Below are 46,434 nucleotides of genomic sequence, written 5' to 3' on the forward strand. Positions count from 1 at the left end.
CTGGCTATATCGGGAATAATATGCCTGATTTACCCTTTTATTGTCTGGGCACAACCCGAGGCTTTGCTGATTCTGCTGATGCTGTGGGGTATCGCTGTCATTGCCGACTCACCCCAGTTTTCCGCGCTGGCGGCTTCTGCCGCACCCAGAGAATACGTTGGTGCATCACTGGCGGTAATGAACGCCATAGGTTTTGCGCTGACCATCCCGGCAATCTGGATCACCAGCAATCTTTGGGAATCCTATGGCGCTTGGGTAACACTCTGGCTTCTGCCCGGCCCTGTTCTGGGACTCTGGTCAATGCGCCGGCTCAACCATCAGAAATGCCAGAGCCAGCGCCAATGCTGACCGCGTCAGATTAACTCAACAGCAACCGCGGTAGCCTCACCACCACCAATGCACAGAGAAGCAACGCCTCGCTTCAGCCCTTTCTGCTTCAACGCATTGAGGAGCGTTACGATGATGCGCGAGCCAGATGAACCGATGGGGTGGCCCAAGGCACAGGCACCGCCGTAGACGTTCACCTTCTCGGCATCCAGTCCCAGCTCGTTGATCGCCAGCAGTGAAACAACCGCAAAGGCTTCGTTAATCTCATAGAGATCCACATCGTCCTTGCTCCATCCTGCCTTTTTCAGCACCTTCTCGATTGCACCAATGGGTGCCAGAGTGAACTCGGCCGGCAACTGGGCATGAGTAGCGTGGGCGACAATCTTCGCCTGAACGTTCAAACCGCGGGCTTTTGCTTCCTCAGCAGACGCCAGAACCAGTGCTGATGCACCGTCACTGATGGAGCTGGAGTTTGCTGCGGTAACCGTGCCATCTTTTTTAAAGGCCGGTTTCAGCTTGGGGATCTTTTCGGGGCGCGCATTACCCGGCTGTTCATCGGTGTCCACCAGGGTATCGCCACCACGTCCGGGAACGCTAACGGCCGCAATTTCAGGCGCGCACCAACCGTTCTCGATCGCTGCCAGTGCCTTGTTCAGTGAACCAATGGCGAACTCGTCCATGGCCTCACGGGTGATCTTGTAGTCATCGGCAGAGCGCTGGGCAAATCCGCCCATCAGACCACCTTCGTAGGCATCTTCCAGGCCGTCAAGAAACATACTGTCCATCACCTGCCCGTGGCCCATGCGCATGCCGCTGCGGGCTTTAGGTAACAGATAAGGTGCCTGGCTCATGTTCTCCATGCCACCGGCAATCATGATGTTGTTGGTGCCTGCCTTGATCTGGTCATGGGCCATGATCACTGCCTGCATTCCGGAACCGCACATTTTGTTCACGGTGGTGCAGCCGGAGCTGTCCGGAATACCGGAAGCGCGGGAAGCCTGACGTGCCGGCGCCTGGCCCAGCCCGGCCGGTAACACGCAACCCATGACCACTTCCTGGATGTCGGCAGGCTGCAAGCCACTGCGTTCAATGGCCGCTTTGATAGCCACGGCACCAAGGTCCGGGGAGCGCACGGAACTCAAAGATCCCATCATGCCGCCCATGGGCGTACGAGCAGAACCCGCAATTACAACGCTGTTATCGCTCATATTCAAACCTCACTGATTTCAGACTCGTCCCAGAACGGAGCGGGCGATGATTTCTTTCATGACTTCCGACGTGCCGCCATAAATACGTTGAACACGGGCATCCATAAACGCACGGGAAATCGGATATTCCGTGGTGTAGCCATAACCGCCAAACAGTTGCAGGCAACCATCGGCCACACGACACTGCATTTCGGTTGCGCTGTATTTGGCCATGGACGCGGTAGGCGCATCCAGTTCGCCGGCCTCGTACTGGCTTATGCACTGGGCCACAAACGCTTTGTTAACCTGGTAATCCGTTTCCATACGGGCGATTTCGAAACGGGTATTCTGGAGCTGCGCCAGTTTCTGCCCAAACAACATCCGCTCTTGGGCGTAGGCTATGGTGAGGTCCAGAGAACCTCTGGCAGCTGCTACGCCCAGAGCGCCGATAACCAGTCGCTCCCGGGGCAACTCCTGCATCAGATAAACAAAACCTTTGCCTTCTTCGCCTATCAGAGCTGATGCCGGAACACGCATATCTGAAAAGAAAAGCTCGGAGGTATCACCACTGTGCTGACCTATCTTGTCGAGATTGCGCCCTTTGCTATATCCCGCCAGTTTGGTATCAACCAGAAACAGGCTTATGCCTTTGGCGCCAGCTGAAGGATCCGTTTTCGCGGCAACGATCACCATATCGGCATGCTGGCCATTGGTAATGAAGGTTTTGGAGCCGTTAAGGATATAGTCGTCGCCGTCTCGCACTGCGCTGGTACGCATCGCCTGTAAATCACTGCCGGCACCCGGCTCAGTCATCGCAATGGCGCCAACTGCTTCACCAGACACCATTTTAGGCAGCCACTGCTGCTTCTGAGCATCGTTACACAGGTGGCTGATGTATGGAGCCACTATGTCTGAATGCACCATCACATTGGTTGAAAGCGCACCAAATCCCATGCGCGCCAGCTCTTCGCCTACAACCACGGAGTACTGGAACGGCGCGCCACAGCCGCCACAATCCTCTGATACATCAACGCACAACATCCCTGCATCGCCGAGTGTGTTCCAGAGTTCACGCGGTACCAGGCCGGACTTTTCCCAGGCTTCGTAATGCGGTGCAATTTCGGTTTCCAAAGCCTTTATGACAGACGCCCGGAACAATGCGAGCTCTTCTTGATCCCCAGAGTTAGTCATTGCGCTCTCCCTTCACTACTTGAATTCATTTAGGTGCCATACGCAAGGCACAGTCCAACCGGATGGTTTCTCCGTTCAGGATCGGGTTGCGCACCATCTGGTCCACCATCATGCCGAATTCCTCGGGCTTACCCAGGCGCTTGGGGAATGGCAGCGTGGCCGCCAGGCTGTCCTGCACTTCCTGCGGCATGCCGGACATCATGGGCGTCATGAACAGGCCCGGTGCAATGGTGTTCACGCGGATACCTTCGCGAGCCAGCTCACGGGCCGACTGAATAGTCAGCGCAACAACACCACCCTTGGACGCGCTGTAAGCCGCCTGTCCGATCTGCCCTTCGTATGCTGCAACAGAAGCGGTATTGATGATTACGCCGCGCTCACCTTCTGCGTTGGGCTCACGCTGCGCCATATCGGCGGCGGCTAGCCTCAGAATATTAAAGGTGCCAATCAGGTTGATCTGTATGACCTTGCTGAAGCTCTCAAGGGGCATAACACCTTCGCGGCCCAGAATTTTCGCTGCCGGGCCGATACCCGCGCAGTTCACTGCAATGCCACAGAGCCCATGGGCTTCACGGGCCGTCGCCAACGCCGCTTCTGCACTCTCTGCCGAACTCACATCGCAGTGCACAAAAATGCCGCCAATATCCGCGGCGACCTTCTCGCCCTGCTCTTTTTGCAGATCAAAGATGGCAACTTTACAGCCGGCAGCAGCCAACGCGCGGGCTGCGCCTTCGCCAAGCCCGGAGGCACCACCTGTTACAATGGCCGGTATATTTTTGAAATCCATCACTTTCTCCCTTCGCATCCGGTGTTTTCAGCTGAATTGGAAACAAGTCAATCTTTACGTTAACGTAAACTTTATCCAATCCAGCCCTAAAAAGAAATAAAACCGCTTGCTCAGGCGATGCTTTCAACAATCAGCGCAATGCCCTGGCCGCCGCCGATGCACATGGTGATCAGACCATAGCGGCCGCCGGTGCGTTCAAGCTCCGCGAGGGTTTTGATGATGAGAATGGAGCCGGTAGCGCCGACCGGATGACCCAGGGCAACAGCGCCGCCATTCGGGTTCACCTTGTCGGCGGGCAGGCCGAGCTCTTTGCTGACGGCAAGCGCCTGCGCTGCAAAGGCCTCGTTGGATTCAATCACATCCAGATCTGCGACGCTCAGGCCGGTCTTTTCTAGCACACTGCGCACCGCCGGGATCGGGCCCAGACCCATAACGCTGGGGTCAACACCAGCAAAGGCATAGCCAACGATGCGTGCCCGAGCTTTCAAACCACGCTTTTCGGCTTCGGCTGCGCTGGTCAGGACCATGGCGGCCGCACCGTCGTTAATACCCGATGCGTTGCCCGGTGTTACTATGCCCTCTTTGGTAAAGGCCGGTTTCAGGCCCGCAAGGCTTTCTGCGGTAGTGCCGGCACGCACATGCTCGTCCTGCTCAAAGATGACCTCCTTGCGGCCCTGTTTCACGGTTACCGGCACAATCTGTTCTTTAAAGTAGCCGCTCTCGATGGCGTGGCTGGCACGACGGTGACTCTCTGCCGAGAAGGTATCCAGATCTTCGCGGGTGAGGCCATACTTCTCTGCAATGCGTTCCGCCGTCATACCCATATGGCCGCTGCCAAATGGGTCGCTAAGCGTACCGATGGTCATATCGACGGCTTTACCGTCACCCATGCGCAAGCCCTTGCGGACATTGGGCAGAACATAGGCGCCCTGGCTCATGCTTTCAGCACCGCCCGCCAAAGCTATCTGACTGTCGCCCATCATGATCATCTGCGCAGCGCTGATAACCGACTGTACGCCGGAACCACAGAGACGATTCACATTGAGCGCAGCGGAACCTTTTTGCAGGCCAGAGTTCAGGCCGATATGACGAGCAACGTAGGCATCAGCCGGGCCAGTCGGAATAATGTGACCGAAAATGGAATGGTCGATGTCTTCCGCTGGCACTCCAGAACGTTTGATAGCCTCTTTCGCCGCACAGGTTCCCAACTCCGCAGGGCTCAGGGAGCTCAGGCTGCCACCAAAGCCACCAATAGCCGTGCGTGCTCCGTCAAGAATTACTACGTCGGTCAGTTTCATCGTTTGTTTCCTCAAGTTTCAGGTCAATAAAAGTCTGAATAGCGAATGATCTATTTGCCCAGCATGGAACGGGCAATAACTTCTTTCATGATTTCAGATGTCCCGGCATAGATTGTCTGTACCCGGGCGTCCACAAAAAACCGCGACACGGGGTACTCAAGGGTATAACCGTAACCACCGAACAACTGCAGACACTCATTGGCAATATCGCATTGCATTTCGGTGAGCATCAATTTCAGAATGGCCGCGTCTGTTGGCCCCATTTCGCCTTTAAGATAATTGGCGATACATTGATTCAGATAAGCTTTCGCCATTTCCAGCCTGGCCCGGGCCTCGGCAAGCTTGAACCGGGTATTCTGGAAATCAGCAATTCTCTGCCCGAAGGCCTGGCGTTGCTGCACATAATCCAGTGTGATTGCCAGGACACCCTCGGTTGCCCCCACCGCTTGCGCACCGACACCCAGGCGCTCCCGTGGCAGCTCTTGCATCAGGTAAGCGAATCCACGACCTTCTTCGCCCAGCAGCGCATCGTGCGGAACCACAAGATCCGAGAAAAACAATTCGGCTGTATCACTGGCGTGCTGGCCGATTTTGCGGATACTTTTGCCTCTTGAAAACCCGGGGAGGCTGGTGTCCACAAGGAACAGGGATACGCCCTTGGCGCCGGCGCCGGGATCGGTTTTGGCACAGACGATAACCAGTTCAGCGTTCAGGCCGTTAGTGATAAAGACTTTAGCTCCGTTGATCACATAACCTTCATCCGTGCGCTGGGCCGTGGTACGCATGGCGGCCAGATCACTACCGGCACCAGGTTCGGTCATGGCAATCGCACTCAGTATGTCACCGCTTATCATATCTGGCAGATAACGCTGCTTCTGGGTTTCTGAGCCAAGGTGCAGAATATAGGGCATCACAATATTGGCGTGGATGTTGTAGCCTGAGGCCAGGCCTCCAAAGCCCTTACGGGCCATCTCTTCAATCGCCAGCTGTGAGATTTCAAAACTCGCTTCCGCCCCGCCGTATGCCTCCGGCATATCAATACCGAGCATTCCAGCTTGCCCCAGGGTATGCCACAACTCACGCGGGATGGCGGCCTCTTCTTCCCACTGCTCGTAAAAAGGCGCAACTTCCTTATCGAGAACCCGGTTGATCATGGAGTGAAAGAGCTCAGTATCTTCTTGGTGTCCGGACATACATTACTCCGTGTTTAATCTGATTAGTCAGGCAGCCGTCCATTTAAAGGGTTATCCTGTTCTCCGAGAATGGCCGTACAAGCCGAAAAAATTGACACAATACGCACCTGACGCACCACAGACATGCCCAACTCGCTACCCAGACCCCACATAGCAAACCACTACCTTCGGGCATCCATTTGCGGCGCCGAACGACTGGGCGCAAGGCGTGAAGTGCTGCTGGCAGATGCCGGCGTGCCAACAGCCTGGCTGGACAAACCGGAGCAGCTGATTACCGAAGAAGAGCTAACCCGGCTGATAAAAACAGTGTGGCGCGCGACACGCGACGAGTTTATGGGGCTGTCCACCAGCCGATGTAAAAACGGCACCTTCGCTCTGATGGCCGATTACTGCCTCGATTCCGCTTCCCTCGGCGCGGTGTTACGAAAGAGCGCACGGGTCTACAGCATTGCCTGCAACAACGTTGATATCGGCCTGGATGAAAGCGACGATAACAGATTGGTATTTTTCCGCCTGAGCCTCGAAGACACCAGCCTGGATACCGACCACATGTTGCAGGAATTTCTGCTCCTCATGTGGCAAAGATTCGCCTGCTGGCTGGTGGACCAGCAGATTCCATTCGCAACGACCCGGTTTAACTATCCGTCTCCGCCGCACGTTAATGAATACCGCGCCATGTATCCAACCGAACTGCAGTTTAATGCAGAGGTCTGCGGCTTTTCTCTGCATGAAAAATACCTGCACCTCCCCGTTGTGCGCAGCGAGGCTGAGCTGGCCGTGTTTCTGAAAGAGGCACCCGCCTACATTCTGCACCGCCCGGACATCGATGACAGCCTGCGCAACAGGGTTCGAACCCTGCTGGCAAGCCAAAGCCTGAAAGACATGCCGAGCCTGGATGAGCTCGCTCAGTTACTCCACATGACACCACGGAGTATCGGCCGAAAGCTACAGGAAGAAGGCACCTCCCTGCGCAAGATCAAAACATCGTTACGACAGGAGTACGCGATAAAGCTCATGAGCACGGAAAACCTCAGTGTTGCCGACGTCAGTGAGCGCGTCGGCTTTTCAGAAACCGCCTCGTTTTGCCGGGCCTTCAAGCGCTGGACCGGCAAATCCCCTTCTCAATGGCCTGGATAATCACTCAGCCAAAACACTACGCTGGCCGATTGGGTCAATTTTTTCGACCTGAGCGATCATTCCCGTAGCGTCCGTTCCTCTGAGTTAATGCCGGCACGCACGACATAACAACAGCAAAAGGGACAACTGCATGAACAACACCCGTACATCCGCTTCTACCTCCGTATCGGCGGGTATACAGCGGGCTCTGCGCAACACCATAGGTGACGCCATTGCCCGTTCGGCGAGCACTCACGGCAGCCGCACCGCTCTGGCTTTTAACGATCGCACCTGGACCTTCTCGGAGATTCACACAGCCTCGAACCGGCTGGCCCATCGACTGATAGGGCTGGGGCTCGAAAAAGGCGACCGCGTCTGCGCCTACGGCAAAAACTCGGACGCTTACGTTCTGCTTTGGCTCGCCTGCACAAAGGCAGGGCTGATTCATGTACCACTAAACTACGCCTTGATCGGCCATGAGCTAACCTACGCACTCAACCAGTCTGACAGCAAAGCCCTGTTTTCCGATCTGGAGCTGCTGCCCAAGGTTGACGAAGTCCGGGCTGAAACAGATGTAGCAATTCATGGCAGCATTCATGGCGGTGATGCCTCAGGCAGTAACCCGGATGCACTGCAATACGCACTGGCCGACGGCGAAGACACTGCACCGGAGCTGGAGCTCTGTGAAACCGACGTGGTGCAGATTCTCTATACCTCGGGCACCACCTCTGACCCCAAAGGTGCCATGCATACACACCGCTCATTGATGACGCACTATGGCGCCTGCCAATACCATTTGAGTATTCGTGCAAGCGATCGCTCACTGGCTGCTTTGCCGCTCTACCATTCCGCACAGATGCACGTATTCACCATGCCGATGTTGCTGAGCGGCGGCTACAGCCGGATGATCAACACGCCAACGCCCGACGCGATTCTCGGCCTGCTGGCCAGCGAGCAACTGAACGCCTTTTTCGCACCGCCTACCGTGTGGATTGCGCTACTGCATCATCCGGAATTCAACCCGGACAAACTGCAACACATGAACAAACTCTACTATGGCGCCTCCATCATGCCGGGCCAGGTTGTGAAAGAGCTTGGCGAGAAGCTGCCCGGCGCCGGCCTTTACAACTGTTATGGCCAAAGCGAAATCGCACCGCTGGCAACCGTTCTGCTACCTGAAGAACACGCCGACCGGCCCTCTTCTGCCGGCCGCCCCATGCAAACCGTCATGACCCGAATTGTGGATCCGGTTACCGGCAAAGACTGCGCTCCCGGCGAACAGGGAGAACTGGTTCATCGATCTCCGCAGCTGATGGTGGGTTACTGGGCGAAACCGGAAGCTACCGAGGAAGCATTCAAAGGTGGCTGGTTTCACTCCGGTGATCTGGGCTATCAGGACGACGAGGGCTACATTTATATCGTTGATCGTATCAAGGACGTGGTAAACACCGGCGGCGTTCTGGTTGCCAGCCGCGACGTGGAAGAAGCGCTTTACCAGCACGAATCCGTTGCGGAAGTTGCTGTTATCGGTGTGCCGGACGAAAAATGGATAGAGGCTATCTGCGCTGTGGTCGTAGTCAAAAACGGTTTCCCCGAGGATGCCGAAGCCTTGATGAGTCACGCACGCACCAGGCTGGCAAGCTTCAAGCTACCAAAGCACATCCACTTTGCAGAAGAACTACCCAAGAACACCGCCGGCAAACTGCTGAAGCGAAAGCTCCGAGAAGACCTCGCCTGACACCCTCTGGTTGCCCGGCTCATCCATGCCGGTTTCCGGTCGAACCGGGCAACCAGAGCCCTACCCCAACACTTCACACCCATCCCAGACTCTTAAGGCCCTCTGTTACAATCCCGCGCAACCTGATGCGCAGACTGGCTTATTTTTCTAACGCGTCAAAAGTCCCGGATTTTACCTCTGAAAATACTTTACGTTTACGTAAACTTTATCTAACCTTACTTAAAAAAGGATATCGCCATGATCGTAAAGAAAACGTTCAGCATCAGCGAGCTCTCCAACGAGTTTGACGTGACGACCCGTAGCATACGCTTCTACGAGGATCAGGGCTTGTTAAGGCCGGCACGTCGAGGGCAAACGCGAATCTTCAGCACCAAGGATAAAGTGCGCCTGAAGCTCATACTTCGCGGCAAGCGCATGGGGTTTTCTCTCGCTGAAACAAAAGAACTTTTCGATCTTTGGGATGAAACCCCGACCGGCAATGAAAAACAGCTACTCAAAATGCTGACCATACTGGCCAACAAGCGCGCTCACATGGAGCAGCAGAAAAGCGATATAGCCATGGCAGAAATGGAAATCGACACAGCAGAATTACGATGCCGGGAAGCGCTCACTGAACTACAAAAAAAGAAAAAACAACAGGCTCCGGCCAATGACGAGCAGAAGAAGGCTATCGAGCACCACTGACAGCAGCTGACGCCTGACCGGGCAAGCCGTTTTTAATCACGTATCTGGCAGAACAAAAGGCAACCAACATGAAATCACAGTACTCAGAACTCAACTTCGGCCTTGGCGAAACCCTCGATATGCTGCGCGAGCAAATCAACGGATTTGCCGCTGCTGAAATCGCCCCGCGCGCAGAAGAAATCGACCGCAATAACGAATTCCCCATGGATTTGTGGAAAAAGTTCGGCGACATGGGCCTGCTGGGTATCACCGTGGATGAAGCCTACGGCGGTTCAGGTATGGGTTACCTGGCACACGTGATTGCGGTGGAAGAAATCAGCCGCGCATCTGCCTCTGTTGGCTTGTCTTACGGCGCTCACTCAAACCTGTGCGTCAACCAGATCCACCGCAACGGCACCGAAGAGCAAAAGCAGAAGTACCTGCCCAAACTCGTCAGCGGCGAACACATCGGCGCATTGGCAATGTCTGAGCCCAACGCCGGCTCTGACGTAGTCTCCATGAAACTGAGCGCCAAAGACGCAGGCGACCACTACGTGCTGAACGGCAACAAAATGTGGATCACCAACGGCCCCGACGCACACGTTTACGTTATCTACGCAAAGACCGACGTGAAAGCCGGCTCAAAAGGCATCACAGCCTTCATCGTAGAACGCGATTATGAAGGCTTCAGCCGGCACCAGAAGCTCGACAAGCTCGGCATGCGCGGCTCCAATACCTGCGAACTGGTGTTCCAGGACTGCAAAGTGCCCAAAGAGAACGTTCTGGGTGAGGTGGGCAAAGGCGCAAGAGTACTCATGAGCGGCCTCGACTACGAACGTCTGGTTCTGGCCGGAGGCCCGCTGGGCATCATGCAGGCAGCCATGGACGTTGTGGTGCCCTACATTCGCGAGCGGAAACAGTTCGAACAGGCTATCGGTGAGTTTCAACTTGTTCAGGGCAAGGTTGCCGACATGTACACCTTCATGAACACTGCCAAGTCCTACGTTTACATGGTGGCAATGTCAGCCGACCGAGGCGAAACCACCCGCAAAGACTCTGCCGGTGCAATCCTCTACTCCGCCGAAATGGCTACAAAGCTTGCCCTGGACGCCATCCAGCTTCTCGGCGGCAACGGTTACATCAACGAGTATCCCACAGGCCGCCTGTTGCGAGATGCCAAGCTGTACGAAATCGGTGCAGGTACATCTGAAATACGCCGCATGCTGATCGGTCGGGAACTGTTCCTGAACAACTAAGCAGCAGCTCCAAGCCACAGGCTTTCTCCCGTCTCAAAGCCGGAGGAAGCCAGCACCCAAAGTATGACGGAGGGGGCGGTGACAGAACGGTCCGGGAATGTTGGAGGCCAAGGATGGCCGGAAACAAGCGCACATGGACGTGCTCGTAGCGGTTCCCGGACCGCTCTGTCACCGGCCCCGACTCCCCCGAGGTCAGGAAGTCAAACCCATGACGATACTGCAAAGCAAAATAAACCCCAGGTCTGAAGAGTTTCAGGCAAAACAGGCCTCCATGGCAGAAGTCGTTGCAGACCTGCGGGACAAAGTCTCCACCATCCAGCAAGGTGGCGGCCCCTCCTACCAGGAACGCCACATCGCCCGCGGCAAACTCCTGCCCAGAGAGCGTATCAACCGCCTGCTGGACGACGGCTCGCCGTTCCTCGAAGTTGGCCAGTTCGCCGCCTACAACGTCTACGATGAAGCCGTACCGGCAGCCGGCATCATCGCCGGTGTAGGTCGCGTCTCCGGCACCGAGTGCATGATCATCGCCAACGACGCCACCGTAAAAGGCGGCAGCTATTACCCGCTGACCGTCAAAAAACACCTGCGCGCCCAGGAAATCGCCCTGGAGAACCGCCTGCCCTGCATCTACCTGGTAGATTCCGGCGGCGCTAACCTGCCTCTGCAGGACGAAGTATTCCCGGACCGTGACCACTTCGGCCGCATCTTCTACAACCAGGCCCGAATGTCTGCTGACGACATTCCCCAGATCGCCGTCGTAATGGGCCTGTGCACCGCCGGTGGCGCCTACGTGCCCGCCATGGCTGACGAATCCATTATCGTGCGCAATCAGGGCACCATCTTCCTGGCCGGCCCGCCGCTGGTAAAAGCCGCCACCGGCGAAGTCGTTACCGCAGAAGATCTTGGCGGAGCTGACGTACACTGCAAAATCTCCGGCGTTGCCGATCATTACGCTGAAAACGACGCCCATGCACTGGAAATTGCCCGGCGCTGCGTTTCCAACCTGAATCGCAAAAAACCGGTTCCAGTAGAGATTCGCAAACCCAAAGCACCTCTATACGACCCTGCTGAAATTTACGGTATCGTCGGTACCGACCTGCGCAAGCAGTTCGACGTACGCGACGTAATCGCCCGCACCGTAGACGGTTCCGAATTCGACGAATTCAAACGCTACTACGGCCAGACTCTGGTTACCGGCTTTGCCCACATACACGGTTACCCTGTGGGCATCATCGCCAACAACGGCATCCTGTTCAGCGAATCCGCCCAGAAAGGCGCGCACTTCATTGAGCTTTGCTGTCAGCGCAATATCCCGCTGCTGTTCCTGCAGAACATCACCGGCTTCATGGTCGGCCAGAAGTACGAAGCCGAAGGCATCGCCAAACACGGCGCCAAAATGGTGATGGCTGTGGCCTGCGCCAACGTACCCAAGATCACCGTACTGATCGGCGGAAGCTACGGTGCCGGCAACTATGGAATGTGTGGCCGCGCCTACAGCCCCGACTTCCTTTGGATGTGGCCCAACGCCCGCATTTCAGTCATGGGCGGCGAACAGGCTGCCGGTGTACTGGCTCAGGTTCGCCGTGAAGGCATGGAACGCAAAGGCCAGGAATGGAGCGCAGAAGAAGAAGCTGCGTTCAAAAAACCGATTACCGACACCTACGAACACCAGGGCCACCCTTACTACGCCAGTGCCCGTCTGTGGGATGACGGTGTAATCGACCCGGCACAGACCCGGGAAGTCGTTGCCCTCAGCCTCTCTGCCACCCTCAACCGGCCGGCGAAGCCCACGCGCTTCGGCGTGTTCCGGATGTAACCGGGGAGAACGACCATGACAGACACATACGCTCAAACAGAACAGGAATCGGCCGTTCTGCTCAACCGCCGCGCCGAGGGCGTGACCGAAATCGTGTTGAACCGGCCCGACAAACGTAACGCCTTTGATGACGTAGTTATCCAGCAATTGATCAGCGCGATAACAGAAGTAGACGCCGACAGCGAAACGAAAGTGGTGATTTTACGCTCCGAAGGCAAACACTTCTCCGCCGGTGCAGATCTCGGCTGGATGCGTCGCATGGCAGACAACAGCCAGCAGGAGAATCTGGAAGATTCTCGCGAGCTAGCGCGCCTGATGGACTGCCTGAATCATCTCAGCAAGCCAGTCATCGGCCTGGTCCAGGGCGCGGCATACGGCGGCGCGGTTGGCCTGGCAGCCTGCTGCGACATCGTCATCGCGACAGAAACATCGAGCTTCTGCCTGAGTGAAGTGAAGCTGGGCCTGATTCCCGCGGTGATAAGCCCTTACGTGGTTCGCGCCATTGGCGAGCGCCAGGCGCGCCGCTTCTTTATTTCAGCAGAAATATTTAACGCCCGGGACGCCGAAAAGTTCGGCCTTGTGCATATCGTCTGCGACGATATCGACGCCATGAACGCCCGTTGCGACGAGATGCTGCAGCAGCTTGCCCAGAATGGCCCGGAAGCCATGAAAGCGGCCAAGAGTCTGGTGTTTGCCGTCAGCCACAAGCCCATCGACAGCAATGTGATTGACGACACCGCGCACCGCATAGCTGATATCCGCGTAGGCAAAGAAGGTCAGGAGGGGCTAAGTGCCTTCCTGAACAAACGTCGCGCCAACTGGATTCCGGAGAGCAACTAACATGTTCAGTAAAATACTCATTGCCAACCGGGGCGAAATCGCCTGCCGGATTATCCAGACAGCGCACCGCATGGGTATCCGCTGTGTCGCCGTTTATTCCGATGCAGACGCCAATGCCCACCACGTCTCCATGGCAGACGAAGCTTTCCATATTGGGCCGGCTCCCAGCTCAGAGAGCTACCTGCGAGGCGAGAAGATCATTGAAATCGCCAAGCAGAGCGGCGCACAGGCTATCCACCCGGGCTACGGCTTTTTGTCCGAGAACACCGGGTTTGCCGAAGCCTGTGAGGCCAACGGCCTGGTCTTTATCGGGCCACCCTCTTCGGCCATTGCAGCAATGGGCTCAAAATCTGCAGCCAAAGCCATCATGGAGAAAGCTGGCGTACCACTGGTGCCCGGCTATCACGGCGACGACCAAGCGCCGGAAACCCTGCGCGCCGAAGCTGAAAAATGCGGTTTCCCACTGTTACTGAAAGCGGTAGCCGGTGGCGGCGGTAAAGGCATGCGTGTGGTTGAGAACATCGGCGAGTTTGACGATGCACTCGCCGCAGCCAAGCGCGAGGCAAAGAACGCCTTTGGTAACCCGGACATGCTGATTGAGCGTTATCTCACCCAGCCACGCCACGTTGAAATCCAGGTATTCTGTGACCAGAGCGGCAAAGGTGTGTATCTGGCCGAGCGTGACTGTTCGGTTCAGCGTCGTCACCAGAAAGTTCTGGAAGAAGCACCGGCTCCAGGGCTGAGTGAAGAAACCCGTCAGGCTATGGGCGATGCGGCTGTTAAAGCAGCCCAGGCGATCAATTACGTGGGTGCTGGCACCGTGGAGTTTCTCTACGACGTCGACGGTTCATTCTTCTTCATGGAGATGAACACTCGCCTGCAGGTAGAGCACCCGGTGACCGAGATGGTAACCGGACAGGATCTTGTTGAGTGGCAACTGAAAGTGGCCTGGGGTGAGCCCTTACCGCTGGAGCAGTCACAGGTAAAAATCCGCGGCCATGCTCTGGAAGCCCGTATTTATGCCGAAGACCCGGATCAGGATTTCCTGCCTGCCACCGGCAACCTGCGCTACCTGAGTACGCCCGATGAAAGTGCCCATGTGCGTGTCGATACCGGCGTGATCGAAGGCGACGAAATCAGCATTCACTACGACCCGATGATTGCCAAACTGATCGTATGGGATGAAACCCGTGATCAGGCCATCAACCGCATGGTTCAGGCGCTTGAGCACTACCGGATTGCAGGTGTTAAAACCAACATCCGCTTCCTGCATGCACTGGCTGATGCCCAGCCTTTCCGCGAAGCAGACCTGACTACCGGCTTTATCGACAGCCATAGGGAATTGCTGTTCCCTAAATCAAAGCTGGACACCCACAAGGCACTGGTTCTGGCCGCAGGCTTTGTGCTGGAAGAGCGTAAATCCGCTGAATCCGTGAGCACGGACCCCTGGTCGCCATTCGGCCGCCGCAACAGCTGGCGCCTGAACTCGGAATACGCCCAGCCCCTGCAGCTGCAGGTGGGCGACGAGATACACGAGCTGAAGATCCTGGAGAAGGACGATCGTTACGAGGTGCTCGTGAACGGCAGTGTTTACAGCCTCACAGCAAAACTTGATGACGACTATCTTCAGGCGGTGGTTAACGGCCACCGCATCAGCATCCATGGCAATCTGCACAATGACCAGCTGGTGCTCTTCTACGAGGGCGATACCTTCCAGTGCACCCTCTACCGGGAAAGCTACATCTCGGACGACCTGGCCTCCGAAGGCGGTCTGACCGCACCGATGAACGGCGCTATTGTTGCAGTTCAAACCAGGGTGGGCGACTCGGTAACCGCTGGTCAGACCCTGGTTATCATGGAAGCCATGAAGATGGAGCACGCCATCAAGGCACCAGCAGACGGCGTTGTCACCGAGATTTTCTTCAACGAAGGCGAGCAGGTTTCGGAAGGCGCTGAACTGATTGCCATTGAAGTCGCAACAGAAAACACTGAGGAGGCCGGCTGATGGCCTTTCCCGAACAGGCGCGACTGGTTGAAATGAGCCCCCGGGACGGTCTGCAAAACGAATCAGGCCCGGTGATTGCCACTGACATCAAAACCGGGCTGATTGACCGCCTTGCCGATTGCGGTCTGACGCACATCGAGTCCGCCAGCTTTGTTTCACCCAAATGGGTTCCCCAAATGGGTGATGCCGCTGAAGTGATGGCCGGTATCAGGCGCAAAGCCGGCGTGCGCTATTCGGTTCTGACACCTAACCTCAGAGGCTTCGAGAATGCTCTGGCAGCAGGTGCGGATGAAGTGGCCGTATTTGGTGCAGCTTCGGAATCGTTCAGCCAGAAAAACATCAACTGTTCCATCGCAGAAAGCCTGGAGCGTTTCCTGCCCGTGATGGAGGCAGCAAACAGGCATAATATTCCGGTGCGAGGCTATGTTTCCACCGTACTGGGGTGCCCCTACGAAGGCGACATTGCACCGGAGCAGGTGGCAAAAGTTGCCAAAGCCCTGGCGGACATGGGCTGCTATGAAATCTCGCTGGGCGATACTATTGGCGTAGGTACACCACTGAAAGCCAAACGTATGCTGGAAGCCGTGGTTAAACACGTGCCCGTAGATCGCCTGGCTGCTCACTTCCATGACACCTATGGACAGGCCCTGGCCAATCTGTACGCGGTACTGGAAGAAGGTGTATCTGTTATTGATGCCTCAGTTGCAGGCCTGGGCGGCTGCCCTTATGCCAAAGGCGCTTCCGGTAACGTCGCCACCGAAGACGTGCTTTACCTGCTCAACGGCCTGGGTATCAGTACCGGTGTGGACCTGAACAAATTGGTGTCTACCGGCGAGTGGATCAGCAGCCAGCTCAAACGGCACAACGGCTCTAAAGTGGGCCAGGCTCTTAAATCGTAGGGATTTGACATGACCAAGAACAAGAATGTTGTCGCTCTGGATCTTCCCATTCCCGACATGAATGACCTTCCTGAGGATGTCAGGAAGTATTTTGAAATCTGTCTGGAAAAGTTGGGGATGATTCCCAATGTGCTTACCGCTTTCAGCCAGAACCTCAAACAACTGGACGGCTTTTCCCGCTTATATAACGAATTGATGATGGGAGAAAGCGAGCTCAGTAAACTGGAACGGGAAATGATTGCCGTGGTGGTCTCCTCGGAAAACAAATGCTTCTACTGCCTGGTGGCCCACGGCGCAGCGGTACGTGTTTTGAGTGGCGATCCTGCGCTGGGCGAGCACCTGGTGATGAATTACCGGTCAGCGAAACTGGATAAGCGCCAGCGCGCCATGCTCGATTTCGCATCCCACCTCACCCGCTCCCCGGCAACGGTTGCGGAAGACGAGGTTCAGGCACTGCGTGATGCAGGCTTCAGCGACAGTGCAATCTGGGATCTGAGCAACATAATCGGCTTTTACAACATGTCGAACCGAGTAGCGATTGCCAGCGACATGCGTCCAAATACTGAGTATCACGGTCAGAGCCGCTAACTGGCTCTCTACAATTTTGACCTCGACGACAAAAAAAACCGGAGGCAGACAATGAATCAGACTCTTCCAAGCTCCCTTCCAAGTTACACCAGCGGTACCTCCAAAACACCGCTGCTGGGCATGACCATTGGCGATATGCTTGACCGCACCGCCAGCAAGTATCCCGACACAGAAGCTCTGGTGTGTCTGCACCAGGACATCCGATGGACCTACAAAGAGTTCCTGGCCAGGGTTAATGAGGCCGCACGAGCCTTTTTGGCCATTGGTGTAAAGCGCGGCGATCGCGTGGGCATCTGGGCTCCGAACCGGTATGAGTGGACAGTTACCCAGTTTGCCACCGCAAAAGTGGGTGCCATTCTGGTCAACATCAACCCGGCCTACGGTATGCACGAACTGGAATACGCCATGAATCTGGCGGGCATCAGCGTGCTGGTTACCGCAGACAGCTTCAAGGCTTCAGACTATCGCAAAACACTCTACGAGTTGGCGCCCGAACTGAAAGCGGGCACACCCGGTAAAATCAAGGCCCAGCGGCTTTCAGATCTGCGCGCAGTGATCAACCTGGATACGGAAAAGCACGCCGGCATGTGGAGCTGGAACGAGTTCACTGGCTTTGGGGGCGACGTCAGCCAGGAAGAAGTGGACAAGGCCCAGAGCCAACTGCAGTTTGACGATCCTATCAACATTCAGTTTACCTCTGGCACCACCGGTAACCCAAAGGGCGCCACCCTTACTCACCACAACATCCTGAACAACGGTTTCTTTGTGGGTGAAAGTCAGATTCTTACCGAGAAAGACCGCCTGGTTATTCCGGTACCTCTTTACCACTGCTTCGGCATGGTAATGGGTAACCTGGGCTGCATCACCCACGGCTCTACCATGATCTATCCGGGTGAAGGCTTTGAGCCCAAAGCAGTGCTGCAGGCAGTACATCAGGAAAAAGCTACAGCGCTCTACGGCGTTCCCACCATGTTCATCGCCGAACTGGCCGAGCCGGAGTTCGAATCCTACGACCTTTCAACTCTGCGCACAGGCATCATGGCAGGTTCCATCTGCCCCGCGGAGGTGATGAAAAAGGTCAATGGCAAGATGAACATGAAAGAGGTTCAGATCGCCTACGGCATGACCGAAACCAGCCCGGTTTCCACCCAGACCAGCTCCCTTGACCCATTCGAGAAGCAGGTTACTACGGTAGGCCGCACCCAACCGCACCTGGAAACCAAGATCGTCGACCCGGCAACAGGCAATGTGCTGCCCCGCGGCGAGATTGGCGAATTGTGCACTCGCGGTTACAGCGTGATGCTGAAGTACTGGAATAACGAAGAAAAAACCCGCGAAGCAATCGACGCCGCCGGTTGGATGCACACCGAAGATCTGGCGACGATGGACGAAGAAGGCTATGTGCAGATTGTCGGACGCATCAAGGATATGGTGATTCGTGGTGGTGAGAACATCTACCCGAAAGAGGTCGAGGAATTCCTCTACACCCACCCATCCATTGAGGAAGTTCAGGTTACCGGCGTTCCCGACGACAAGTACGGCGAAGAGCTGGTTGCATGGGTCAAACTGCGGCCCGACGCAGATCCGGTGGATGCCGATGACCTGATGGCTTTCTGCAAAGGCAAGATCGCCCACTTCAAGATTCCCCGGAACTACAAATTCGTGGATGCATTCCCGATGACGGTTACCGGCAAGATCCAGAAGTTCAAAATGCGGGAAATTTCCATTGAGGAAATGGGGCTGAAGTAAAAAGCTTTCACATCTCTGAGCCCCGGCACTCATTCACTGAGCCCGGGGCTTTTTTTGCCTTTGAAAACCTCCTTGAGTGCTGCACACTGGGCGTCTTTTAACCTGACCATCAACAACAATCACAACAGGATTCAACCCCATGAGCAGCCCCAAGCCCAGTACCATCCGTGTTGGTAAACGTTATCGTGAGAACCGCCTGAACGGCCCCTATGATGCCATTATCATCGGCTCCGGCATTGGTGGCCTGACTGCCGCCGCCTGTATGAGCAAGATGGGCAAAAAGGTTCTGGTGCTTGAACAACACTATACCGCCGGTGGATTTACCCACAGCTACGACCGCAACGGCTACGAGTGGGACGTGGGCGTGCACTATATCGGCGACATGGGCGCAGACCACACAATGGGCAAGCGCCTGTTCGATCACATCACAGACGGCCAGTTGAAGTGGGCGCCAATGGATGCAAACTACGACCGCATCTTCCTGGGCGACAAGCACGTAGATCTGGTGGCCGGCCCGGACGCCTTCCGGGCCGAACTGATCAAGGCATTCCCGGAAGAAGAAACCGCCATCGACACTTACCTGGGCTATCTGCGCAAGGTGTCCAAGGCCATGCCCGGCATTGTTCTGGGCAAGGTTCTGCCGGATCTGGCCGCCGGCCCGCTGAGCATGCTCACCAAGCGCCGGGCTCCGGAATTCCTCAACAAGCCGACCCGCGAAGTGTTGGAGGGCATTACCAGCAACCAGGAACTGATTGCTGTGCTCACCGGCCAATGGGGTGATAACGGCCTGCCGCCAGCAGAGTCCAGCTTTATCATCCACTCGCTGATCGCACGCCATTACCTGCACGGCGGCTACTACCCTATCGGCGGCGCCTCCGAAATGGCGAAGACCATCATCCCGGTGGTTCAACAAAGTGGCGGTGAAGTCTTCACCTACGCCGACGTAACCGGCATCCTGATCGAGAAAGGCAAAGCCGTGGGCGTTCGCATGGCGGACGGCGCAGAAATACGCTCACCATTGATCATCAGCAACGCCGGTGTCTTCAATACCTTCAACAAATTGCTACCCGAAGAGGCGCCTGAATGGAGCTACTATCAGGACAAGCTGAAAACTGTTAAGCGCTCCATGGCCAGTAACTGCCTGTACATCGGCCTGCAGGATACTGCCGAAAATCTGGGCCTGCCGAAAACCAACTACTGGATCTACCCCGGCGCGGATTACGAAAAACAGATACAGGATTTCATGGACGACCCTGAAGCCAACGACATACCGCTGACCTATATTTCGTTCCCGTCCGCCAAGGACCCCAGCTTTTCCGAGCGCTACCCCGGCCGCGCCACCATCGAGATCGTCGCGCCTGGCCCGTTTGAATGGTACGAAAAATGGGCCAACAAACCCTGGGGCAAACGCGGTGAAGAGTACGAAGCCAGGAAAGAAGAATACGCCCAGCGCCTGCTTGCGAAACTGTATGAGAAGTTCCCGCACCTGGAAGGCAAGGTGGATTACTACGAGCTGTCCACGCCCCTTTCCACTGACTACTTCTGCCGCTATAGCGAAGGTGAAATCTACGGTCTGGATCACACCCCTGATCGCTTCGAGCTGGACTGGCTGAAACCCAAAACCCGCATACCCGGCCTGTACCTTACCGGCCAGGACATTATGACCTGCGGTGTAGTGGGAGCGATGCTAGGTGGTTTACTGACAACCGTTGCCGTAAGTGGCCTCAAGGGCCTGCCGCTTGCGAAAAAGATGTTTGTAGGCTAACAGACATCAGTGCCCCGGCGTCACTAACGTGATGGTGACGCCGAAAACTGAAACGCCTTGGGAAACGTTGAGACCGCATGAAAACCATCGGACTAATCGGCGGTATGAGCTGGGAATCTACCCAGACTTACTATCGCCTGATCAACCAGAAAGTGCGCGAACAGCTCGGTGGACTCCACTCAGCAAAGATCATTCTCTACAGCGTAGATTTCGCAGAAATCGAGACTCTCCAGCACGAGGGAGACTGGGACGGAACTGCGAAGATCCTGATATCGGCCGCGCAATCCGTTAAAGCAGGTGGCGCCGATTTCCTGCTGATTTGCACCAACACCATGCATAAAGTTGCCCCACAGATTGAGCAGGCTTGCGCCATTCCCCTGCTTCATATTGCCGATGCCACAGCCAATGCACTGCTGAAAGACGGAATATCATCGGTAGGGCTGCTTGGAACCCGGTTCACCATGGAGCAAACGTTCTATCGTGAGCGTCTTGAGGAAAAAGGCATTAATGTCATCATCCCGGATGGCGGCGAGCGAGACGCTGTACACCGGATAATCTATGAAGAATTGTGCCAGGGCATTATCAACCCTGATTCAAAAGCAACCTACCTTGAAACTGTAGATTCACTGGCTACGCGTGGTGCTCAGGCCGTGATTCTGGGCTGCACTGAAATCGGCTTGCTGATTCAGGCCTCCGATACGCCGGTTGCTCTATACGACACCACTGAGATCCATGCGGCTCAGGCGGTTGAGATTGCGTTGACCTAGGCAATGCGCAAAAGCCAGGGTCGTCTGCTATGCTTGCCGCGAATCCAAACAAAAAGGTATTTAAAATGACTGATACTTGGCTAACCTCGCTTATCACCAACACACCTCAGGAAGGCTACGAGCTCGCAATCACGCTCAGTCGCAGAGGTGTGAAATACACCCAACCCGACATGGAAACTCTCAAGAAGTTGCGACCGGACTACGCCGACTCTGCAGATGGTCTGACCGCTGCCTCGCAAGTCATTGCAATCAACTTTCAAACGGTGGCAGCGGCCAATAATTATTGGCGAAGCTGAGTTCTTCAGCAAAATCTATGCTCTCACTGTGCCCAAACATTTCCGACCCCGCACTGTGAGAGCGTGCTTCCGAAATTACAGGCCTGCACCCAAACCCTCATACGTATAACCCCCCGAAGGCCTTCGCAAAATTTGTGTAGCGCCGCGCACATTCTCATGATACATATCGCTCGAATACGGCCGGTTCACTAAGCAGCTGGCTCGACCGCCGTTTCCAGGACAAGCCTCAAAGGAGTCGCGCAGCGACCTTCCCTCAGCAGACCTGCACAACACCGCGTGCGTCCTGCACGCTTTGTATCCATCCCTTTTCGTTGAGGGACGTTATCCCATGATTAAGTTGTGTAAGCCAAAGGCGCTGGTCGCCTCCGTTGCGTTGTCTCTGTGTGCCTCTTCCGCCATCGCTGCAGAAGAAGTGCGTGTGTATAACTGGTCTGACTACATCGCCGAGGACACTCTGGCGAAGTTCACCAAAGAAACCGGCATCAAGGTCATTTACGACGTCTACGACAGCAACGAAGTACTGGAAGCCGCGCTCTTGTCTGGCCGCTCCGGCTACGACCTGGTGATGCCCTCCAACCACTACGTGGCCAAGCAGATTTCTGCCAAAGCCTTTGTAGAGCTGGATCATGCAAAGCTGCCTAACATGAAGAATCTGAACCAGGATCTCATGACTCAGCTCGAAAAAGTTGATTCCGGCAGCAAGTTTTCGATTCCCTACCTTTGGGGAACCAACGGTTATGGCTACAACGCTGGGCGTATCGAGAAAATCCTGGGCGATAGTGCGCCAACGAACTCCTGGGCGCTGGTCTTCGACCCGGAAGTGACCGGTAAACTCGCGGAGGGCGGTTGTGGCATTGCCATGCTGGATTCCGGTGAAGAGATGGTGCGTGCCGCCATGGCTTATATCGGCCTGGATCCGAACAGCAACAGCGCCGACGACATCAAAAAAGGCGGTGAGGTGATCAAAGCCGTGCGGCCGAACATCACTTACTTCCATTCCTCGCGCTACATTGCGGACCTGGCCAATGGTGATCTGTGTGTCGCCGCCGGCTATTCCGGCGACATTCTGCAGGCGGCAGCTCGTGCCGAAGAAGCCAACAACGGCAATGTGATCCGCTACACCATTCCGAAAGAAGGCGCAGTGCTGTGGTTCGACATGATGACCATCCCGGCCGGTGCTCCGAACGTTGAGAACGCTCACAAGCTGGTCAACTTCCTGATGAAGCCGGAGATTATCGCCGAAGTAACCAACTATGTGTGGTACGCCAACCCGAACAAGGCTGCCAACGAGTTTGTGGATGCTGAAATCCTCAACGACACGAGCATCTACCCTACAGACGACGTGATGAAGAAGCTCTACATCATGGAAGGTCGGCCTCAGGACACGACGCGCCTGATGACCCGTACCTGGACCAGCGTGAAGTCAGGACGTTAAGGGCATGCTCAGTGGCATCAATACCTCCGCGCAAGCGGAGGTATTACTCAGCATTCGCGGCGTTTCAAAGAGCTTTGACGGCACACTGGCGGTGGACGACGTCGACCTGAACATCAAAAAGGGCGAGATATTTGCGCTTCTGGGTGGTTCCGGTTCCGGTAAATCTACCCTGCTGCGTATGCTGGCCGGATTTGAAACTCCGGACACGGGTCGGATTGTGTTGGATGGACAGGACATCACAGCCCTGCCCCCGTACCTGCGCCCGACCAACATGATGTTTCAGTCTTATGCATTATTCCCGCACATGACGGTAGAGCAAAACATTGCACTTGGCCTGAAGCAGGACAAGCTGCCCAAGGGTGAGATCCGTGACCGCATCGCCGCCATGCTCAAGCTGGTCAAAATGGAGCCTTACGCCAAGCGTCTTCCCCAGCAGCTTTCCGGTGGCCAGCAGCAACGCGTGGCGTTGGCGCGTTCACTTGCAAAAAGCCCGAAGCTACTGCTGCTGGACGAGCCTATGGGCGCGCTCGATAAAAAGCTGCGCACTGAAATGCAGCTTGAGCTGGTGGATATTCTTGAGAGGGTAGGTGCTACCTGCCTGATGGTCACTCACGATCAGGAAGAAGCCATGACCATGGCAAGCCGTATTGCCATTATGTCCTATGGCCAGATTGTCCAGGTGGGGTCACCTATGGATATCTACGAAAGCCCGAATAGCCGCATGACGGCGGAGTTCATCGGCTCGGTGAATATCTTTGAAGCACATATTAATGAAGACAATGCCGACAGCATTCTCTTGGCAAGCGGGTTGCTGGACGCACCGGTATTTATTAACCAGGGTGTTTCCACGCCTGCAGAAAATACCGAAACGCTGATTGCTCTTCGTCCCGAAAAAATCAATCTGACGTCGATCAAGCCTGATGGCGAGTTCAACTGGAGCCAGGGCAAGGTAGAGAACATTGCCTATCTGGGCGACATCACCTCTTATTATGTAAAGCTGAAAAGCGGCAAGCTCGTGCAGGCGACCATGGCCAACGTAGCTCGCCTGGGTGAACGGCCAACCTGGGGCGACACCGTGTTCGTTTCCTGGGAAGCGTCCAGCCCTATTCTGCTTTGGAGCTGATGCGGTGAACCGAGAACTGAACCAGGTTCCTCTGAGGGAGCGGATACGCTCTGCGCTGTTCAATCGTCGGGTACTTTTCGGTATCCCGTTCTTCTGGCTGTTGCTCTTTTTTCTTCTGCCCTTCGCGCTGATCCTGAAAATCAGTCTGACCTCCGCGGTGATGGCCATTCCACCCTACGAACCGGTCTTCCGGCTCGTAGACAACACGCTGTCGGTCGTGCTGAATTTTGGCAATTTCCTTTTCCTGATGTCAGACAGCCTGTATATCGCAGCCTATTGGGGTTCGATCAAAACGGCATTCATTTCCACAGCGGCTTGCCTGCTGATTGGCTATCCCATGGCCTATGCCATGGCCCGGGCGCCCAGGCACTGGCAACTGGTGTTTCTGCTGATGGTAATGCTGCCGTCCTGGACGTCGTTTCTGATCCGGGTTTATGCCTGGATGGGCATTCTCGGCAATCAGGGATTATTGAACGCTTTTCTGATGTGGCTGGGGCTGGTTGATGAGCCGCTGAAGATGCTCAATACCAACTTTGCGGTAATCCTGGGCATTACCTATGCCTACCTGCCGTTTATGGTGCTGCCAATTTACACCACTCTGGTGAAGCTGGACGGACGCCTGCTTGAGGCCGCCTCAGATCTTGGCTGTCGCAGCCCTGCTACCTTCTGGACCATCACTCTACCGTTATCCAAAGCAGGTATTCTTGCAGGCTGCATGCTGGTATTCATTCCCGCCGTTGGTGAGTTCGTGATTCCTGAACTGTTAGGCGGCCCGGACACACTAATGATCGGAAAGGTGCTGTGGGAAGAGTTTTTCAACAACCGGGACTGGCCAGTGGCGTCTGCTCTGGCGATCGTCATGCTGGCACTTCTGCTGATCCCGATTGTGCTGTTCCATCGTTTCCAGAGCCGGGAGATGTCAAAAAATGGTTAACTCACGGGGCTTCAGTTTCTCAAAGATCATGCTGACGTTGGGATTGCTGTTTCTCTATCTGCCGATGTTTGTGCTGATCGTGTATTCGTTCAACGCATCCCGGCTGGTCTCTGTATGGGCCGGTTTTTCGACCCACTGGTACAGCGCCCTGTTTGAAGATCAGCAGATCCTGTCTGCAGTCTGGATGAGCCTGCGAATTGCTTTCTACTCAGCCAGCATGGCGGTTTGCCTTGGCACCTTGTGCTCGTTTGTGATTACCCGATTCAAACGTATGCGCGGGCGAGCGATGCTCTCCGGCATGATTACCGCACCGCTGGTGATGCCAGAAGTCATAACCGGTTTGTCACTGTTGCTGTTGTTTGTTCAGTTCGCTGAGCTTACCGGCTGGCCAGCAGATCGAGGGATGGTAACCATCTGGATTGCACACACCACTTTCTGCAGCGCTTATGTAGCGGTCGTCGTCAGCGCGCGACTGCAAGAGGTGGATCGATCCATCGAGGAAGCCGCTATGGACCTCGGCTGCACGCCACTGAAGACATTTTTTGTTATTACCCTGCCGGTGATTGCTCCGGCTCTGGTATCAGGTTGGCTGCTGGCCTTTACACTGTCACTCGATGACCTTGTTATTGCCAGTTTCGTATCCGGCCCGGGCGCTACTACACTTCCGATGGTCGTGTTTTCCTCGGTAAGAATGGGCGTATCACCCAAGATTAACGCACTGGCAACGCTCATTATTCTGTCGGTATCACTGATTGCATTCATTGCCTGGTACGTAATGCGCCGGAGCGAGAAAAGGCGACTCAGAGGTCGCCTTTCCTGAACCGGGCCACTATGCCTGATTTCGACTGCGTGCGGTTTCAATCCATTTGTAGAGGATGGGTACCAGCAAAGTACCTAGCACCGTGGCTGCCGTCATGCCACTGAGCACGGTAACACCCAGGCTGACACGACTGGCAGCGCCGGCACCGCTGGCAAACACCAGCGGCAGCACTCCCAACACGAACGACAGCGCGGTCATAAGCACCGCGCGGAAGCGCAACACTGCGGCTTTGTTGGCCGCTTCTTCCGCACTCATTCCGGATTTGCGCAACTGCATGGCAAATTCCACGATCAGAATCGCGGTTTTTGTCGACAGTCCGATCAATAATACCAATCCCACCTGAGCGTAGATGTTATTGGCCAGACCGGTCAGCCATAGACCGCCCAGAGCACCAAACATCGCCAATGGCACCGCGCCGATAACCGCAAACGGCAACGCCCAGCTTTCGTACTGCGCCACCAGAAACAGATACACGAACACAATAGCCAGCAGGAAGATCAGCGCCGCCAGATTGCCGGCCTGAATTTCCTGCAGGCTCTGCCCGGCCCAACTGAATTCGTAACCCTGGGGCAGATTTTTCGACAAAGCTTCCATCGCCTTGATGGCATCCCCACTGGCAAAGCCTGTCGCAGGCTCTCCAGAAATGGTCACCGAGCGTTTCAGGTTGAAGTGGTTGATGCTGGACGGTCCCAACACCGGTTTGAGTGTCGCCAGGGTAGACAAGGGCACCATATCGCCATCCCGGTTGCGCACCGAATAATGGCTCAAATCCTCTGGCCCCTGGCGGAATTCACCTTCCGCCTGCAACTGCACCCGGTAGTTTTTACCAAAACGGGTAAAGTCGTTGACGTATAGCGATCCCAGCTGAGTTTGCAGCGTCGAGAAAATATCCGAGAGGCTGATACCCAGAGCTTTCGCCTTGTTACGGTCTACCTCAAGCAGGTACTGGGGTATATTGGCGCGATAGGTGCTATAGACCCGCGAAAGCTCTTCCCGCTTGTTGGCCTCAAAAATCAGCCCGTTCATAACCTGCGCCAGTTCGCCGACATCCCGGCTCTGATTGTCCTGCAGCCGGTAATCAAAACCGGAAGACGCGCCCAGACCTGGAATGGCAGGGGGGTTGAACACCGTGATCTGGGCTTCGGGCAGCGTCCATAAACCAGCGTACAGCCGCGATACAATTGCATTCACGCCAAGTTCCGCCGATTCCCGCTCCTCCCAATCACTCAGTACGATAATGCCAAGACCGTTGTTAGAACCCGCTCCGCCCAGCAGGGAAAAACCGGACACCGAAATAAAATCGGTGATCGCAGGGTCTTCCAGCACCATATCCGTGACTTTTTCCAGCACCGCATCCGTGCGCTCCAGCGACGCTGCATCGGGCAGCTGCACATCCACAAACAGAAAACCCTGATCTTCCGGAGGAACAAAGGCGAGCGGTACCGACTTGAACAGGCTGCCAGTGGTGGCAAACAGAGCGATCAGAACCACACCGATAAGCGCACCCTTGCGTAGCAGTTTCGTCAGCAGGCTGGAATACCCCTTGGTACTAACGCCAATCACCTTCTCTATCGGGCGCAGCCAGCCTACTGTTTCACTGCTACCGCGCCCCAACAGGGTAGCGCACAACGCCGGGCTGAGGGTCAACGCGTTGATGGACGAAATAATAACCGCCACCGAGATCGTTACTGAAAACTGTTGGTACAGCACGCCGGTGATGCCGGGCATGAAAGCGACCGGCACAAAAACCGCAAGCAATACCAGTGTGGTGGCAATAACCGGACCGGTCACCTCTTCCATAGCTTTGGTGACGGCATCGCGGATGGGCAGTTTTTCTTCCTGCAAAATACGTTCGACGTTTTCCACCACAACAATAGCGTCGTCCACCACAATCCCGATGGCCAGCACCAGCCCGAACAGAGTAATAATGTTAATGGAATAACCCAGTGCTGCCATAATTGCGAAGGTACCAATCAGCGAGACCGGTATGGCGATACTGGGGACCAGGGTTGCGCGCCAGTTCTGCAGAAACAGAAACACCACCAGAATAACCAGCGCGATAGCCTGAGCAAGAGTGACAATCACTTCTTCAATCGAGCGGCTGATAAACTCGGTGGAGTCGAACAGCACTTCGTGGGTCATGCCGTCAGGGAAACTGAGGGCAAACTCATCCACGGTCTTTTTAACTTCCGCAGCCACATCCAGAGCGTTAGCATCCGGTAGCTGATAAATCACCAGAAACGCGGTGTCCTGATTATTCAGTTTGGCGGTAGACGTGTAGGAGCGCGAACCCAGTTCGATCCGCCCGACATCACCCAGGCGCAAAAAGCCGCCGTCCTCTTTGGCACGAATAATAGTTTGAGCAAACTCCGCAGGATCCGAAAGGCGCTCCTTGCTTTGAATGCTGTACACAAACTGCTGGCCCTCGGGCACTGGTGACTCTCCCAGTTTACCCGCCGCTACAATCTGGTTCTGCTCACGCAAAGCCGCCGCCACTTCCGCCACGGTCACTTTCAGCGAACGCATGCGCCGTGGGTCAAGCCACACGCGCATGCTGTAATCCCTCGCGCCCATAACCTCTGCTGACGCTACGCCGGGTACCCGGCCCAGAGTCTCTACCAGGTTGCTGCTGGCGTAGTTGCTGAGAAACACTGCATCCAGCTCCGGGCGCTCTGATACCAGGTTAATACCCATCAGCATATTGCCGGTCTGCTTGCTGACCGTCACACCCTGGCGCCGCACTTCTTCCGGTAAAAACGGTTCTGCCAGAGCCACCCGGTTCTGCACGTTTACCTGAGCGATATCGGTGTCGGTGCCGCTTTCAAATGACAGGGTAATTTGTGTTGTGCCATCGCTGGAGGCGGTGGATTCAATGTAGATCATGCCCTCTACCCCATTGAGCTGCTGCTCAATGGGGCGCACAACTGCCTCTTCCACAATCTGCGGGCTTGCACCAGGCAACACCGCCGACACCTGAATTTTTGGCGGTGCCATATCCGGATACATATTCACCGGCAGCACCTGAAGTGCCAGCAGGCCCGCCATGGTAATAAGTATGGATATAACAAAGGCAAACTTGGGCCTGTGTATAAACGTGCGACTGATCATTGCGCCGCACCGCCATCGGCGGTGGCGTTGTCCGGCCCGGTCAAGGCACCGGTAACCGGATCAATTTGCTTCACGACAGGCGCCACCGTTACGCCGGTGCGCACCTTCTGCAGACCTTCTACAATAACCTTCTCACCGGTATCCAGGCCGCTTTCAGCTACGAGCATTGCGCCTATCCGCGTACCAGTTTCGATGAAACGCTGAATGACCTTTTGCTGCTCGTCTACCAGCAGTACAAATTGCCCCTCAATGGTTTCCTGAACCGCCGACTGGGGCACCAACACCCGCGAATCGCCTGCCTGCTCCTCGATACGCAGAGTCACGTAAAGCCCGGGTAACAACACCGCGTCCGGATTTGGAAACGCCGCGCGCATAGCAACCGTTCCGGTGTTGGCATCTGTTTGTACGTCGGCGAAATCCAGCCTACCAGGCTGTTCGAAGCGTCCGCCGTCAGGGAGAGTCAACTGCAACGAAAGCCGATTGGCAATCTGCTCCTCAGTACCGTTGTCTGCGCGGCGAAAAGCAACGAAATCAGACTCATTGAGCTGGAATTCCACATACAGAGGGTCGGTCACCAGCACCCGTGTAATAGGCCCGCTGGCAGGGCTGACCACAGCACCGACATCGAAATTCAGGCGGCCAATCCAACCGTCAAATGGCGCTTTGATTTCCGAGTACTCCAGATTGGTATCCGCTTTTTGCACGGAGGCTTCAGCCGTCTTTAAACGACTTTGCGCTGCATTAAATCGATCCTTGAGTTTGTCCAGATCGGCGTCTGACAGATAGCCCTTGCCAGCCACTTCTTCACCACGTTCGAGATTTTTCCGGGCGGATTCAATTTCCGCTCTGGCAGCCGTCAGCTCGGCGCGGGCCTGCTGGAGGTCGGCGTTTACACGGGTATCCTCCAACCTGACCAGAACCTGTCCTTCACGAACGCGCGCTCCTTCCCGGAACAGAATCTCTCTGATTTCTGCTTCAATACGCGGTGTCAGGTCTGCCTTGGCGGATGCAGCTGTTCTGGCTACAAAATCACGTGATGGGCGTACCTCAGAGTTATCGACCACCACCACTGAAACCGAAACCGGAGCGGCTACGGGAGGATCAACTGGTTCCGAGCAGCCCGCAATAACCAGGACAGTAAAAATAGCAAATAAGGGCGAACAAATTTTTGAAAACGAAGAGCTGAGCATTTTAATTACCTGGTTGAAAGGTGGGCCAGGCCCCACAGCAGATGTGCAAAACCCAGACATAGGTTAGACAATACTCCCGCCAATCGCTACGGATTCATGTCAATTATTCAACTAAATTCCTGCGCCACTGACGGCTGATAAAACATTCGTGCCAGGAGCCTCCAGTACCAGTGAAAGTTTGCTATATTTCACTGCAATACCATTCCGCGTCTTCTCCAGCAGTCGTGCGCGAACTCAGTAAACCCTTCATGGAGTGAGCGTAGCAATGTTGAAAAATAAATTGCTGAAATGTGTGCCTGTGCTGATCGGTTTTTCCCTATCGGGCTGTGCTGTTCAGGAAAAACTGTCTCTGGGCGTGGATGATCCCTGTGCTTCACTGCAGAATATCGTGGCGGACTATAACTCCGGATTCTCCAGTTATCGCGGCAAAGCAAGTAGCTTCAATTCGATTACTGTTTTCAGGGCCAAAGAGCAGATTATCAGCGGTCATTGCGAGGTCTGGGAATGGGCTAACAAGGACAGCGCCTATATCTGCTCAAGCACAGCTCCCAATGAAGACGTAGCCAGAGCAATGTATGAGAAATCCCTCGCCTCTGTTGCCCAGTGCATTGGCAACACCTGGACACAAGAGGCTGAGGCCGAGCGCATTCGTGATGGGGAAGCAGCAGGCGTTGCAACGCGTTTCTCCGCGCAGGAAGCGAGCAGCCCGGGCATTGCGGTTCATCGCGTGGATTACCGAAGGGATAATTCAGTCTATATCTATATCGGACCAACCAGTCGGCGGGATCATTTCTGAAGTAAATTTCTTTATTTAATATCAATATAAAAGGGCCACTTCGAAAAAGTGGCCCTTTTTACTATTCAGCAACTGCAGGCACTATCCCAGGTTTTTCCGAACAAACTTCTGAACCTCGCCCACAATACCGCTGCGGAACGCCAGCACTGTGATAACAAAAACACCACCAAGAATCGGGTCCACCCAGTCTCTAAGTGGTCCTTGGGCGAGCTGATACTCAATGTTGACTACAAACATTGCACCTATAACTGGTCCGAGCAATGTACCCATACCACCCACGAGCGTCATCAGAATAACCTCACCGGACATGTGCCAATGGGCATCGTTAAGGGAAGCCAACTGGAACACTACCGACTTCATGGAACCTGCCAGGCCAGCTAGCGCCGCGGATATAACAAACGCCAGTACCTTGTAGCGATCAACTTTGTAGCCCAGGGATATAGCACGAGCTTCATTCTGCTTGATGGCTTTCAGCACCTGACCATAGGGGCTGCTGACAATCCGCTGAACCAGTAAGTAGCAACCCAGGAAGACTCCCAGCACCACGTAATACATATTCAGGTTGTCTTCAAGATTAATCAGCCCGAACAATTCACCTCGGGGTATGCCGTGCATACCGTCCTCACCGCCGGTAAATGAAGATTGCACGAAGAAGAAAAACACTAACTGAGACAGCGCTAAGGTAACCATGGCAAAGTAGATGCCCTGGCGGCGAATGGACAGGAGCGCAAAGGCCAGCCCGAGCAACGTGGCCACGAGTGTTCCTGCGATGATGCCCATCTCCGTCGTCAGGCCGCTGAAGTTACTGAGCAGGTAACCGGTGGTATACCCTCCAGAAGCCAGAAACGCCGCATGCCCGAAAGAGAGCAAGCCGGTAAACCCGAACAGCAGGTTGAAGGCTACCGCAAACAGCGCGAAGCAAAGGATTTTCATCAGGAACACGGGATACATTACAAACGGAGCCAGTAGCAGAAGCAATAACAGGACACCGTTCAGAATCAGCTTTCTGCGATCCTCGGTTTTTTGCTGCTGCAAAATCGTCTTGTGAATATCGGACTGAATATCGATCTGGCTCATGGTTACGCCTCCTTACCAAACAGGCCGTTGGGCCGGATCATCAACACAATCACCATGACGAGGAAAATCACAGCCGATGAAGCCGGCGGGTAAAACGTCTTTGTGAGTCCCTCTACGACACCCATGAGAATACCGGTAATAATGGCTCCACCAATAGAGCCCATGCCGCCGATAACCACCACAGCAAACACTACGATCAGTATGTGTGAGCCCATAACGGGGGTTACCGAGTAGATAGGGGCTGCAAGCACGCCGGCAAAGGCGGCCAGCATGACACCAAACCCGTAAGTAAGACTGATCAGCAACGGCACGTTGATGCCAAAACCCTGCATCAGCTGCGAATCTTCCGTGCCTGCACGCAGGTAGGCACCCAGTTTGGTTTTTTCGATCATGAACCAGGTGCCGAAGCACACAAGGAGAGCCGCCACGATAACCCACGCCCGGTAGTAAGGCATGAACATAAACCCGAGATTTACTCCACCCTTGAACATGTCTGGCATGGTGTAACGAAGCCCGGAGACACCATAGATATTGGTGAGAATACCCTGCATGATCAGCGCGACACCAAAGGTCAGAAGCAGGCTGTAAATATGGTCCTGCCCCGCAATGCGGCGAAGAAGAAAGTATTCAATAATTACACCGACGATGCCCACCAGAACAGGGGCTAGAAACAGTGCCACCCAGTAGTTGACACCAAGGTTATCAAACATGATAACCGTCACCATGGCGCCCAACATATACATGGCGCCATGGGCAAAGTTGATAATTTTGAGAAGGCCGAAAATAACAGCCAGTCCGAGACTCAATAGTGCGTAGAAGGCACCGTTGATAATCCCGATCAGAAGCTGGCCAGACAGCACCGCCATGGGCACGCCGAAGATCATGGACATGTTGCTAACTCCAGAAGCAGCACAGACATTGAATCGATTTTTATTTTTGCGTAATGCTTTGAGCCGTTTCGTGGGTTCCCCGGCAAGAGCCAGGGAACCCACACTTGCTTACGCCTTACTTGCCGCTAACCAGCTTGCACTTGCTGTCCGAGAGCGGGCGAAACGCCTCATCACCCGGAATGGTGCGGATGATTTTGTACAGATCCCATTCATTGGTGGACTCTTCCGGAGTTTTGACCTGAGCCAGGTACATGTCGTGAACCATACGGCCATCTTCACGGATACGGCCATTCTTGGCGAACATGTCGTTGATTGGCGTATCCATCATCTGCTTGCGCACGGTCTGGGAATCATCAGAGCCTGTCGCCGCAACAGCGTTCAGGTAATGGATCGCACTAGAGTAAATGCCCGCATGAACCATGGTAGGTCTTACGCCGGTTTCATCGAAAAAGCGGTCAGACCAGGCACGAGCTTCTTTATCCTTATCCCAATACCAGCCGGTGGTCAGCTGGATACCCTGGGCAGTTTCAGCACCGAGTGCATGAACGTCGGTCAGGAACAGCAGCAGCGCTGCCAGGGTTTGGCCAGACTGGGTTAAACCGAATTCTGCAGCTGTGGTAATGGCGTTGGTGGTATCCGCTCCGGCGTTTGCCAAGGCGACGACATCTGCTCCAGAAGCCTGCGCCTGAAGGATGAAAGATGAGAAATCCGGAGTCGGGAACGGGTGACGGATGCTGCCAATAATTTCCCCGCCATTGGATTCAACCATGCGAGTAACGTCTGCTTCCAGGGAGTGCCCGAACGCATAATCTGCTGTAAGGATATACCAGGTTTTGCCACCTTCTTTAACAATCGCGGTGGGGGTGCCGACGGACAGCGGGTAGGTGTCATAAGCGTAGTGGATGTGGTTCGGGGTGCAGTGCTCGTTGGTAATACTGGACGCAGCAGAACCGTTTACGAGACCAAGCTTATTGTTCTCCTCGATGACTTTGGTTGCAGCGATGGTTACCGAGGAAGCAACAAGACCAGCCACCATATCAACGTTATCGTTTTCCAGCCAACGGCGAACTGTGCTGGAGGCTACGTCCGGGCTGTTCCGGTCATCGGCGGTGACGATTTCGATCTTGGCGCCTTTAACGGTGCCACCGAAATCGGCAATTGCCATTTCCAGGGCTGAGAGGCCATTGGGGCCTGCAAGATCGCGATAGGTACCGGACATATCGGCCAGGTAGCCGATTTTTACGGTGTTGTTGGAAATTTCCGCTTGGGCGCCACCAACCATGAGGGCTGATGCAACGGCTGAGGTCAGAAGCTTTTTCATCATTGTCATTATTATATCTCCGCGACTGTTTTGCGTTGGTTCGGGTTCGGATTTTTGTTTCTATTTATTTTCTTTCACACAAACCTATCCGGGCTCAAACTCCCAGATAGCCATCCAGCACCGACTGCTTTGCACTCAGCTCATCGGCACTGACTTCTTCCACAATCAGCCCGTGCTCAACGACATAATGCCGATCAGCCAGAGGCGCTGCGAAGTGGAAATTCTGCTCTACCAGTACAATGGTCAATCCCTTTTTCTTTAGATCGACCAGCACCTGCCCAAGTTTTTCAACAATAACCGGCGCCAGGCCTTCGGTGATCTCGTCCAGCAACAGCATATTGGCACCGGTGCGAAGGATGCGCGCCATTGCCAGCATTTGCTGCTCGCCACCCGAGAGTTTCGTACCCTGGCTGAAGCGGCGTTCGTAGAGGTTGGGGAACATGGTATAGATTTCTTCCAGGCTCATACCTCCGCTGCGCACCACCGGCGGCAAGGTGAGGTTTTCGTGAACGCTGAGTGACGCAAAAATGCCCCGATGCTCGGGGCAATACCCGACTCCCAGCCTTGCAATATGGTGCGGAGCACAAGACATGGTCTCTTCACCATTGATCATGATGGAGCCCGTACGGCGGCCCACCATGTTCATAATCGCCTTGAGAGTGGTGCTTCGCCCTGCACCGTTGCGCCCGAGCAGCGTGACCAGCTCGCCGCGATTAACGACCAGATCCATACCATGCAAAATATGGGATTCACCATAGTAGGCGTGCAGCCCGGAGATGCGCAGCTGTTCGTACTGCTTTGTTGCATTCTGGTTCATTGGGCGGCCTCCTGCTCGACTGCTCCCCGTTCGCCACTGGAACCGGTTCCCATATAGACCTCGCGGACGCGGGGGTCAGCAGACACTGTTTCGTAATCGCCTTCCGTAAGGACTGAGCCCTGCGCCAGAACCGTAATCCGGTCACACAACTTGCTGACGACACTCAAGTTATGCTCAACCATCAGCACTGTCCGACCGTCAGCGGCCTTGCGCACCAACTCCACCACTCGATCTACGTCTTCTGCGCCCATGCCTTGGGTAGGCTCATCCAGCAGGAGCAGCTTCGGCTCCATAGCCAGGGTTGTCGCCAGTTCCAGCGCCCGCTTTCGACCGTATGCCAACTCCACGGTTGTGGTATTGGCATACTCGGTGAGACCGACAGAATCCAGCAGTTCCATGCAGCGTTCATTGAGGCGATTCAGGGAGGCACCGGACTTCCAGAAACTGAATGACGAGCCTTCAAAACCCTGAAGGGCAACCCGGATATTTTCCAGGGCGGTCATATGAGGGAAAACCGCTGAAATCTGAAAGGAACGAACAACTCCTTTGCGCGCAATACTAGCGGATTTCATGGGGGTAATATCTTCGCCGTTGAACAGAATCTGGCCACGGGTAGGGATAAGGAACTTGGTGAGCAGGTTAAATACCGTCGTCTTGCCTGCACCGTTAGGGCCGATCAGAGCGTGTATGTGGCCTTTCTGAACCTGAAGATTCACGTTGTCGACCGCAACAAAGCCCTTGAACTCTTTAACAAGGTTTCGGGTCTCCAGTACGAACTGGTCACTCATGAGCCAATCTACCTTTTGTTATTGTTGTACATTTGTACTTGTATACAGATTAGATTGACGTTTACGTAGACGTCAATCTAATTCTCATGTTTTTTTGGCGGTATGGAGTAGGTCATCGTTGAGTGAGCAACAGGCTCCTCGCCACCTTCCGAATAAACGAACACCTCACCCACGCCCATAGTGCGCCCTACCTTAAGCATGGTTGCTCTCGCCCAGATTGGCGTATGAGCAGCAGGTTTGCGCAAAAAGTTGATGTTCAGATTAGTGGTTACAGCCAAAGGCACCGGGCCGATTCTGCTCAATAATGCAGCATACACCGTCACGTCTGCCAGCCCCATCATAACCGGGCCAGACACAGTCCCACCCGGCCTGAGGTGGCCATCGTCAACATCCAGGCTCATCTCTGCCCAGCCGTCGCCCAACTTCCTCAAGGTGCCATAAGCTGCACCCTGAGGAAATTGCTCGTGCAAGAACTTGTCTAGCTCCTCAAGCGTCATCTTCATGGATTTGGCTCATCCTGAGCCCGGTTCCGCAACACGAAGCGCTGAATCTTGCCGCTGGGAGTTTTCGGGAGTTCATCCACAAACTCGATCTCACGGGGAAACGCGTGTGTAGAGAGGCGCCGGCGAACCAGTTCCTGAAGCTCATCTTTCAGGATCTGATCATCCGAAGGCTGCTGATCACCCTTGATGACTACGTATGCCTTGATAATAGAGCCACGCTTTTCATCAGGCTTTGCAACGACGCCCGACTCTGCAACCGCGGCGTGTTCCAGCAATGTGCTTTCCACATCGGCAGGGCCAACCCGGTAACCGGCGGTGGTAATGATGTCATCGTCACGACCACTGAAGGAAAAACTGCCATCACCGTGGCAAATCGCCATGTCACCGGTGAGGTAATAGCCTTTTACGAACGGATCTTTCTCGCCCCAGGTGTAACCGTCAAAGTGAAACAGTGGCGATGCTTTCACATCAATCGCAATCTGCCCGACTTCACCTTCGCCCACTTCTTCGTTCTTCTCGTTCAGTGCAACCACCTTATGGCCCGGAGAAGAGTAGCCCATGGAGCCCTGGCGTACCGGATGCTCAAGCGCATGGAAGTTGCAGCAGGTCATACCGGTTTCGGTCTGGCCGTAATGATCCATCACCGGGCAAAAATGGCGACTCTTGATCCAGTTAACCACTTCCGGGTTCAAGGGCTCACCGGCACTGCTGGCTACGCGTAGCCCAAGGTTCTCACCTTCCGGAAGAACGTGGTCGTTGGCTTTGAGCAGGCGATAAGCCGTAGGGGCAGCGGCAAGATTGGTGATCTTGTACTTGCGGATCATGTCGTAGGTGGATTCGGGTGTAAAAGCACCCGGATTGAAGTGGGTAGCGTGCCCCATCAGCAGCGGACCGACAACGGCGTAGTAAAGACCGTAGGCCCAGCCCGGATCCGCAACGTTCCAGAAGGTATCGCCATCTCGCAGATCAATTGCGTACTTCATGTAAACGTAGAAAGCCATCAACGCGCGGGCAGGAACGGCAACACCTTTTGACTTGCCTACAGTGCCTGAGGTGAACATCTGCAGGAATGGGTCACTGCCCTTGATCATGACCGGTTCAAAATCCGGCTTCTGCGCATCAAGTGTGCTGCGAAAATCCGGAATACTGCCGTCAGCTTTTTCGGCATCAACGCACAGTATTGGCGAACAACCCTTCACCTCGGTGAGCTTGGGGTAGTTTGCAGGATCCGTTACGACCAGTTTGGTTCCTGCACGCTCGAGGCGATACTCGATAGCGCCGGAGCCGAATGCTGTAAACAGCGGCTGATAGACCGCACCTGCGCGCAGTGCACCTGCAATAACAATGAGCAGTTCCGGGCCTCTTGGCAGCAAACCTGCAACCCGGTCGCCTTTTCCGATGCCCTGAGAGGCCAGGTAGTTTGCAAAACGCGCGGACTGTTCTTTCAGCTCGGCAAAAGTGAGCACACCATCACCGCCACCGTCTTTTTCGTAATAAAGCGCGACTTTCTTTGGGTCGACCGCCCACTTGTCACAAATTTCATGACAGACGTTCAGCCCGTTTTCCAGACTCCCGTCCAGAATTTCCGCTTCCAGTGCAGCGGGATCGAAGTTTTTATAAACGTCGGCGTAATCCGGAAGACTCATGAACAGCTCCTGCTATTTTTATCATTGAACGCATAGATCAAGATTTATCACAGCCTTCACTTTACGTAAAGGTAAACTTTAGGCGAACAACCTTCAAAATGAAGGGCAATTACCAAGAATATGCCGAAGCCCATCGCAGTTCACCATTGAATCATCGCAGTTAACCACAACATCCGAGCGGGCGATGACATAGCTCCTTCCGGTTATACTGTTTTTCACAACCTGATATTCACCCTCCTGCTTTACTGCGGAAAACTCGCCGACAAAACTAGTCTCCCGGAGCGACACCGTTTCAAGTTTTTCTCCAGGGCGAATAAGCCCTTCGTAATTCATCAGAGCCAGACGGGCCGAAGTGCCAGTGCCGGTCGTGCTCCGGCAGATCACGCCCGGGTGCACATAAGTTGCCGAACGGGAGCGATAATAGCCTTCAGCGATTTGTTGAATCGGCCCCATAAAGTGCAGAAACGGCAGGCGCCCCACATCGCCAAGCGTATAGTGAGAAAAGCTCCGCTCCGCCTGAATTGCTTCAACAATCGCCTGGGCAACGTGTGCGAGCCGGCGCTCTTCATTGAGCGTGAGCCCGAATCCCAGCGATTCCGCATCCACCAACGCGTAAAAGCCGCCACTGTAGGCAACGCTGTAGATGACAGTGCCAATTGATGGCACGTTGATACTGGCACGGTGGGTATGAATGTAACTTGGCAGGCCTTCACAAGTGATTGCTTCAACTACGCCGTTTTTTACCAGTGCTTCGATGCGAACAAGACCCGCCGGAGATTCCAGCAGAAAGCTCTGCTTACCCTCCTTCTTGGGCACTATTCCTGCTTCAAGAACGGCAGTCGCCGTACAGATAGTGTTGGAGCCGGAATAAATCGGGTAACCCATCACTTCCATGATGATGTATCCGGCTGCCGCGCGGGGGTTGGATGGAGGAACAAGCAAATCCACGGACATCTCGGGGATGCCGTAGGGCTCTTCCAAAAGCAGTTTTCTCAGGCCATCGGCGTCATCACGGAGATACTCCATTTGTGCCCGAACACTGTCCCCCGGCAGAGGCCCGATACCGCTGGTCACAATGCGGCTGACATCGCCGCCTGCGTGGGTATCCATAAGCTGAATCGTCAGTTCCTGCTTCATGCACTGTGCTCCAGAGACCAGGGTTTGCCATGCTGTTCCCACTGGGCATCCGGGACTATGACAATCTTGCCAATATAATTGCTGCCACGATTCATGAAGTAACGCTCCGCCCGGTGCAGTTCCGAAAGCCGGAAAGCACCATGAAGCACTGGCTTGAGTTGCCCGCTGCGAATCCATTCCACAAGCTGCTCAGCCTCCTCCCGGGTACCGTGAGAAACGCCAAAGATCTGCACCTGATACAGATAGATCCGGGTCCAGAGGACTTCACTGACATTGCCACCACTGGCGCCAGCAATACTCAGGCGGGGATATGTTTCGCGAGCGTTCATATCGAAGATCATGGCGTCGATGAAGCGATCGGTCATATTGCCGCCCACCAGGTCCATAACCGCGTCAAAGGGTTTGCCGCCAGTAGTGGCTTTTACACGCTCCACAAAACTATCCATATCGGAACGATCAAGCACTGACTCGGCCCCTAATTCCGTGAGAGCGGCTGTTTTATCCAGGGTGCTTAGCGCGAAGGGTATGGCGCCCACAATCCGACAGAGCTGGATCAGAGCGGTGCCGACGCCGCCGCTGGCTCCTGTGACCAGAACACGCTCCCCGGCTCTCACATGAGCAGACGTAAGCATGTGCATAGCCGTCTGGTAAGAGCACATTCCCATTGCGGCGAGCTGTGCATCGCCCAGCTCCTCATCTGGCACAAAGTGGAACTGATTTGAAGGAACGGCAACGTATTCCGCGTAGCCGCCATCGGCGCCGTGGCCGTAATAATCCGGAGTCAGATTGATGTCCCGACGATTATCCGCATAGATATTAAAATCCAGCAGACCTCTCTCGCCGATCCGCTCAGAAGCCACACCATCGCCAACGGCCACAATACGGCCAGCAATGTCTGCGCCCTGAATACGGGGGAAAATCAGCGTGGGTTTGCCACCCATCTGAAACGAGGTGGTTTCACCCTTTTTGGTGGGATACAGCCCTTCCCGGGCTTTGCGATCTGTATTGTTCTTGGCGGTAGCGGTTACCTGAACCAGCACCTCGCCCGGAGCCGGAGAAGGCGTGGGCACATCTTTATACTCAAGCTTCTCGATATCGCCATGGCCAGTAAGGACCATCGCTTTCATGGTACTCGGGATCATAAGTGAATAATCTTCCCTGCCTGAGGAATATAAGGTATCCCTTCAGGATAGGTGACATTCACACATATGTCAGGAAGTTATATGGCTACCCACTACTGGCAGGCGCAAGACTAACGGGCGATCACCTTGTAAACGGGGCGCAGCTTGGGAATCTGTTTCAAAACAACCTGAATAATGGTCATCAACGGCACTGCTAACACCACACCCACAGGCCCCCAGAGCCACCCCCAGAAAAAGATCGACACGAAAATGATCACTGGATTAATTGCCATACGGAAACCGTGAATCCAGGGCTCTATGAAGAACCCCACCATGGTGGTCAGAACAAGATAGCCGGTCGGTGCAATCGCCATCATCCAGACAGTGTCCAGGCTTACCGCCGATACGATAGTAAGCAACAGAATGGTAAGAATAACGCCAAGGTAAGGAATAAAGCGGGCAAGACCGGCCACCAGCCCCCAAACTGCCGGATCCGGCAGTCCGACAGCCCAGGCCATAAGGCCGGTTGCAACTCCCACAGACGTATTGCTGATACCGAGAACCCCGAGGTACTGAGCAATCTGCTGCTGGGAATCCCGGGTAATGCGCAGCACTCTTCGGCGATGGCTTCTCGGCAACTGTCGGACAAAATTCAGCACCAACCTGTCGCCACTGACCAGCAAAAAGTAAGTGAGGGCCATGGCGAGCGCAAGCCCCGCAATTCCGTCGCGTGCCTTATTCATCAGCTGGGCACGCCAGGAGTCGGTCTGCAGAACTACGGTTGTTGGCTCTGCGGTTGTCTTTTTACCGCCACTCTCGGAGAGCTCGTTTACGGAGTCCTCCACTTTCTGCGCAGACTCGGTGACCTTACTGATCTGACGCTTCAACTCGCTTTCACCGACCAGCAACCGGGAAATGCCCTGCGGTGCCTTACCCGCCCACTCCAGCGCAGGCGTGGCAACGGCCATAGACACACCTGCGATAGCCACAAGTAACAGCAATACCAGAATAAGCGAACTGACCACTCGGGGAATGTGCAGCCCTGAGCACATACGCGTCACCAGCGGCGACAACAACAAGCTTGTCAGGAGCGCCAGTACCATCGGCAATATAATCTGATGGGCGAGGTACAGGGTGTAAAGCACGCCCAGAATAAATAGCCCATAGATTGGCGTGGCAAGATCGGCCAGAGTTTTTCCGGGCTCGGGAACGGGTTCTTTACCCGAATGCAGTTCGTCATCCATATAAAAACCACTAGCTGTCGTCCTGCAGCGATTATAGACACTGCAGGCCTGAATTGGTGCGCCACCGGAGGTTTTGGCTGGCAAGCTGAGCAGTGTACCTTCGGCAAAGCTTTACCGCATTATAGAATGGCTTCGGCCGGGAGGAAGGCAACAATCCGGAACAGGTTCATATATCGCATTCGCTCTGAACACGGGCACGGAATTCCTTACGAATACGCTCGTTTTCCTCATCATTAACGAAAACGCGCTCGCCATCCTTATTCAGCCGGTAAATCCCCGAAACACTTTTGAGATATTTCAGGCGCGCCTGCAAGGCTTCGCAGTGAGCTTCAAGCTTCGCTGCTCTGGCCTCCTGCCTGGCCTGGTTTTCCTCCCGGGCTGCCCGTTCTTTTTCGCTTTGCTGAAGAAATTCATTCACCCGCTGTTTTCGCTCGGTAGCTGCCGCATCCGAAGATGGCGGCGGCACTTTCAAACGAACCTCGTCAGTGACTGCATTGGCAGGTGGCCGATCCCCGAAATGAGTCTGGCCATTCTCATCAACCCAGCGGTAGGCTCCAGCATGAGTGAATGGCGCTGCCAATAATAAAAAAATGATTGTGAGTCCTTTCATCAAATTTGTTCTCTGTCATCAGGGTAACGTTTGTAAAAGAATCATGGCGCGGAAACGCTGTATTCAAGAATTTACTCAGAGGTTAAAAGCAAGTCCAGATAATGGTTGAGAATGCGCGCATGCCCCTTCCAATCGTACTCGCTTATGGTTATCAAATTGAGCGCGATGCCGTGCAGATAGCACGCCAAACTCTGCACACCTGTTAAACGCTGCTCTGGCGAGCTGTCAGGGAAAACCTGCTCTGCCAGAGGCAGAAAGAACACATTCAAACGACTTTCTATATCGGCATGGTTTACGAAGAACTGACTCTCGTGCGAGGCATCATCTTCGTGAAGAAAAACCATTCGAAATCGATCCGGATGGGCAAACCAGTAATCAAGATAAGCATGGCAGGCGGCTCGATACTGTTCCGCTGGTGTTTCCGCGACGCTGATTCGAACTCTTATTTGCTCAAACAGCTCCACAAAAAACTCTTCCCATATATGGTGGAGAATTTCATTTTTACTGCCAAAGTATTTGTAGAGCGTCATCGCCCCCATACCAACATCTGCAGCAATCTTCCTCATGGATACAGACGCAAAGCCGTCTTCCCTGAAGCGCCTTTTTGCCGCCTCAATAATCTTTTTTTCTTTTTCCCGGGTTGCTTCAGGAGCCTGCTTCGGCCGCCCTCGCCTTGCTTTCTGGTTAATATCGATCTCCCGACCCAATAGATTTCACGATAATCAAGCTTGCCCGTTTGATCGGGCAAAATAAATTATTGCATTTATCGTACGCGTACGATTATATTGTGAAAACAGTTTTTGTGTACTTGGTGTACAAATCAGGCGAAACAATCATGACCAACAGCGCTTCTGCAGATATGGCCCGGAACTACTCGTTTTGGCAGCACAAATTCGGGCACTATCACCCAAACGCCCCGCTCCCGGAAGGCAGCTTCACCGTTGATGTTCTCATAGTCGGTGCTGGTTACACCGGTCTGACCACGGCCCGAGAGGTAAAACGCGACGATCCTGAGTTGCACGTGATGGTGCTGGACGCGAATGAGATCGGCTTTGGCGCTTCGGGCAGAAATGGCGGCTTCAATATGACGCTATTCGGAATGGAACCAGAAGTAACGGCTTTACGCTGGGGAAAGGCAAAGGCACGAGAAGCCCAGACATATATGCAGAAAGCGGTTGCCTATGTTCAGGATCTGATTGAAAACGAACGCCTGGATTCCGACTACGAGCATACCGGGATGTGGCGAGTTGCTTACACCGAGCGGCAAGAGAAACGGCTGAGAAACACCTATCGTCTGCTGTGTGATCTGGCAAAAGAAGGAAGTTACGTTTTTTACGACCGGGATCAAGTGAGAGAAAAGCTGAATGCACCGCACATCAGGGCAGCCATCTACGAACCGGAAACCGGAATTCTGGACCCTTGCAAACATGTGCGGGCATTAAAGGTGTTGGCCGAACGGGCAGGTGCAACTATCCACGAGAATTCGACGGTAACCGATATTCGCAGAACGCAAGCAGGCGTGGTAGTGCAAACGTCGAATGCGACAATTCGTGCGAAAAAACTGGTGCTGGCAACCAATGCCTGGACTCACACACTACCGGGGCCTCGCAAGCTTCGAAGTCGGCAGCGGGCGGTGTGGACCTACCAGATTGTCTCTGAACCCCTGACCAAAGAGGAATGGGAAACACTGGGCTGGAGCGACCATATGTCGATCGAAGACAACCGGCAACTGGTTCACTATTTGCGAATCACCAAGTGTGGCCGCATCACCATGGGCGGCGGGGATATTGGATTTGAATATGGCAGCGCCATGAATAAATGGCAGGACCAGAATGTCTGGCAGGATCTGGAAGCGCACTTCCGCTGGCTGTTTCCATCTCTTACCCATAAAAAAATTGACTACAAATGGGGCGGCGCCGTTTCAGCGAATTTTGATATGGTTCCGGAAATAGGATTTATTGGTGACCAGAATATTATCTACTCAACGGGCTGCATCGGCCACGGCGTATCGCTTACGCAGCTGAACGGCCGGCTCATTGCAGACCTGATTTCGGGCGTTGATAGTGAATTGAGCCGGTTCTGGATCGTGAACAGGAACGCCATTCCCGTGCCACCCGGCAATGTCCTTTCCTATCTTGGCGTTAAAGCAATCACTGGAGCCCTCAAGGGCGTTGACTGGTTTGAGGAACGGGACCTTCGCAAAACGTGCAGTGCTGGTACGGAAGGGGAAAATCATGGGTCCTGACCAAGCACCCGGTCACCAGCGGACATTGCTGCACAACGCCACTGTCTGGTTTGGTGAGAATGCCCTTCCTGAAAAAGGCTGGCTTGAAATCCTCGGGAACCGCATTGCGTCTGTAGGCCGCGGAAAACTGCCTGACTCACCGAACAATGTCGATGCGATTGACCTCAACGGCGCACACCTCTTACCCGGATTTGTGGATTGCCACTCGCACTTAACGGTCAGTGCATGGATTCCATGCTCGATTCATGGCGCTGGCTGGACCTCAAAAAAAGACCTGTTGGATGCCCTGCGCCGAAGAGCATCTATAAGCGAAGAGACCGACTGGTTGATTGTGTTCTATGCGGACTTTCATAGAATCGGCCGGCTGCCGTCCATGCAGGAGCTGAATGAGGCTTGCCTGGGTCGCCCCGTCATCGTCAACGATTATTCACTGCACCAGTGTCTGGCGAATGAGAGTGCCTTTAGTCGGGCAAATATTGCTTCTCTCAGTTTTCCTGTTAACGATGTGGTTTTGAAAAATGGACAGCCTACCGGTCTGCTTCAGGAAGCCGCAAGCGGACACATGCTGAGTATCGCTCTTCAGCAGCTTGCCGGGCAGCTTGAATCCATTAGCGCACTGGCTCTTTTGGAGGCAGAAGCCGCACGACACCTGGCGATGGGCATAACAGCCTGCCACGACCCCTGCGTTCACCCAAAGATGCAAGCGGCCATGGAGAGGCTGCAAACCCGCACGCCGTTGCGTTTGTCGTGGTCTCATGTCAAATCGAGTGAGAATGCTGATTACGTAGTCGACGAACTTTGTTTATCCTGCGGGGCGGGCCCAAAAAGCGCCAAAGTGTTTCTCGACGGAGCGAAGCAATGTGCAATATGCCTCGATCCAGGCGATGTTATGAAGTTAACGTCCTACGCTGTTGGGAGCGCATTGAAAGGCGACTTATCCAGCCTGCGAACGCTTACAAGTACAACGCTCGCCTATAAAAACCAGAAGTTTGTTACACCCTATCTCAGACTCTCTCCCAATGAGATCCGTAAAACACTGGACGACATTGGTGAGGCGGATGCACGACCCAAAATCCACGCCATTGGCAATGAGGCGGTCAAGTGTGCCTGCCAGGCCTTGAAGCAAACCGGCACCAAAAACTCAAGCATTGAGCACCTGATACTGCTCACAAACAATGACATTGAAGCGGTTACGGACTGCGCAGCCATCGCCTCCTTGCAGCCAGGTTTTTTGAATCAGTCGGAAGAGCTGGTCTCATCAAAAATGGAAAAGGTGATGAACATCATTCCTGCCCGATCATTAATTGACGCCGGTGTTCCTACCGCGCTTAGCTCAGACAACCCCTGCGGCCCGCTTGACCCGCTCGGCAATATTCGTAGCGCGGTTAACCGACGCTCCGATCGCGGTTTCATCATCGATAAAAAAGAGGCCATCACAATTTCTGAGGCCGTGCGCGCCTATTCGGTTACAGGCCATCATGCGATCCATGGCAAGCCACACAAAGGCCTATCCGTGGGTGAAATAGCGGACCTGGTAATCCTCAACAGTAGCCCGGAGAACCCCGCAGCGCGGGTTTTATCGACCTGGGTTGATGGTATTGAGGTGTATACACAGGGCGTTTTTCGAAGACGTACATACCGACCCTGAGGCCGGGATTATCCCCCGGCCTTCCCTGGCTGCCCAGGCATTTCGGGCACCGCCACCTTTTGCCCACTTCCCCTTCCCGCCGCTCCGCCGGCGTTCATTTTGATTGTTGCCCCGCCCATGGCCACACCGCTTGGGTCAATCTTCACAAAGCTGCCGCCAGCCTTGAGAGTGATCTCGGCACCAGCTTCAATAATGGCCTTTTGCCCGGCTTTGATATGAAGTTCAGTACCGGAATCGCTGAGCCAGGCTGTACCAGCTTTCAGATGCAAGGTGCCGGTTACGTTGAAGCTGTGGTCCCTGCCGGTCTGTTCGCGTTTTTCGCCATCTATGATTTGATGTTCGTTGCCTTTTACATGGCTGAAGCGGTCGTTTCCGACCGTCAGATGGCTGTCGTTCCTGATGACTTCGGTACGGTTGTTTTCAGTGAGCAGGTCCAGGTCTTTCTGGGCGTGGATGTAGACCTGTTCCTTGTCGGCCTCGTCTTCAAAGCGCAATTCGTT

General features: G+C 54.7%; 41 protein-coding genes (1 of these 41 running past the window's edge). 21 read left to right on the forward strand and 20 right to left on the reverse strand.

The annotated features are described in order from the left end of the window. A protein-coding gene (locus tag ACN0RL_RS07295; RefSeq protein ID WP_417515208.1) for an MFS transporter crosses the window boundary here: on the forward strand, nt 1-348 show its final stretch. Its footprint begins 852 nt before the window's first position; the window shows 348 of its 1,200 coding nt (coding positions 853-1,200); its start codon lies off the left edge, out of view; its stop codon occupies nt 346-348. A gap of 5 nt (nt 349-353) precedes the next feature. Here the strand turns inward: ACN0RL_RS07295 and ACN0RL_RS07300 are convergent, their stop codons facing one another. The 5 genes from ACN0RL_RS07300 to ACN0RL_RS07320 all read right to left on the reverse strand — a co-directional run bounded on the left by ACN0RL_RS07300 (nt 354) and on the right by ACN0RL_RS07320 (nt 5,983). Continuing rightward, a complete protein-coding gene (locus tag ACN0RL_RS07300; RefSeq protein ID WP_417515210.1) occupies nt 354-1,535 on the reverse strand; it encodes a thiolase family protein in 1,182 nt (393 codons plus the stop codon). Nucleotides 1,536-1,553: 18 nt separating this feature from the next. After that, nucleotides 1,554-2,705 carry an acyl-CoA dehydrogenase family protein gene (locus ACN0RL_RS07305; protein WP_417515212.1) on the reverse strand — a complete coding sequence of 384 codons (1,152 nt, stop codon included), beginning with the start codon at nt 2,703-2,705 and terminating at the stop codon, nt 1,554-1,556. A gap of 25 nt (nt 2,706-2,730) precedes the next feature. Continuing rightward, the gene (locus ACN0RL_RS07310) at nt 2,731-3,492 is read right to left on the reverse strand and encodes an SDR family NAD(P)-dependent oxidoreductase (protein WP_417515214.1); all 762 of its coding nucleotides are present in this window, start codon (nt 3,490-3,492) and stop codon (nt 2,731-2,733) included. Nucleotides 3,493-3,602: 110 nt separating this feature from the next. Further along, a complete protein-coding gene (bktB, locus tag ACN0RL_RS07315; protein WP_417515216.1) occupies nt 3,603-4,790 on the reverse strand; it encodes a beta-ketothiolase BktB in 1,188 nt (395 codons plus the stop codon). 50 nt (nt 4,791-4,840) lie between these two features. Continuing rightward, nucleotides 4,841-5,983 (reverse strand): acyl-CoA dehydrogenase family protein, encoded by a 1,143-nt coding sequence (locus tag ACN0RL_RS07320; protein WP_417515218.1) that lies wholly within the window; start codon nt 5,981-5,983, stop codon nt 4,841-4,843. A gap of 123 nt (nt 5,984-6,106) precedes the next feature. Here ACN0RL_RS07320 and ACN0RL_RS07325 point away from each other — a divergent pair, with 123 nt between their 5' ends. The 17 genes from ACN0RL_RS07325 (at nt 6,107) to ACN0RL_RS07405 (ending at nt 25,793) form a co-directional block, all read left to right on the forward strand. After that, nucleotides 6,107-7,120, forward strand: coding sequence for an AraC family transcriptional regulator (locus ACN0RL_RS07325; RefSeq protein ID WP_417515220.1), 1,014 nt, complete (start codon nt 6,107-6,109; stop codon nt 7,118-7,120). Between the two features lie 130 nt (nt 7,121-7,250). Next, a complete protein-coding gene (locus tag ACN0RL_RS07330) occupies nt 7,251-8,837 on the forward strand; it encodes a fatty acyl-CoA synthetase (protein ID WP_417515222.1) in 1,587 nt (528 codons plus the stop codon). Between the two features lie 237 nt (nt 8,838-9,074). Next, nucleotides 9,075-9,521: a MerR family transcriptional regulator gene (locus tag ACN0RL_RS07335; RefSeq protein ID WP_417515224.1), complete on the forward strand. Its 447-nt coding sequence runs from the start codon at nt 9,075-9,077 to the stop codon at nt 9,519-9,521. A 68-nt stretch (nt 9,522-9,589) separates the two neighbouring features. After that, nucleotides 9,590-10,756 carry an isovaleryl-CoA dehydrogenase gene (locus ACN0RL_RS07340; RefSeq protein WP_417515226.1) on the forward strand — a complete coding sequence of 389 codons (1,167 nt, stop codon included), beginning with the start codon at nt 9,590-9,592 and terminating at the stop codon, nt 10,754-10,756. A 208-nt stretch (nt 10,757-10,964) separates the two neighbouring features. Beyond that, on the forward strand, nt 10,965-12,572 hold the full coding sequence (locus tag ACN0RL_RS07345) for a carboxyl transferase domain-containing protein (protein WP_417515228.1): 1,608 nt from the start codon (nt 10,965-10,967) through the stop codon (nt 12,570-12,572). 15 nt (nt 12,573-12,587) lie between these two features. Further along, on the forward strand, nt 12,588-13,412 hold the full coding sequence (locus ACN0RL_RS07350) for an enoyl-CoA hydratase-related protein (RefSeq protein WP_417515230.1): 825 nt from the start codon (nt 12,588-12,590) through the stop codon (nt 13,410-13,412). Between the two features lies 1 nt (nt 13,413). Next, nucleotides 13,414-15,417, forward strand: a complete 2,004-nt coding sequence (locus ACN0RL_RS07355) for an acetyl/propionyl/methylcrotonyl-CoA carboxylase subunit alpha (protein WP_417515232.1) — start codon at nt 13,414-13,416, stop codon at nt 15,415-15,417. Beyond that, entirely contained in the window at nt 15,417-16,316 is a 900-nt protein-coding gene (locus ACN0RL_RS07360) for a hydroxymethylglutaryl-CoA lyase (RefSeq protein WP_417515234.1), read from the forward strand. The genes ACN0RL_RS07355 and ACN0RL_RS07360 overlap by 1 nt, the downstream gene beginning before the upstream one ends. A 9-nt stretch (nt 16,317-16,325) precedes the next feature. After that, on the forward strand, nt 16,326-16,904 hold the full coding sequence (locus tag ACN0RL_RS07365; protein WP_417515236.1) for a peroxidase-related enzyme: 579 nt from the start codon (nt 16,326-16,328) through the stop codon (nt 16,902-16,904). Nucleotides 16,905-16,955: 51 nt separating this feature from the next. Next, entirely contained in the window at nt 16,956-18,653 is a 1,698-nt protein-coding gene (locus ACN0RL_RS07370) for an AMP-binding protein (RefSeq protein ID WP_417515238.1), read from the forward strand. A 139-nt stretch (nt 18,654-18,792) separates the two neighbouring features. Further along, on the forward strand, nt 18,793-20,418 hold the full coding sequence (locus ACN0RL_RS07375) for a phytoene desaturase family protein (RefSeq protein WP_417515240.1): 1,626 nt from the start codon (nt 18,793-18,795) through the stop codon (nt 20,416-20,418). 77 nt (nt 20,419-20,495) lie between these two features. Then, on the forward strand, nt 20,496-21,185 hold the full coding sequence (locus tag ACN0RL_RS07380; RefSeq protein WP_417515242.1) for an aspartate/glutamate racemase family protein: 690 nt from the start codon (nt 20,496-20,498) through the stop codon (nt 21,183-21,185). Nucleotides 21,186-21,250: 65 nt separating this feature from the next. Further along, the gene (locus ACN0RL_RS07385; RefSeq protein WP_417515244.1) at nt 21,251-21,481 is read left to right on the forward strand and encodes a hexameric tyrosine-coordinated heme protein; all 231 of its coding nucleotides are present in this window, start codon (nt 21,251-21,253) and stop codon (nt 21,479-21,481) included. A 328-nt stretch (nt 21,482-21,809) separates the two neighbouring features. Continuing rightward, the gene (locus tag ACN0RL_RS07390; RefSeq protein ID WP_417515246.1) at nt 21,810-22,916 is read left to right on the forward strand and encodes a polyamine ABC transporter substrate-binding protein; all 1,107 of its coding nucleotides are present in this window, start codon (nt 21,810-21,812) and stop codon (nt 22,914-22,916) included. Between the two features lie 4 nt (nt 22,917-22,920). After that, nucleotides 22,921-24,039 carry a polyamine ABC transporter ATP-binding protein gene (potA, locus tag ACN0RL_RS07395; RefSeq protein ID WP_417515248.1) on the forward strand — a complete coding sequence of 373 codons (1,119 nt, stop codon included), beginning with the start codon at nt 22,921-22,923 and terminating at the stop codon, nt 24,037-24,039. 31 nt (nt 24,040-24,070) lie between these two features. Further along, nucleotides 24,071-24,973 (forward strand): ABC transporter permease subunit, encoded by a 903-nt coding sequence (locus ACN0RL_RS07400; protein ID WP_417515288.1) that lies wholly within the window; start codon nt 24,071-24,073, stop codon nt 24,971-24,973. Next, on the forward strand, nt 24,966-25,793 hold the full coding sequence (locus tag ACN0RL_RS07405) for an ABC transporter permease subunit (protein WP_417515250.1): 828 nt from the start codon (nt 24,966-24,968) through the stop codon (nt 25,791-25,793). Before ACN0RL_RS07400 ends, ACN0RL_RS07405 begins: the two co-directional genes overlap by 8 nt. Before the next feature lie 9 nt (nt 25,794-25,802). On the opposite strand, the gene ACN0RL_RS07410 is transcribed toward ACN0RL_RS07405, so the two are convergent. Together ACN0RL_RS07410 and ACN0RL_RS07415 are read right to left on the reverse strand one after the other, a co-directional pair. Further along, complete coding sequence (locus ACN0RL_RS07410) at nt 25,803-28,901, reverse strand: efflux RND transporter permease subunit (protein WP_417515252.1); 3,099 nt, start codon at nt 28,899-28,901, stop codon at nt 25,803-25,805. Continuing rightward, complete coding sequence (locus ACN0RL_RS07415) at nt 28,898-30,091, reverse strand: efflux RND transporter periplasmic adaptor subunit (protein ID WP_417515254.1); 1,194 nt, start codon at nt 30,089-30,091, stop codon at nt 28,898-28,900. Before ACN0RL_RS07415 ends, ACN0RL_RS07410 begins: the two co-directional genes overlap by 4 nt. Before the next feature lie 265 nt (nt 30,092-30,356). Between ACN0RL_RS07415 and ACN0RL_RS07420 the strand changes: the two genes are divergently transcribed. Then, nucleotides 30,357-30,887 carry a hypothetical protein gene (locus tag ACN0RL_RS07420; protein WP_417515256.1) on the forward strand — a complete coding sequence of 177 codons (531 nt, stop codon included), beginning with the start codon at nt 30,357-30,359 and terminating at the stop codon, nt 30,885-30,887. Between the two features lie 81 nt (nt 30,888-30,968). Here ACN0RL_RS07420 and ACN0RL_RS07425 read toward each other — a convergent pair whose 3' ends face one another. From ACN0RL_RS07425 to ACN0RL_RS07480, 12 genes are all read right to left on the reverse strand, one after another. Next, complete coding sequence (locus ACN0RL_RS07425; protein ID WP_417515258.1) at nt 30,969-31,964, reverse strand: branched-chain amino acid ABC transporter permease; 996 nt, start codon at nt 31,962-31,964, stop codon at nt 30,969-30,971. A gap of 2 nt (nt 31,965-31,966) precedes the next feature. After that, complete coding sequence (locus tag ACN0RL_RS07430) at nt 31,967-32,854, reverse strand: branched-chain amino acid ABC transporter permease (RefSeq protein WP_417515260.1); 888 nt, start codon at nt 32,852-32,854, stop codon at nt 31,967-31,969. Nucleotides 32,855-32,969: 115 nt separating this feature from the next. After that, nucleotides 32,970-34,184, reverse strand: coding sequence for an ABC transporter substrate-binding protein (locus tag ACN0RL_RS07435; protein WP_417515262.1), 1,215 nt, complete (start codon nt 34,182-34,184; stop codon nt 32,970-32,972). Between the two features lie 85 nt (nt 34,185-34,269). Next, nucleotides 34,270-34,992 (reverse strand): ABC transporter ATP-binding protein, encoded by a 723-nt coding sequence (locus tag ACN0RL_RS07440; protein ID WP_417515264.1) that lies wholly within the window; start codon nt 34,990-34,992, stop codon nt 34,270-34,272. After that, nucleotides 34,989-35,780 carry an ABC transporter ATP-binding protein gene (locus ACN0RL_RS07445; protein WP_417515266.1) on the reverse strand — a complete coding sequence of 264 codons (792 nt, stop codon included), beginning with the start codon at nt 35,778-35,780 and terminating at the stop codon, nt 34,989-34,991. Before ACN0RL_RS07445 ends, ACN0RL_RS07440 begins: the two co-directional genes overlap by 4 nt. A gap of 77 nt (nt 35,781-35,857) precedes the next feature. After that, complete coding sequence (locus ACN0RL_RS07450; protein ID WP_417515268.1) at nt 35,858-36,283, reverse strand: PaaI family thioesterase; 426 nt, start codon at nt 36,281-36,283, stop codon at nt 35,858-35,860. Further along, nucleotides 36,280-37,929, reverse strand: coding sequence for an AMP-binding protein (locus ACN0RL_RS07455; RefSeq protein ID WP_417515270.1), 1,650 nt, complete (start codon nt 37,927-37,929; stop codon nt 36,280-36,282). The genes ACN0RL_RS07450 and ACN0RL_RS07455 overlap by 4 nt, the downstream gene beginning before the upstream one ends. A 93-nt stretch (nt 37,930-38,022) precedes the next feature. After that, nucleotides 38,023-39,066 (reverse strand): proline racemase family protein, encoded by a 1,044-nt coding sequence (locus ACN0RL_RS07460; protein WP_417515272.1) that lies wholly within the window; start codon nt 39,064-39,066, stop codon nt 38,023-38,025. Next, entirely contained in the window at nt 39,063-40,208 is a 1,146-nt protein-coding gene (locus tag ACN0RL_RS07465; RefSeq protein ID WP_417515274.1) for a zinc-binding dehydrogenase, read from the reverse strand. The genes ACN0RL_RS07460 and ACN0RL_RS07465 overlap by 4 nt, the downstream gene beginning before the upstream one ends. A 110-nt stretch (nt 40,209-40,318) precedes the next feature. Next, nucleotides 40,319-41,431, reverse strand: coding sequence for an AI-2E family transporter (locus ACN0RL_RS07470; protein WP_417515276.1), 1,113 nt, complete (start codon nt 41,429-41,431; stop codon nt 40,319-40,321). A gap of 166 nt (nt 41,432-41,597) precedes the next feature. After that, nucleotides 41,598-42,041: a DUF4124 domain-containing protein gene (locus ACN0RL_RS07475; protein ID WP_417515278.1), complete on the reverse strand. Its 444-nt coding sequence runs from the start codon at nt 42,039-42,041 to the stop codon at nt 41,598-41,600. Between the two features lie 71 nt (nt 42,042-42,112). Beyond that, nucleotides 42,113-42,748, reverse strand: a complete 636-nt coding sequence (locus tag ACN0RL_RS07480) for a TetR/AcrR family transcriptional regulator (protein ID WP_417515280.1) — start codon at nt 42,746-42,748, stop codon at nt 42,113-42,115. A gap of 128 nt (nt 42,749-42,876) precedes the next feature. Here ACN0RL_RS07480 and ACN0RL_RS07485 point away from each other — a divergent pair, with 128 nt between their 5' ends. Continuing rightward, nucleotides 42,877-44,286, forward strand: a complete 1,410-nt coding sequence (locus tag ACN0RL_RS07485) for an NAD(P)/FAD-dependent oxidoreductase (RefSeq protein ID WP_417515282.1) — start codon at nt 42,877-42,879, stop codon at nt 44,284-44,286. After that, nucleotides 44,276-45,934, forward strand: a complete 1,659-nt coding sequence (locus tag ACN0RL_RS07490) for an amidohydrolase (protein ID WP_417515284.1) — start codon at nt 44,276-44,278, stop codon at nt 45,932-45,934. Before ACN0RL_RS07485 ends, ACN0RL_RS07490 begins: the two co-directional genes overlap by 11 nt. A gap of 8 nt (nt 45,935-45,942) precedes the next feature. Here ACN0RL_RS07490 and ACN0RL_RS07495 read toward each other — a convergent pair. After that, the coding region (locus tag ACN0RL_RS07495; protein ID WP_417515286.1) for a bacteriophage T4 gp5 trimerisation domain-containing protein at nt 45,943-46,434 on the reverse strand (492 nt) is incomplete at its 5' end.

The sequence above is a fragment of the Marinobacter sp. genome, from assembly GCF_048259445.1.
Taxonomy (GTDB): domain Bacteria; phylum Pseudomonadota; class Gammaproteobacteria; order Pseudomonadales; family Oleiphilaceae; genus Marinobacter.

Coding starts and splice junctions, on each gene's coding strand:
- ACN0RL_RS07350 (WP_417515230.1), top strand. CDS start 12,588: ATGACAGACACATACGCTCAAACAGAACAGGAATCGGCCGTTCTGCTC.
- ACN0RL_RS07330 (WP_417515222.1), top strand. CDS start 7,251: ATGAACAACACCCGTACATCCGCTTCTACCTCCGTATCGGCGGGTATA.
- ACN0RL_RS07475 (WP_417515278.1), bottom strand. CDS start 42,041: ATGAAAGGACTCACAATCATTTTTTTATTATTGGCAGCGCCATTCACT.
- ACN0RL_RS07320 (WP_417515218.1), bottom strand. CDS start 5,983: ATGTCCGGACACCAAGAAGATACTGAGCTCTTTCACTCCATGATCAAC.
- ACN0RL_RS07345 (WP_417515228.1), top strand. CDS start 10,965: ATGACGATACTGCAAAGCAAAATAAACCCCAGGTCTGAAGAGTTTCAG.
- ACN0RL_RS07430 (WP_417515260.1), bottom strand. CDS start 32,854: ATGTCCATGATCTTCGGCGTGCCCATGGCGGTGCTGTCTGGCCAGCTT.
- ACN0RL_RS07460 (WP_417515272.1), bottom strand. CDS start 39,066: ATGAAGCAGGAACTGACGATTCAGCTTATGGATACCCACGCAGGCGGC.
- ACN0RL_RS07465 (WP_417515274.1), bottom strand. CDS start 40,208: ATGATCCCGAGTACCATGAAAGCGATGGTCCTTACTGGCCATGGCGAT.
- ACN0RL_RS07410 (WP_417515252.1), bottom strand. CDS start 28,901: ATGATCAGTCGCACGTTTATACACAGGCCCAAGTTTGCCTTTGTTATA.
- ACN0RL_RS07445 (WP_417515266.1), bottom strand. CDS start 35,780: ATGAGTGACCAGTTCGTACTGGAGACCCGAAACCTTGTTAAAGAGTTC.
- ACN0RL_RS07485 (WP_417515282.1), top strand. CDS start 42,877: ATGACCAACAGCGCTTCTGCAGATATGGCCCGGAACTACTCGTTTTGG.
- ACN0RL_RS07340 (WP_417515226.1), top strand. CDS start 9,590: ATGAAATCACAGTACTCAGAACTCAACTTCGGCCTTGGCGAAACCCTC.
- ACN0RL_RS07420 (WP_417515256.1), top strand. CDS start 30,357: ATGTTGAAAAATAAATTGCTGAAATGTGTGCCTGTGCTGATCGGTTTT.
- ACN0RL_RS07335 (WP_417515224.1), top strand. CDS start 9,075: ATGATCGTAAAGAAAACGTTCAGCATCAGCGAGCTCTCCAACGAGTTT.
- ACN0RL_RS07390 (WP_417515246.1), top strand. CDS start 21,810: ATGATTAAGTTGTGTAAGCCAAAGGCGCTGGTCGCCTCCGTTGCGTTG.
- bktB (WP_417515216.1), bottom strand. CDS start 4,790: ATGAAACTGACCGACGTAGTAATTCTTGACGGAGCACGCACGGCTATT.
- ACN0RL_RS07360 (WP_417515234.1), top strand. CDS start 15,417: ATGGCCTTTCCCGAACAGGCGCGACTGGTTGAAATGAGCCCCCGGGAC.
- ACN0RL_RS07450 (WP_417515268.1), bottom strand. CDS start 36,283: ATGAAGATGACGCTTGAGGAGCTAGACAAGTTCTTGCACGAGCAATTT.
- ACN0RL_RS07425 (WP_417515258.1), bottom strand. CDS start 31,964: ATGAGCCAGATCGATATTCAGTCCGATATTCACAAGACGATTTTGCAG.
- ACN0RL_RS07490 (WP_417515284.1), top strand. CDS start 44,276: ATGGGTCCTGACCAAGCACCCGGTCACCAGCGGACATTGCTGCACAAC.
- ACN0RL_RS07365 (WP_417515236.1), top strand. CDS start 16,326: ATGACCAAGAACAAGAATGTTGTCGCTCTGGATCTTCCCATTCCCGAC.
- ACN0RL_RS07305 (WP_417515212.1), bottom strand. CDS start 2,705: ATGACTAACTCTGGGGATCAAGAAGAGCTCGCATTGTTCCGGGCGTCT.
- ACN0RL_RS07470 (WP_417515276.1), bottom strand. CDS start 41,431: ATGGATGACGAACTGCATTCGGGTAAAGAACCCGTTCCCGAGCCCGGA.
- ACN0RL_RS07415 (WP_417515254.1), bottom strand. CDS start 30,091: ATGCTCAGCTCTTCGTTTTCAAAAATTTGTTCGCCCTTATTTGCTATT.
- ACN0RL_RS07370 (WP_417515238.1), top strand. CDS start 16,956: ATGAATCAGACTCTTCCAAGCTCCCTTCCAAGTTACACCAGCGGTACC.
- ACN0RL_RS07440 (WP_417515264.1), bottom strand. CDS start 34,992: ATGAACCAGAATGCAACAAAGCAGTACGAACAGCTGCGCATCTCCGGG.
- ACN0RL_RS07380 (WP_417515242.1), top strand. CDS start 20,496: ATGAAAACCATCGGACTAATCGGCGGTATGAGCTGGGAATCTACCCAG.
- ACN0RL_RS07435 (WP_417515262.1), bottom strand. CDS start 34,184: ATGACAATGATGAAAAAGCTTCTGACCTCAGCCGTTGCATCAGCCCTC.
- ACN0RL_RS07375 (WP_417515240.1), top strand. CDS start 18,793: ATGAGCAGCCCCAAGCCCAGTACCATCCGTGTTGGTAAACGTTATCGT.
- potA (WP_417515248.1), top strand. CDS start 22,921: ATGCTCAGTGGCATCAATACCTCCGCGCAAGCGGAGGTATTACTCAGC.
- ACN0RL_RS07310 (WP_417515214.1), bottom strand. CDS start 3,492: ATGGATTTCAAAAATATACCGGCCATTGTAACAGGTGGTGCCTCCGGG.
- ACN0RL_RS07385 (WP_417515244.1), top strand. CDS start 21,251: ATGACTGATACTTGGCTAACCTCGCTTATCACCAACACACCTCAGGAA.
- ACN0RL_RS07325 (WP_417515220.1), top strand. CDS start 6,107: ATGCCCAACTCGCTACCCAGACCCCACATAGCAAACCACTACCTTCGG.
- ACN0RL_RS07405 (WP_417515250.1), top strand. CDS start 24,966: ATGGTTAACTCACGGGGCTTCAGTTTCTCAAAGATCATGCTGACGTTG.
- ACN0RL_RS07455 (WP_417515270.1), bottom strand. CDS start 37,929: ATGAGTCTTCCGGATTACGCCGACGTTTATAAAAACTTCGATCCCGCT.
- ACN0RL_RS07300 (WP_417515210.1), bottom strand. CDS start 1,535: ATGAGCGATAACAGCGTTGTAATTGCGGGTTCTGCTCGTACGCCCATG.
- ACN0RL_RS07355 (WP_417515232.1), top strand. CDS start 13,414: ATGTTCAGTAAAATACTCATTGCCAACCGGGGCGAAATCGCCTGCCGG.